General features: G+C 68.6%; 55 protein-coding genes (1 of these 55 running past the window's edge). 39 read left to right on the top strand and 16 right to left on the bottom strand.

The window, feature by feature from the left end; all coding sequences use genetic code 11:
- The 4 genes from FCK90_RS12465 to FCK90_RS12480 all read left to right on the top strand — a co-directional run.
- Positions 1-250, top strand: a 250-nt coding sequence (locus FCK90_RS12465; protein WP_246180320.1) for an integrase core domain-containing protein, incomplete at both ends; no start/stop codon positions are given.
- 334 nt (positions 251-584) lie between these two features.
- Positions 585-1,622 (top strand): ABC transporter substrate-binding protein, encoded by a 1,038-nt coding sequence (locus FCK90_RS12470; protein ID WP_220433331.1) that lies wholly within the window; start codon positions 585-587, stop codon positions 1,620-1,622.
- Positions 1,619-2,482 (top strand): ABC transporter ATP-binding protein, encoded by an 864-nt coding sequence (locus FCK90_RS12475; protein ID WP_220433332.1) that lies wholly within the window; start codon positions 1,619-1,621, stop codon positions 2,480-2,482. The genes FCK90_RS12470 and FCK90_RS12475 overlap by 4 nt, the downstream gene beginning before the upstream one ends.
- Positions 2,483-2,485: 3 nt before the next feature.
- Positions 2,486-4,144, top strand: coding sequence for an ABC transporter permease (locus FCK90_RS12480; protein ID WP_246180327.1), 1,659 nt, complete (start codon positions 2,486-2,488; stop codon positions 4,142-4,144).
- A 92-nt stretch (positions 4,145-4,236) separates the two neighbouring features.
- Here FCK90_RS12480 and FCK90_RS12485 read toward each other — a convergent pair whose 3' ends face one another.
- Positions 4,237-5,253, bottom strand: coding sequence for a glycosyltransferase family 4 protein (locus FCK90_RS12485; RefSeq protein ID WP_158034633.1), 1,017 nt, complete (start codon positions 5,251-5,253; stop codon positions 4,237-4,239).
- A gap of 508 nt (positions 5,254-5,761) precedes the next feature.
- Here FCK90_RS12485 and FCK90_RS15960 point away from each other — a divergent pair.
- A complete protein-coding gene (locus tag FCK90_RS15960) occupies positions 5,762-6,232 on the top strand; it encodes an endonuclease/exonuclease/phosphatase family protein (protein ID WP_343029899.1) in 471 nt (156 codons plus the stop codon).
- A 114-nt stretch (positions 6,233-6,346) separates the two neighbouring features.
- A complete protein-coding gene (locus tag FCK90_RS12495; RefSeq protein WP_246180330.1) occupies positions 6,347-7,066 on the top strand; it encodes a CDP-alcohol phosphatidyltransferase family protein in 720 nt (239 codons plus the stop codon).
- 84 nt (positions 7,067-7,150) lie between these two features.
- Here FCK90_RS12495 and aztA read toward each other — a convergent pair whose 3' ends face one another.
- Positions 7,151-7,807 (bottom strand): zinc ABC transporter ATP-binding protein AztA, encoded by a 657-nt coding sequence (aztA, locus tag FCK90_RS12500; RefSeq protein WP_158034634.1) that lies wholly within the window; start codon positions 7,805-7,807, stop codon positions 7,151-7,153.
- A 29-nt stretch (positions 7,808-7,836) separates the two neighbouring features.
- Here aztA and aztB point away from each other — a divergent pair, with 29 nt between their 5' ends.
- From aztB to aztD, 4 genes are all read left to right on the top strand, one after another.
- Entirely contained in the window at positions 7,837-8,688 is an 852-nt protein-coding gene (gene aztB / locus FCK90_RS12505; RefSeq protein WP_158034635.1) for a zinc ABC transporter permease AztB, read from the top strand.
- Between the two features lie 13 nt (positions 8,689-8,701).
- On the top strand, positions 8,702-9,970 hold the full coding sequence (locus FCK90_RS12510; RefSeq protein ID WP_158034636.1) for a PQQ-like beta-propeller repeat protein: 1,269 nt from the start codon (positions 8,702-8,704) through the stop codon (positions 9,968-9,970).
- The gene (aztC, locus tag FCK90_RS12515; RefSeq protein WP_158034637.1) at positions 9,967-10,917 is read left to right on the top strand and encodes a zinc ABC transporter substrate-binding protein AztC; all 951 of its coding nucleotides are present in this window, start codon (positions 9,967-9,969) and stop codon (positions 10,915-10,917) included. The genes FCK90_RS12510 and aztC overlap by 4 nt, the downstream gene beginning before the upstream one ends.
- A gap of 73 nt (positions 10,918-10,990) precedes the next feature.
- Positions 10,991-12,259, top strand: a complete 1,269-nt coding sequence (gene aztD / locus FCK90_RS12520; protein WP_246180331.1) for a zinc metallochaperone AztD — start codon at positions 10,991-10,993, stop codon at positions 12,257-12,259.
- Between the two features lie 49 nt (positions 12,260-12,308).
- Here aztD and FCK90_RS12525 read toward each other — a convergent pair whose 3' ends face one another.
- Together FCK90_RS12525 and FCK90_RS12530 are read right to left on the bottom strand one after the other, a co-directional pair.
- A complete protein-coding gene (locus FCK90_RS12525; protein ID WP_181954313.1) occupies positions 12,309-12,653 on the bottom strand; it encodes a sensor histidine kinase in 345 nt (114 codons plus the stop codon).
- A complete protein-coding gene (locus tag FCK90_RS12530; RefSeq protein WP_158034639.1) occupies positions 12,650-14,050 on the bottom strand; it encodes a sensor histidine kinase in 1,401 nt (466 codons plus the stop codon). The genes FCK90_RS12525 and FCK90_RS12530 overlap by 4 nt, the downstream gene beginning before the upstream one ends.
- 205 nt (positions 14,051-14,255) lie before the next feature.
- Here FCK90_RS12530 and FCK90_RS12535 point away from each other — a divergent pair, with 205 nt between their 5' ends.
- The gene (locus FCK90_RS12535; RefSeq protein WP_158034640.1) at positions 14,256-15,464 is read left to right on the top strand and encodes a globin domain-containing protein; all 1,209 of its coding nucleotides are present in this window, start codon (positions 14,256-14,258) and stop codon (positions 15,462-15,464) included.
- A 51-nt stretch (positions 15,465-15,515) separates the two neighbouring features.
- Here FCK90_RS12535 and FCK90_RS12540 read toward each other — a convergent pair whose 3' ends face one another.
- Positions 15,516-16,283, bottom strand: a complete 768-nt coding sequence (locus FCK90_RS12540) for a helix-turn-helix domain-containing protein (protein WP_158034641.1) — start codon at positions 16,281-16,283, stop codon at positions 15,516-15,518.
- A 462-nt stretch (positions 16,284-16,745) separates the two neighbouring features.
- Between FCK90_RS12540 and FCK90_RS12545 the strand changes: the two genes are divergently transcribed.
- Both FCK90_RS12545 and FCK90_RS12550 read left to right on the top strand, forming a co-directional pair.
- Complete coding sequence (locus tag FCK90_RS12545) at positions 16,746-18,299, top strand: sodium/proline symporter (RefSeq protein WP_158034642.1); 1,554 nt, start codon at positions 16,746-16,748, stop codon at positions 18,297-18,299.
- A 13-nt stretch (positions 18,300-18,312) separates the two neighbouring features.
- The gene (locus FCK90_RS12550) at positions 18,313-18,882 is read left to right on the top strand and encodes a hypothetical protein (RefSeq protein ID WP_158034643.1); all 570 of its coding nucleotides are present in this window, start codon (positions 18,313-18,315) and stop codon (positions 18,880-18,882) included.
- A 27-nt stretch (positions 18,883-18,909) separates the two neighbouring features.
- Here the strand turns inward: FCK90_RS12550 and FCK90_RS12555 are convergent, their stop codons facing one another.
- Positions 18,910-19,725 (bottom strand): siderophore-interacting protein, encoded by an 816-nt coding sequence (locus FCK90_RS12555; RefSeq protein WP_158034644.1) that lies wholly within the window; start codon positions 19,723-19,725, stop codon positions 18,910-18,912.
- A gap of 244 nt (positions 19,726-19,969) precedes the next feature.
- Here FCK90_RS12555 and FCK90_RS12560 point away from each other — a divergent pair, with 244 nt between their 5' ends.
- Entirely contained in the window at positions 19,970-20,593 is a 624-nt protein-coding gene (locus FCK90_RS12560) for a dihydrofolate reductase family protein (protein WP_158034645.1), read from the top strand.
- An 8-nt stretch (positions 20,594-20,601) separates the two neighbouring features.
- On the opposite strand, the gene FCK90_RS12565 is transcribed toward FCK90_RS12560, so the two are convergent.
- The 3 genes from FCK90_RS12565 to FCK90_RS12575 all read right to left on the bottom strand — a co-directional run bounded on the left by FCK90_RS12565 (position 20,602) and on the right by FCK90_RS12575 (position 23,632).
- A complete protein-coding gene (locus FCK90_RS12565) occupies positions 20,602-21,087 on the bottom strand; it encodes a pyridoxamine 5'-phosphate oxidase family protein (RefSeq protein ID WP_158034646.1) in 486 nt (161 codons plus the stop codon).
- 66 nt (positions 21,088-21,153) lie between these two features.
- Complete coding sequence (locus FCK90_RS12570; RefSeq protein WP_246180333.1) at positions 21,154-22,299, bottom strand: hypothetical protein; 1,146 nt, start codon at positions 22,297-22,299, stop codon at positions 21,154-21,156.
- Positions 22,300-22,417: 118 nt separating this feature from the next.
- Complete coding sequence (locus FCK90_RS12575) at positions 22,418-23,632, bottom strand: MFS transporter (protein WP_158034647.1); 1,215 nt, start codon at positions 23,630-23,632, stop codon at positions 22,418-22,420.
- 202 nt (positions 23,633-23,834) lie between these two features.
- Between FCK90_RS12575 and arc the strand changes: the two genes are divergently transcribed.
- The 4 genes from arc (at position 23,835) to pafA (ending at position 29,079) form a co-directional block, all read left to right on the top strand.
- The gene (gene arc / locus FCK90_RS12580) at positions 23,835-25,616 is read left to right on the top strand and encodes a proteasome ATPase (RefSeq protein WP_158034648.1); all 1,782 of its coding nucleotides are present in this window, start codon (positions 23,835-23,837) and stop codon (positions 25,614-25,616) included.
- Positions 25,613-27,247 (top strand): depupylase/deamidase Dop, encoded by a 1,635-nt coding sequence (dop, locus tag FCK90_RS12585; protein WP_158034649.1) that lies wholly within the window; start codon positions 25,613-25,615, stop codon positions 27,245-27,247. Before arc ends, dop begins: the two co-directional genes overlap by 4 nt.
- A gap of 160 nt (positions 27,248-27,407) precedes the next feature.
- Entirely contained in the window at positions 27,408-27,620 is a 213-nt protein-coding gene (locus FCK90_RS12590; protein ID WP_158034650.1) for a ubiquitin-like protein Pup, read from the top strand.
- Between the two features lie 4 nt (positions 27,621-27,624).
- Complete coding sequence (pafA, locus tag FCK90_RS12595; protein ID WP_158034651.1) at positions 27,625-29,079, top strand: Pup--protein ligase; 1,455 nt, start codon at positions 27,625-27,627, stop codon at positions 29,077-29,079.
- A gap of 76 nt (positions 29,080-29,155) precedes the next feature.
- On the opposite strand, the gene FCK90_RS12600 is transcribed toward pafA, so the two are convergent.
- Entirely contained in the window at positions 29,156-29,425 is a 270-nt protein-coding gene (locus FCK90_RS12600; protein WP_158034652.1) for a hypothetical protein, read from the bottom strand.
- Positions 29,426-29,689: 264 nt separating this feature from the next.
- On the opposite strand from FCK90_RS12600, the gene FCK90_RS12605 reads away from it, so the two are divergent.
- Positions 29,690-30,109 carry a hypothetical protein gene (locus tag FCK90_RS12605; protein ID WP_158034653.1) on the top strand — a complete coding sequence of 140 codons (420 nt, stop codon included), beginning with the start codon at positions 29,690-29,692 and terminating at the stop codon, positions 30,107-30,109.
- A 42-nt stretch (positions 30,110-30,151) separates the two neighbouring features.
- The gene (locus tag FCK90_RS12610) at positions 30,152-31,465 is read left to right on the top strand and encodes a M20/M25/M40 family metallo-hydrolase (RefSeq protein ID WP_158034654.1); all 1,314 of its coding nucleotides are present in this window, start codon (positions 30,152-30,154) and stop codon (positions 31,463-31,465) included.
- A gap of 115 nt (positions 31,466-31,580) precedes the next feature.
- Here FCK90_RS12610 and FCK90_RS12615 read toward each other — a convergent pair whose 3' ends face one another.
- A complete protein-coding gene (locus tag FCK90_RS12615; protein WP_158034655.1) occupies positions 31,581-31,814 on the bottom strand; it encodes a DUF5703 family protein in 234 nt (77 codons plus the stop codon).
- A gap of 39 nt (positions 31,815-31,853) precedes the next feature.
- On the opposite strand from FCK90_RS12615, the gene FCK90_RS12620 reads away from it, so the two are divergent.
- From FCK90_RS12620 to mshC, 3 genes are all read left to right on the top strand, one after another.
- Positions 31,854-32,228, top strand: a complete 375-nt coding sequence (locus tag FCK90_RS12620; RefSeq protein ID WP_158034656.1) for a primosomal protein — start codon at positions 31,854-31,856, stop codon at positions 32,226-32,228.
- 135 nt (positions 32,229-32,363) lie between these two features.
- On the top strand, positions 32,364-33,215 hold the full coding sequence (locus FCK90_RS12625; protein WP_158034657.1) for an undecaprenyl-diphosphate phosphatase: 852 nt from the start codon (positions 32,364-32,366) through the stop codon (positions 33,213-33,215).
- A gap of 76 nt (positions 33,216-33,291) precedes the next feature.
- Complete coding sequence (gene mshC, locus FCK90_RS12630) at positions 33,292-34,638, top strand: cysteine--1-D-myo-inosityl 2-amino-2-deoxy-alpha-D-glucopyranoside ligase (protein WP_158034658.1); 1,347 nt, start codon at positions 33,292-33,294, stop codon at positions 34,636-34,638.
- Positions 34,639-34,712: 74 nt separating this feature from the next.
- Here the strand turns inward: mshC and FCK90_RS12635 are convergent, their stop codons facing one another.
- Positions 34,713-35,630: a PAC2 family protein gene (locus FCK90_RS12635; protein WP_158034659.1), complete on the bottom strand. Its 918-nt coding sequence runs from the start codon at positions 35,628-35,630 to the stop codon at positions 34,713-34,715.
- A 133-nt stretch (positions 35,631-35,763) separates the two neighbouring features.
- Between FCK90_RS12635 and FCK90_RS12640 the strand changes: the two genes are divergently transcribed.
- The 12 genes from FCK90_RS12640 (at position 35,764) to FCK90_RS12695 (ending at position 50,575) form a co-directional block, all read left to right on the top strand.
- Complete coding sequence (locus FCK90_RS12640; protein WP_158034660.1) at positions 35,764-36,636, top strand: HAD family hydrolase; 873 nt, start codon at positions 35,764-35,766, stop codon at positions 36,634-36,636.
- Positions 36,633-37,862 carry a site-2 protease family protein gene (locus FCK90_RS12645; protein ID WP_158034661.1) on the top strand — a complete coding sequence of 410 codons (1,230 nt, stop codon included), beginning with the start codon at positions 36,633-36,635 and terminating at the stop codon, positions 37,860-37,862. Before FCK90_RS12640 ends, FCK90_RS12645 begins: the two co-directional genes overlap by 4 nt.
- Positions 37,863-38,020: 158 nt before the next feature.
- Positions 38,021-39,109, top strand: a complete 1,089-nt coding sequence (locus FCK90_RS12650) for a tRNA (adenine-N1)-methyltransferase (protein ID WP_158034663.1) — start codon at positions 38,021-38,023, stop codon at positions 39,107-39,109.
- A 282-nt stretch (positions 39,110-39,391) separates the two neighbouring features.
- The gene (locus FCK90_RS12655) at positions 39,392-41,080 is read left to right on the top strand and encodes an FKBP-type peptidyl-prolyl cis-trans isomerase (protein WP_158034664.1); all 1,689 of its coding nucleotides are present in this window, start codon (positions 39,392-39,394) and stop codon (positions 41,078-41,080) included.
- A gap of 81 nt (positions 41,081-41,161) precedes the next feature.
- Positions 41,162-41,557, top strand: coding sequence for an FKBP-type peptidyl-prolyl cis-trans isomerase (locus tag FCK90_RS12660; RefSeq protein ID WP_158034665.1), 396 nt, complete (start codon positions 41,162-41,164; stop codon positions 41,555-41,557).
- Between the two features lie 8 nt (positions 41,558-41,565).
- Complete coding sequence (locus FCK90_RS12665) at positions 41,566-43,722, top strand: helix-turn-helix transcriptional regulator (protein WP_246180342.1); 2,157 nt, start codon at positions 41,566-41,568, stop codon at positions 43,720-43,722.
- 5 nt (positions 43,723-43,727) lie between these two features.
- Complete coding sequence (locus FCK90_RS12670; protein WP_158034666.1) at positions 43,728-44,069, top strand: hypothetical protein; 342 nt, start codon at positions 43,728-43,730, stop codon at positions 44,067-44,069.
- 16 nt (positions 44,070-44,085) lie between these two features.
- Entirely contained in the window at positions 44,086-44,391 is a 306-nt protein-coding gene (gene tatA, locus FCK90_RS12675) for a Sec-independent protein translocase subunit TatA (protein ID WP_158034667.1), read from the top strand.
- Between the two features lie 78 nt (positions 44,392-44,469).
- Positions 44,470-45,351 (top strand): twin-arginine translocase subunit TatC, encoded by an 882-nt coding sequence (gene tatC, locus FCK90_RS12680; RefSeq protein WP_246180351.1) that lies wholly within the window; start codon positions 44,470-44,472, stop codon positions 45,349-45,351.
- A 63-nt stretch (positions 45,352-45,414) separates the two neighbouring features.
- Positions 45,415-48,447 (top strand): DEAD/DEAH box helicase, encoded by a 3,033-nt coding sequence (locus tag FCK90_RS12685; protein WP_158034668.1) that lies wholly within the window; start codon positions 45,415-45,417, stop codon positions 48,445-48,447.
- On the top strand, positions 48,444-49,592 hold the full coding sequence (locus tag FCK90_RS15965) for a hypothetical protein (protein ID WP_158034669.1): 1,149 nt from the start codon (positions 48,444-48,446) through the stop codon (positions 49,590-49,592). The genes FCK90_RS12685 and FCK90_RS15965 overlap by 4 nt, the downstream gene beginning before the upstream one ends.
- A 236-nt stretch (positions 49,593-49,828) precedes the next feature.
- Entirely contained in the window at positions 49,829-50,575 is a 747-nt protein-coding gene (locus FCK90_RS12695) for a polyprenol monophosphomannose synthase (RefSeq protein ID WP_158034670.1), read from the top strand.
- A gap of 104 nt (positions 50,576-50,679) precedes the next feature.
- Here the strand turns inward: FCK90_RS12695 and FCK90_RS12700 are convergent, their stop codons facing one another.
- The 4 genes from FCK90_RS12700 to FCK90_RS12715 all read right to left on the bottom strand — a co-directional run bounded on the left by FCK90_RS12700 (position 50,680) and on the right by FCK90_RS12715 (position 53,471).
- Positions 50,680-51,015, bottom strand: a complete 336-nt coding sequence (locus tag FCK90_RS12700; RefSeq protein WP_158034671.1) for an RNA polymerase-binding protein RbpA — start codon at positions 51,013-51,015, stop codon at positions 50,680-50,682.
- A 233-nt stretch (positions 51,016-51,248) separates the two neighbouring features.
- Positions 51,249-52,451 carry an SPFH domain-containing protein gene (locus FCK90_RS12705; RefSeq protein ID WP_158034672.1) on the bottom strand — a complete coding sequence of 401 codons (1,203 nt, stop codon included), beginning with the start codon at positions 52,449-52,451 and terminating at the stop codon, positions 51,249-51,251.
- A 97-nt stretch (positions 52,452-52,548) separates the two neighbouring features.
- Positions 52,549-53,064, bottom strand: a complete 516-nt coding sequence (locus FCK90_RS12710; protein WP_246180353.1) for an NfeD family protein — start codon at positions 53,062-53,064, stop codon at positions 52,549-52,551.
- 122 nt (positions 53,065-53,186) lie between these two features.
- On the bottom strand, positions 53,187-53,471 hold the full coding sequence (locus FCK90_RS12715; RefSeq protein WP_246180354.1) for a hypothetical protein: 285 nt from the start codon (positions 53,469-53,471) through the stop codon (positions 53,187-53,189).
- Between the two features lie 209 nt (positions 53,472-53,680).
- On the opposite strand from FCK90_RS12715, the gene FCK90_RS12720 reads away from it, so the two are divergent.
- The 4 genes from FCK90_RS12720 to FCK90_RS12735 form a co-directional block, all read left to right on the top strand.
- On the top strand, positions 53,681-54,640 hold the full coding sequence (locus tag FCK90_RS12720) for a phosphoglycerate dehydrogenase (protein WP_158034674.1): 960 nt from the start codon (positions 53,681-53,683) through the stop codon (positions 54,638-54,640).
- A gap of 63 nt (positions 54,641-54,703) precedes the next feature.
- Entirely contained in the window at positions 54,704-55,789 is a 1,086-nt protein-coding gene (locus FCK90_RS12725) for a tartrate dehydrogenase (protein WP_158034675.1), read from the top strand.
- Between the two features lie 184 nt (positions 55,790-55,973).
- Complete coding sequence (locus FCK90_RS12730) at positions 55,974-57,323, top strand: class-II fumarase/aspartase family protein (RefSeq protein ID WP_220433335.1); 1,350 nt, start codon at positions 55,974-55,976, stop codon at positions 57,321-57,323.
- On the top strand, positions 57,320-57,671 hold the beginning of the coding sequence (locus FCK90_RS12735; protein WP_158034676.1) for an SLC13 family permease. It continues 1,229 nt past the right edge of the window; the window shows 352 of its 1,581 coding nt (coding positions 1-352); the start codon lies at positions 57,320-57,322; the stop codon falls past the right edge of the window. The genes FCK90_RS12730 and FCK90_RS12735 overlap by 4 nt, the downstream gene beginning before the upstream one ends.

Genomic DNA, 57,671 nt, shown 5'->3' on the forward strand with positions numbered 1-57,671 from the left:
TCGGACCGAGGATCCCAGTTCCGGTCGCGGAAGTTCGTGCACGCGCTGAACCGTCATCACCTCATCGGCTCAATGGGACAGGTCGGCGCCGCTGGGGACAATGCGGCGATGGAGTCCTTCTTCGCCCTGCTGCAGAAGAACGTCCTGGACCGGAAGCGGTGGCGGACCCGCGACGAGCTGCGGATCGCGATCATCACCTGGATCGAACGCAAGTATCACCGCCGCCGCCGACAGGCCCGTCTGGGTCGATNAACGGCCCTGGTGGTGACACCGGGGCCGTTCGCGTTGTCGCGGTCGGCTGCTCACCGGCCTCTCTCCTTTATCCGCCGACACCGGACTTCGGTCGCCCATCAACGTTGATCAGCGACTGAACTCCTGTTTCGGTGGTGAAGTCCGACCGGTACCGCCGTCGTGACTCGAACGAACCTGGGGCAAGGGCTCGCCTCCCGTGGACGCTGCGGACGATGGGAGATGGCAGGGTTCAATGCCCGGCGGTTAAAGTGGACTGGTCCCGAAGCGAAGGAGTCGTCCATGCTCGTCCACCTCCTATCCCAGGTCCGTTCGCCGTACGCAAGGTGGCTCGCGTGAGCACCGGGCGGTTGACGCGCCGCCGCCTCCTCGGGGCGGTCGGCTTGAGCGCGGGCGCCGCGGGACTCGGTGGCCTGAGCGCGTGCAGCCGGGATGCCGGTGGCTCGCAGGGCATCACCGATGTCACCTACCAGCTGTCCTGGACCCATTCAGTGCAATTCGGTGGCACCTACCTGGCCGAGGACGCGGGCTTCTTCGGCGATCAGGGGCTATCCGTCACGCTGGCCGCCGGCGGGCCGAACGTCGCCGGGGACACGAACACCGTCAGCGGGCAGTCGCTGATCAACATCTCCGGCGGTGACGGCGTGGCCAGGTCCAACGCCGAAGGCGCGGATCTGGTCATCGTCGGGGCGCAATACCAACGGGCGGCCAATACGATCCTGTCCCTGGGCGATGCCCCCATCCAGAGCCCCGAGGACCTGGTCGGCACCCAGGTCGGGGTGGCGGGCCCCAACGTACCGGCCCTCGATGCGTTTCTCGATATCAACGGGATCGCCAAGGACGACGTCGAATACGTGCCCAGCCAGTACGATCCCGCGACCCTCACCGCGGGCCAGGTCGACTCGCTCTTCTGCTTCTACAACGATCTCCCGGTCGCCTTGCGGGTGCAGGGCGTGGAGGCCTATTCGATGCTGCTCGCCGACTTCGGCTACAACCCCATGAGCCAGGTCTACACCGTGCTGCGCGAGAGCCTGGAGGACGAGGAGACCCGCGACGCGATCCTCCGGCTCATCCGCGGCGACGCGCAGGGCTGGCAGCTCTACCAGAGGGATCCGGGCGCCGCCGCGGACCTCGTGGTCGACCTGTACCCCGACGCCGGTCTCGATCTGGAGACCCAGCGCGAGCAGGCCGAGGTGCAGCTGGACATCATGTACTCCGAGGCGACCGAAGAATCCGGCTTCGGCTGGTTCACGGACGAGCAGGTCCAGGAGAGCCTGGAGCTGTTCGAGCTGCTGGGTATCGAAGGAGCCACGGAGCAGATGTGGGACCGCTCGATCCTCGAGGAGATCTACGCCGACGGGCCCACCGCGTGAGCGATGGCCCAGGCGCACCGGGCACGGCCCCGGAGGTCGTCTGCCATGCGGTGGGCAAGACCTTCACTGCCGGTGGCCAGCCGCTGACGGTGCTCGAGCGCGCGGACCTCACGCTGGAAGCGGGGACGGTCACCGCCCTGGTCGGGCCGTCCGGCTGCGGGAAATCCACGCTGCTGCGCATCATCGCGGGCCTCGAATCACCCGACGACGGCGGGAGCGTGCGCATCGGCGATGACGCCCCCGCGGCGGTGAGTTCGCGGGGGGAGCTGGCCGTCGCCTTCCAGGACGCCTCCCTGCTGCCCTGGCGCACGACGGCGGGCAATGTGGCACTCGCGCAGAAACTCGCCCGCCAGCGAGTCGATCGCAAGCGCATCGCCGACCTCCTGGCGACGGTGGGGCTCGAAGGATTCGAGAAGGCACGGCCCGCCGAGCTCTCCGGCGGCATGAGGCAGCGCGCGGCCATCGCCCGCTGCCTGATCACCCGGCCGCGACTGCTGCTGCTGGACGAACCCTTCGGGGCGGTGGACGAGCTCACCCGTCGGCGGCTGAACATCGAACTGCCGCCGCTGTGGTCGGGACTGCAGACCACCACGCTGCTGGTGACGCATTCGATCTCCGAGGCGGTCCTCCTGGCTGACCGTGTGCTCGTCATGTCGGCCCGGCCGGGATCGGTCGTGGCCGACCTCCCCGTCGGGATCGAGCGCCCACGCACTTTGGAGCAGCAGCACAGCCCCCGGTTCACCGACCTCGTCGACCGGATCGGTGCGCTCCTGGGCGTTGACGCACCCGTCCCGCCGTCGGCGAGTGCCCCTCCCTCCGGCGCCGGCGATTCCGGTGTCGCCGCCGCGGTCGGCGGGTGACCCGTGGGCCCGCAGAGCACCACCGCACCCGTGCGCTCACCCGGCTCCACCGCGCCCGCCGACCCACGCCGGCCGGGCAGGAAACCCGCGCCTCGCTGGGCGGGAGCGCTGCGGGGTGCGCTGGGGGCGATCGTCGTCCTGGGCCTGTGGGAGGTCGCGGGGCGCACGGTCTTCGCGGGGCTGTACCTCATCGGCACGCCGTCGGGCATCGTCACCAAGATCGCTGAGAACACCGAGACCTACCTCCGGGGTCTGCTGTTCACCACCACGGATGCCGCGCTCGGCTACCTCTTCGGCAATGCGGCGGCGGTGATTCTGGCGGTCCTCGTCGTCCTCGTGCCGGGTCTCGAGAGGCTGGTGCTGCGGATCGCACTGGTCGTGTACTGCCTGCCGCTCGTGGCGCTGGGACCGCTTCTGCGTCTGCTCTACGGCTCCAGCAACGGCCCGCAGATCACGCTCGCGGCCATCGCCGTCTTCTACCTGACGCTCGTTCCTCTGGTCGTGGGACTGCGCGCTCTGCCCGGAACGTGGCTCGATCTCACCGCCAGCTACGGCCGCGGCCGCTGGACCACCCTGGTGACCGTACGCTTCCGGGCCGCCCTGCCCTATCTCATGGCCGGGCTGCAGGTGTCCGTGCCGGCCGCGTTCCTGGGCGCGCTGGTCGGCGAGTTCACCGGCGCGGAGCGGGGGCTCGGGGTGCTGTCGATCCTCGCCCTGCGCAGCCTGGATACGGACGGGCTGTGGGCGCTCATGATCCTCAGCACCCTGGTCTCCCTCCTGGGCTACGGGCTCGTCTCCTGGATCGCACGCCGCATCACGCCCGAGCGACCGGATGTGCTCCTCTCCCCGTCCGGCCCACCCGCGAGGTCGGCGGGCTGGACGCGGTGGGCGCGCGGGGTCGGCGGTGCGCTCGTGAGCATCGCGGTCGTCCTGGGCGGGTGGATCCTCCTCTTCGCCGCCCTGGACCTCAATCCCTACTTCGCCAAGCGCCCGGATGACGTGTGGGACTGGCTGATCGCCTCACCCGATGCGGCCGCCCACCGTACGGAGATCTTCCGGGCGGTCGGCGAGACACTGGCCGTGGCGATCCCGGGCTACGCGGCGGGCCTGCTGCTCGGCTTGGGGCTGGCCACCGCGTTCTCGCTGTCGAACCGGGTGCGCCGCACCCTCACCCCGATCGCGGTGGCGCTGCGGTGCGTACCGATCATCGCGGTGGCGCCATTGCTGGTCGCCGCACTGGGCCGCGGCCCGTTCGGAACCGCGGTGGTGGTGGCGATCCTGACGTTCTTCCCCACGCTCGTCTCCTGCCTGCAGGGATTGCGGCAGCTCCCGGGACAGGTGACCGACGTGTTCGCGACCTACTCGACACCGCCCCTGCGAGTGCTGCTGCTCGGCCGGATTCCCGCGATGGCACCGGCGTTTTTCTCGGCGGCGCGCATCGCGGCACCCTCGGCCATCCTCGCGGCTACCGTGGCGGAATGGCTGGCAACCGGGACGGGACTCGGCGACCTGATGGCCGTCGACGCCGCCACCAGCCGTTACACCTCGCTGTGGTCGACGGTCGTCATCGTGACGGTGGTGTCCCTGATCGCCTACGCGATCGTCGAGGTCGTGGAGCAACGCGTCCTCCGTGTCGTCGCACCTGAGCAGACGCGACGATGAGCCGGCCGGGGCACGGTCCGGTCAGCGCGGGCGGCCCGAGCGCGGGCACCATCCGACGGCGCCGCCTGGATGCGGCGACGCGCCCGTGCCGGTCACAACGCCGCGGCGATGATCTCAGCGGTGTCCTCCCAGCTCGGCAGCCGCTCGCGCTGGTCGAGAGCCGCGTCGCGCCAGCGACGGCGGAGTCCGGGGTCGTCCAGCCACGCGCCCAAGACGGCGGCCAGGGCTGTCGCGTCCCCGGGCTGGAATCGCCCACCCGCGCCGCGTTGGGCCTCCACAGCCCCCGTCCCCTCGGGGACGATCGACGGGACTCCCCGGGAGAGCGCCTCGCTCACGACCATTCCGTAGGCCTCTTCCCGCGCGGTGTGGACGAGCAGATCCGTACCGTGCCAGATCGCCTCGAGGCCGGGGCCCTCCCGGCTACCCGTGATCTCGATGCCGTCGGCGAGCCCGGCCGCGGCTGCGCGCTGCCTGAGGTGGTCCGTGAGTACGGGGTCCAGGCCGTGGGGCCCCACGATCCGTGCCGTCCACGCACGATCGCCGAGCTGGTCGAGTGCCTCGACGAAGGTCACGGGATCCTTCGTCCGGGTCAGCCTCGCCAGCCACAGGAGGCTCGGGGGCGTGGATCCGCGCGCCGGCGGAGCCGGATCCACGCCGGGAGTGGCGACGACGACGTCGCGGCCATAACGCCGCCGCACCTCACCGGCCGCCCAGGCGCTCGTAGTGATCACGGTCGTCGCCGCCCGGACCGACGCGGCCTCGGTCCGGGCCAGCCGAGCGCGGTCGGCGGGGGAGTGCGAGGGGTCGTCGGCCGGGAAGTAATGCAGGAGCACGGCCACGCGGCGGCACTCGCCGACCGCGGCTGCGATTGCCCGCGGTGCCGCCGAGGCGATGATGTTATCCACGAGCCACACGCGTTCCGTGCGCAGGAGCGCGCCGAATTCCGTCCGATGCCCCTCCGCCGGAACAGGCCAGGGACCCTCCTGGAAGTGTTCGCGGACGTCCACCTCCTGTGCGGCCAGGGCGCGCACGAGGCGATCGTCGTAGCGGTTGCCGCCGCTGGCGGTCCCGCTGCGCCACCGGGCGAAATTCACTTGCCGTCGGGTCACGGATGGTCTCCTTTCGCGGCCGGGACAGCTCGTGAACCGGCCGGTCGGCGGGCCGGGGACGCGGCGTGCCGGCGTCCCGTGTCACCCCATCCTCGCAGCCGGTTCGGCGCAATGGCCTTCGGACGGGTGTGCAGCCGATGACGTCGCCCACTCCCTTGCTACCCGGCACGGCCCCTCCGCGGTTGCACGTCATGACCCTCAACGTCCGCCGTCACCTGAACGGCCTCCCGCAGCCGCGCGCCGACCGGTGGTCGGTGCGGGCGCCTCTGCTCTCGCGGTTTTTCAAAACCGAGCGCCCCGCGCTCCTGGCGATGCAGGAGGTGCTGCCCGATCAAGTGCGGTTCGTGCGCGAGTCCCTGGGCGGGACCTACGGTTTCGTGGGGCGCGGGAGGAATGCCCGCGGTGGCGGGGAGGCCTGCCCCGTCTTCTACGACGCTGCGCGCCTGGAACTGCTCGATTGGCGGCAGACGGCGCTGTCGTCCACCCCGGAGGTGCCCGGATCACGGTCGTGGGCGAGCCTGTTCCCACGGGTGATGGTGTCGGTGCTGTTCCGCGACTGCGTCACCGGGGTCGGGTTCCGGGCCGTCAATACGCATTTCGACCCCTGTGCACGTGGTCGCGTGCCCACTCGGCCGCCATCGTCCGTGACGCGGTCGCGGTCGACCTCCATCCCGTGGTCGTGATGGGGGATCTCAATGCGGGACCGGGCTCGCGGCCACTGCGCGAGCTGTTCGCACGCGGCCACCTCCTCGATGCCTGGCACGCAGCGGACACCCGGCTGACTACGGAGTACGGGACGTACGCCCGGTACCGGTCACCGCGGCCGGGTAAGCGGATCGACTGGATCGCGGTGAGCCCGGATGTGCGGGTCGAGCGCATCGGAATCAACCCCGCGAGCATCGACGGCGGGTGGCCGTCGGATCATCTTCTCGTGCAGGCCGCGGTGGTACTTCCCCAGAACGGCGTTTCCGTCCGGTGAGCGCGACGGGCGGAAAGGGCGCGGGGCGGAGAGGATCGAGTGAACGTGAGAAGGAGGGGCCGGCGGTCGACGCAGGACCTCGATAAGCGAAGGTCGACCCGGCCGGAACGGCGGGTGGGGGTTCTGGAGGCGATCGGTGCCGTGGTCCTGGCTGTCGGCGCCGTCACCGCGATGGTCCTGGTCCTGCGCGTACCGGGCGTACCGGCGGCCGGGGCGGTCCTCACATCAGCCCCGCTGCCCGCGGCGGCTTGCTGGTGGCGGGCCCGGCAGTACGGCCAACCGATCACCGCCGCCGACCGGGTCACCCTGGTCCGCTTCGTCTCGAGCGGGGTGCTGGCGGGCGCCGTCGTCCTGGTATTCACCGGGGTTCTGCCCGACCGCACTCCGCTGGTCGCGGCGATCGCGCTGATGGCACTGCTGTCGGACGCGGTCGATGGATGGCTCGCCCGGCGCACCGGGACCGCCAGTGCCGTGGGGGCGCGCCTCGACATGGAAGCGGATGCGGTGCTCTACGCCGTTCTATGCCTGCACACGGCCCCGATCATCGGATGGTGGGTGATCCTGCTGGGTGCCATGCGCTACCTCTTCGGTCTGGCCTCGTGGCTCCGCCCGCGCCTGAGACAAGACTTGCCCCCGAGCCGGATTCGCCGGCCGATCGCGGCCTTGGAAGGCATCGCGCTGCTCGTCGCGATCGTTCCCGGAGTACCGGTCTGGCTGGCTACCGCAGGCACCGCGGCAGCCCTGTCGTTAGTGCTCTTCTCCTTCGGCAAGGACATCGTCGCCCTGGAACGCAGCGGGGACAGCTCCAGGCCGCCCGGGCGCAAGAGAGGTTAATCTGCGGGACCGAGCAGCGTTCTGTGATCCACTCGAGCATGGAGCCGAGGTCGATCGGGTCGGGCGGCGGCACGGTGGATCGAGTCATGCGGCCGGCCTACCGGTCACCCCGTCGTTTGCGATGGTTCCGCCGTCGAGCCTGATGACGCGATCCGCCCGCGCCGCCTGCTCGATATCGTGCGTGGCCAGCACAACGGTCACGGCGGCAGCCCGCTGACGGCGGATGGTGGTCTCGATGCGCAGCGCCGTCTCCTCGTCCACCGCCGCCAGCGGCTCGTCCAGGAGCAGCAGCTCGGCTTGCTGAGCCAGTCCTTGGGCGATGAGGGCCCGTTGGCGCTGGCCCCCCGAGACCTCTCCCAGCTGCCGTCCCGCGAGATCCTGGATCCCGAGATCCTCCAGCGCGCCATCGACCACTGACCGGTCGTGACCGTCGAGTCTGCCGAGCAGACCCCGTCGGCGCCATCGGCCCATCTCGACCGCCTCGCGCACCGTGATGGGAAGTCGGTCGGGGACAGCGCTGCGTTGAACGACGAAGGCGACGTTGCGGGGGAGGCCCTCGATCCTGCTGGAAGACATCTTCTTCGTCCCGGCCATGACCGCGAGCAGAGTGGACTTGCCCGATCCATTGGCACCGACGAGGGCCGTCGTCGTACCCGTCGGAATGGTCGTGGATACCGAGGTGAGGGCGCGGAGCCGGCCGTAGTGGCAGCTGAGCTCGGAGATTCGGATGGGGGCGGCCATCTCCTGATCATAATGGTTATCGTTCTCAGATGGACATTCTCTTGACCCCTTTCGAGGTCTCCTTCGTCGCGCGAGCGCTAGTGGCGGGTGCCTTCGCCGCCGTGCTGTGCGCGTGCATCGGCACCTGGGTGGTCCTGCGCGGGCTCGCCTTCTTCGGGGACGCGATGTCGCACGGCATGCTTCCCGGGGTCGCGATCGCCTCCATCCTGGGCGGCAATCTCATGCTCGGCGCGGCCCTCAGCGCTCTGGTCATGTCGATCGGGGTGGTCTGGACCTCCAGAGAGGCCAAGCTCTCGCAGGACGTCAGCATCGGTTTGCAGTTCATCGGCATGCTGGCCCTCGGCGTCGTGATCGTGTCGCATTCGGAGTCCTTCGCGGTGGATCTGACGAGTTTCCTGTTCGGCGACGTCCTGGGTGTGCGGCGCGACGATGTGCTGATCATCGGCATCGCGGCGCTGGTGACGGCGATCGCGTGCTGGATCCTGCATCGCCCGTTCGTGGCACTGGCTTTCGATGAGCAGAAGGCCACCACCTTGGGCATGAGACCGCACTGGGCGCACCTGGCCATGCTCGCGCTCACGGCCCTGGCGACGGTCGCGTCCTTTCAGATCGTGGGCACCCTGCTCGTCTTCGGCCTGCTCATCGGGCCGCCGGCCACGGTGACCCTGGTGGCCCGCACGATCCCCGCCATCATGGCCGGTGCGGCGCTGCTGGGTGTGACGCAGATCTACGCCGGTCTGCTGATCAGCTGGTATGCGGAGACCGCCGCGGGCGCCACCATCGCGTTGTTGAGCGCATCGACCTTCTTCGTGTCCCTGCTGGTGAAGCGGACGGTGTATCGAGTACGCTCATCGAACAGTAATGAGAACAGTTCGCATTAAGGAGTCCCGGGACGTGAACCGCTCCACCCATAGGTCCGTGATCTACAGCAGCCTGGCCATCCTCGCCCTCGGCCTGAGTGCCTGCGGTAGTAGTGATCCCGCAGCTGAGGCGCCGCCATCCATGCCGTCGGAGGCGGGTAGCTCGGCCAGTGCCCCGCACGGCTACGTCGAAGGCGCCCAGGAGGCCAGTGAGCCGCAACTCCGCCTGGCCGTTCACGACGGTCAGGACGGCAGCCTCGAGATTCTCGATCTGCTGACCGAGGAGAGCGTGGCCGAGGAGAACGGGGGGTCGCAGACGCGGATCGGGGCGGCGGACAACCGGTACCTGTTCGAGACCGACGGGGAGGCCGGGCAGGTCCGGGTCTACGACAGCGGCGTGTGGACGGTGGACCACGGGGACCACGTCCACTACTACACCTCGGGGGTCTCCGAGGTGGACGAAGTCTCCGGCGACGAGCCCGGGCACGTGGTGTCCCATGACGCGTCGGTCGCCGTCTTCTTTGACGGCGATGGTGCGGTGAAGGTCTACGACCGCAAGCCCCTCGAGGACGGTGAGCTCACCGAGACGATGTCGATCGAGACCGGCGCGCATCACGGTCTCGCGGTGCCCTTCAACGACCACGTGATCACCACGACGCCGCAGGACGACGGGCCCGATGAACTGCCCGGCGAACTCGCCCTCTACAGCGGCGGGGGACAGCCCGCCGAGCTATCAGGTCAGACGGACTGCTCGCAGATCCATGGCGCCGGTGCCACCTCGGACGCCGCGGCCTTCGCCTGCGATGCGGGCGTGCTGACGGTCGATGAGGACTTCGGCTCCACGCTCCAGCCCTATCCGGAGCAGGCAGAGGGCCGCGCCTGGACCCTGACGGCCGGAAGCGATCTCCTGATAGCCCCCTTCGAAGGCTCCGGGCTGGGCCTTCTCGACCCCGCCACGGGATCCTGGACCCACGTGGCCACGGGTGCCGAGGTGATCTCCGCGGGCATCTCCCCGGACGACGGCACCGCGCTGGCCCTGGACGCCGACGGCGTCGGTTACGCCATCGACCCGGAGACGGGGGAGATCCTCTCCAGCCGGGAACTCGTCCAGGTTCCATCGGACGAGGACGAGAACGAGGAATCCTCTCCCGCCCCCACGGTCGCCGTCGACGATGAGCGGGCCTATGTCTCCGATCCGGCGGGCGGGCGGGTCCTGGAACTCGACGTGGCCGATGGCCTGAGGGAGGCTCGCAGCTTCGCGGCGGGAGGCCAGCCCACGCAGATCGCGGTGATGGGCCGATGAGGCACGGGCCGGCCCGGCGGGCGGCACCGATCGCAGCGGTCCTGACCCTGTGCCTGTCGGCGCTCTTGGCGATCGCCGGCTGCGGATCCTCGCAAGAGCGCCCGAGCATCGTGGTGACCACCAACATCCTCGGCGACGTGGTGCAGAACCTGGTAGGCGACAACGCCGAGGTCCACGTTCTGATGAAGCCCAATGCCGATCCGCACTCGTTCGGCGTGTCCGCGCAGGAAGCCGGATATATGGAAACGGCCGACCTGATCGTCGCCAACGGCCTGGGCCTGGAGGAGGGACTGGCCGCCAACCTGGACAACGCGCGGTCCCAGGACGTCCCGGTTCTCGAGGTCGGGGAGCACATCGATCCCCTGGAGTACTCCTCGGGATCCTCCTCCGGTACCGAAGATCCGCATTTCTGGACGGACCCCGGTCGCATGATCGAGGCCGTCGACGTCATCGAGGAGAGGCTGGACGAGGAGCTGGATCCCGGCGCCATGGATCGCATCCGGGATTCCGCGTCGTCCTACCGGGGCGAGCTCGAACAGCTCGACCGGGATGTTGCGGAAACACTGTCCGAGGTGCCCGCCGACCGGCGGAAGCTGGTGACCAACCACCACGTCTTCGGGTACCTGGCCGATCGTTTCGACTACGAGGTCGTCGGCGCCGTCATCCCGAGCGGGACCACCCTGGCGGCGCCGTCGGCGGCCGACCTCAACGACCTGTCGGAAACGATCCGCGCGAATGACGTGCCCGCGATCTTCGTCGACTCGTCCCAGCAGCAGAAACTCGCCGACGTTCTGGCCGATGAGGCCGGCGTCGATGTGGAGGTGATTCCTCTCTACTCGGAATCGCTGACCGAACCCGAGCAGGACGCGGGCGACTACATCTCCATGCAGGAGATCAACGCCGCGCGGATCGCTGACGGTCTGACCGGTCAGCGGCCCTCTGACTAGAACGGCTCCTCGTATTCCGGGCGCCTGCCATCGCCCCATCACCTATCGCTGGAACCATCACTGAGAAAGGCACATGATGCACAAACACCGCAGAACACTACTGATCGGCACCTCCCTGGTCACCGCCTCCGCCCTGCTGGCGGGCTGCTCGGGAGCGGGGGAGACGACCAGCACCGCCTCCCCGAGTCAGGGGCAGACGGCCGCGACCACGGAGACGGCTCACGAGCACGAAGCCACCGCGGTCGATGCGGCCCAGCCGCGCCTGGTGACCACCTACGACGGCGGGCTTCTCACCCTGGACGCCACCACGCTGGAGGTCGTCGACGATACCCCCTTGGAGGGCTTCAACCGGGTCAATGCAGCCGGCGACGGCCGCCATGCGCTGGTCTCGACCTCCCAAGGTTTCCAGCTGTTCGATGCCGGGGTATGGACTGAGCCCCACGGCGACCACACCCACAGCTATGCGGGGGACCCCGAATTGACCGAGACCGTCTACGAGACGGAGGAACCGGGCCATGTGGTGCGTCACGGCGGCAAGACCGTCCTGTTCGGCGACGGCGACGGCAAGATCCAGATCTTCGACTCGGCGTCGTTCCTCGAAGGCGATGCCCAGCCGACCGTGAAGGAAGCCGAGGAGCCGCATCACGGCGTGGCGGTCGAGCTGCCCGACGGGCACCTCCTGTACACCCTCGGCAACGAGGAGGAACGCGACGGCGCCATCGTGGTCGACGCGGACGGGGGTGAGGTGGCCCGGAGCGAGGAGTGCCCCGGGGTCCACGGCGAAGCGGCGGCCCAGGGGGAGGCCATCGCGCTCGGCTGCGAGGACGGGATCCTGTTCTTCAAGGACGGGACCTTCACCAAAACGGATGCCCCGGACTCCTACGGTCGCATCGGCAACCAGGCAGGTTCCGAGCAGTCGCCCGTGGTGCTGGGCGACTACAAGGTGGACGAGGACGCCGATCTCGAACGCCCCGAGCGGATCAGCTTGACCAACACCGAGACCGGGCAATTGCAGCTGGTGGACCTGGGCACCTCGTACAGCTTCAAGTCCCTCGGCCGTGGCCCGGAGGGACAGGCGCTGGTGCTGGGAACCGACGGCCAGCTGCACGTGATCGATCCCGACTCCGGTGAGGTCACCGAGTCCTATCCGGTCGTCGAGGCGTGGGAGGAACCCGAGGACTGGCAGCAGCCCCGGCCCGCCCTGTACGTCGAGGGCGATCGGGCCTATGTCACTGAACCGGCCAGCAACCAGATCCATGCGGTGGATCTGACCACGGGCGAGGTGCTCCAGAGCGCCGAGGCACCCCACGCCATCAACGAAATCACGGGTGTCACCGGCTGATCAGGGCATCGCAGGCTCGGGCCTTCAGCAGACCCGGCGAGTCGGCAGTTCAGTCGCCCATCGGTAGCGATGGGCGACTGAACTGCCGACTCGTTGCGTCCGTGGGTTCGATCCGCCGATGCAGCAGGGGACCCGAGGCGGGCAGCGTCACCCGGCAGGTGAGCCCTTTCCCCGGGGCGGTCTCGACGACGGAGACGAATCCCCCATGAGCCTGGGTGATGCTCTTGACGATCGCCATGCCCAGGCCCGCGCCGGAGGTCTTCGACAGCATTCCCGATTTACCGCGGAAGAACGGCGTGAAGAGATTGGCGGCGTCCTCGGCGTCCAGACCCGGTCCGTCGTCGCTGACGGTGAACTCGATATCACCGGACCGTACCCCCGTCGAGACGGTCACCCTCCCCCTGACCTGTTGTACTTGATCCCGTTGGAGACGAGGTTGCTGAAGACCTGGACCATGCGCGATGAGTCGAGCAGGGACTCCGGCGTGTTCTCGCACTCGCCGATCAGTTCGATGCCCTTTTCTGCTGCGAGGGGCTGCAGGGAACGCAGCACGTGCGAGGCCAGATCCGAGACACGGTGCCGCTCGAAATTCAGGACCAGTTTGCCCGCCTGGGACTGCTGTTCCAGGAGCAGATCCTCGACGAGGGCCAGCAGCTGCTCTCCATTGCGCTTGGCAACGTCCATATAGTCGCCGACCACGGAGAGATCGGCATCCGGACCCCCCACTTCGTCCTTCGAGAGTTCGATGTACCCGAGTATCGAGGTCAAGGGGGTGCGCAGCTCATGGGACACATTCGCCAGGAACTCCTCTCGGGCCTTCATGGCCGCACGGATCTCCGTGACATCGTTCATCACGATGACGCTTCCCTCTTTCTCTCCTTCCGTATTGACCACGGGCCGTGCGGAGACCGACAGCGCGACCTGCTCGGCACCTGGAGCACCGACGCACATGAGCATGTTCTCGAAGGTCTCCCCGTGAGCTGCTCGAGAGGCGGGCCTCCGTTCGGCGGGGATCGAGGTCCGGCCGTCGGACCGGAACACGAGATGACCTGCTTCCGTCTTGTCCTCATTCTCGGGAGGGGAGGCGAGCGCGTGAATTCTGCGCTGAGCCCGGTTCCACATCAGGTCGTTGCCCTCCTTGTCGAGAACCAGGACTCCCACGCTGAGGCTCTCGCCGATGCTGCGCAGCAGACGCGACAGGCGCCGTGCCTCGTCCCGTCCGGCGGTTTCCATTCTCGACAGATTGTCAGCTCGTGCGCGCGCCGCCTCGAGTCGGTCATACAGTCCGACGATCATGACCGAGATCATGAAGATGACCAGCGGGAGCAGCAGGCTGCGCGCTATGAGAAGAAAATCGGCAGGGTTCTCAGCGCTGAGGACATTGGGGACGGTGACCAGAAGGAAAGATGCGCTCACCGCCAGGAGGATCCCGAGCCGACGATGATTGACCACCAGCCACACCGCGGGGAAGAACATCAACAACGACAGAGATGACCCCTCCGGGAGAGTGGCCAGCCGGACGCAGCCGACGGCCACCAGATCGGTCAGAGGGATGACGATGTCCTTTCCCTGCCCGAACCTGTCCCACGGCACCGCGATTGAAGCGACCGTGGCCGCGATCAGGAGTCCGGTGCCGATCCACAGAACGGGGGAGCTGCTCATGCCGGGAACGAACAGCAGGATGCCGATCACGGAGACGCCGAGCAGTACGGCAAGAATCGCCTGCTGCGCCATCCGGCGGGTGCTGCCGGCAGGGGAGAGGTAGGCCTGTTCCCAGATTCTCTGGATCATCGCTTCGCCACAGCCCTTACCTATCCTTATTCATCGAATTTATTGTCAGCAGTCTTTCATGCAAGCCCCGCAGTGGCACCGCCTGACGTCGACCTTTCTCGAATAATCACGGCGAAACCGGCATCACAGCAGCCCTCCGCTGGGAGACCATCAGGAGCACTCAGTTCCGTGTTGACCAGCGTCGACCAGCACAGAAGGACCCATCATGAGACTGTCCCCAGATTCAGAGGCCATCGTGGCCCAGACGGCGGGGGTCGTGGCCGAGCATGCCGAGGAGATCACCAAGGTGTTCTACCCGGACATGTTCGAGGCCCACCCCGAGTTGCTCAATGTCTTCAACCGCGCCAACCAGGCGGTCGGGGAGCAGCCGAAGGCACTCGCGGCCTCGGTCGTAGCGTTCGCGGTGCACCTGATCGATCCGGAAGCACCCGACTTCACCCCCGTCATGCAGCGGATCGCCCACAAACACGTCTCGCTCGGCATCAAGGCTCCCGAATACACGATCGTCGGTCGCTACCTGCTGGGGGCCGTGAAGAAGGTCCTCGGCGATGCGATCACGCCCGAGGTCGCAGCGGCGTGGGATGAGGTCTACTGGCTCTTCGGGACGTCGCTGATCGCCGAGGAGGCCAGGCTCTACGCCCACGCCGATACCGATCCGGAGCATCCCTGGCGCGAGTACCGGGTGGTCGAGCGCTTCGAGGAGTCCGAGGACGTGTTCTCGCTGCTCCTGTCCCCGGTGGCCGGCCAGGTTCCCAGCCACCGCACGGGGCAGTACGTGGCGATCGCCGTCGACCTACCCGACGGCCTGCGCCAGCCGCGCCAGTACACGATCTCCTCCGGGCCGCGCGGCGATTCGCTGCGGGTGACCATCAAGCGTGTCCACGGCGCCGGCGGCGTCCCGGACGGGCAGGTATCGAGCTGGCTGCACGAGCACGCGCAGCCCGGCACCGTCCTGGACGTCTCTCAGCCCGCCGGTGACGTCGTGCTCGACGACACGGAAGCCCCCTTGGTGCTGGTCTCGGCCGGCATCGGGATCACACCGGTGGCCGCCATCATGGAAGACCTCTCCCGCCGCCAGCCGGACCGGACGGTGCGGCTCTTCCACGCCGACAAGTCGCACGCGCACCACGCCCTGTACCAGGGACTGCGTCGCCAGGTCCTCGCCATGCCGGATGCTCGCGCCCAGAACTGGTACGAGGAGGACGCCGAGAACGCACCGACCCTGCACCCGGCGAAGTCGGGGTTCATGGACCTCTCCGATGTGGAGCTGCCCGAAGAGGCGCAGGTGTTCATGTGCGGTCCGCTGCCGTTCATGCAGAGCGCTCGCCGGGCCCTGATCGACCAGGGCGTGCCGAGCGGCAATATCCACTACGAGGTGTTCGGCCCCGATCTCTGGGCGCAGCAGCCGGACTGAGCGATACCCGGGGAACAGGTGAGGGGGAGCAGAGGGGAGCGGCCGAGCGGGTCAAGCAGGGGCGGTCCCGCTCGCCGTCGTGCCGTCGGGAGGGGTCTCCCCTCCCGACGCGTGCATGGCGCGCATGGCCCGGACGGCGTACTGTTCCAGCTCTGAGTCGGACTGATCGGCGTCGACCCCTCCTGGGCGTGAGGAGGGTGCTTGCTCTCCGCGGCGCCCCAGGACCAGCTCGCAGCGTTTCGGGCCGATGAAGGGATGCAGACGCCGGAGCTCCAGCGGGCCGGGGACCTGCTCGAGCTGATCCCGGACGAGCCTTGCATGAACGGAGCAGACGATCGGGCGGTCGGTATCGAGCATGCCCTCGTAGAGGCACGGCAGCAGCCCGATGGTGAGGTCGTCCTCGTCGATCTCGGGCTCCAGGCCGGCGTCCTCCAGATGCTCGTACAGGGTGTCGAGCTGGTGCACCGCTTCGACCCCGAGCGCGTCGCTGTGGTCGAGCTGCGGATCGAGGCCCCGCAGAATATCGCCCCGAGTCTTCGCGTCGTGGACTCGCCTCTGCGCGACAGGGCTGTGCTCGGCACTCTGAACGGGGGAGTACACGTGCGGCGGTCGCCCGCGCTCGCCGGTCTCCACCGGAGAACTCGCGATGAGACCCTCGTCCTTCAGGATTCGCAGATGGTCACGCGCCGTGTTGATGGGCATCCCCGCTTCTTCGGCGAGTTCCTGCAGTCGCCGGCCCGGGACACGCTGCACCGCGTGGAGCAGGCGCAGCCGGCTCTTCTGCGTGAGTCCCCTGTAGTCGTCCACTCGGCGAGGCATGCCCCCATGGTAGCGAGCCGTCGGGCGGTTTTGAAGTCCAGGGCTATCGCCCGTCCGCGGGGACCATCCAATTCATATGTATTCACAAATATCATTGCGTGAAGCATGGATATAGAACTCCGATTCGAACTCCCCGGGAAACTGTGATATCAGGATCGGAGGAAATTTCCGGATTTACGTCTATGTTCCGTATTCGTGTCCTCCGGGTTACAGATCAATTCCGGCAATCTGGAAGCGCAGAACTTGTCTCCGCAAGCCGGCTCTGACTAACATGTCGCAAGCTCGCTGTGAAACAGCGGTCACCGGAAAGGCGGTCGTCATGTTCGGATTACCCATGGAAACCACTGCAATCATGGTCGGGGTGATCGGATTCTGGTGTCTCTATACGGCCGTATTCGTGATCACGACCCGTCACTGGCATGTGGAGGACGTCGATGACACAGGTCAGGAGGAACCGCAGTCATGAGTATGGAGCTGTTCTTCCTCATCATCTACTTCATGGCCATGATCGGCATCGGGCTGTGGTCCATGAGGAAAAGCACCGCTGATTCCGAGGCTTTTCTTCTCGGTGGGCGTAGCCTCGGCCCAGCCGTGACTGCTTTGCGCCTGCAGAGCACCTCCATGTCCGGATACATGTTCATGGGCGCTGGATCGCTTGCCAATACCCAGGGCTACTTCAGCATGTGGTATGCCCTGGGGGATGTCGGCGGCGGCGTGCTCAATCTCTCCATCCTCGGCCGCCGGATGCGCAAGTTGTCGCAGATGCTGGGAGCGATCACCTCGATCGGCTATCTGGAACATCGTTACCCGTCGGTGTGGACACGACTCATTGCGGCGCCGATCGCTCTTTTCTGCATGTTCTTCTACCTCCTCGCTCAATTCCTCGCTGGCGGTCAAGGCCTGTCCATGGTGACGGGCATTTCCTTGAACTGGTCGCTGATCATCGCCGTCGGGGTGATCGTCGGATACACCTTCCTCGGTGGCTATCTCGCCGTCGCCTACAGCGATTTCGTGCAGGCCATCATCATGGTCGTCGGCATGCTGTGGATCCTGATCGCTTCCCTCCAGGCGGTCGGTGGACTCACGCAGGGCCATGAGGCGATCGGGAACATCAACGAGAACCTCCTGACCATGTGGGGCGCGGAGGGTCAGTACCTCGGCGCCTGGGGAGTCATCCTCGGGGCTCTGCTGGTGTTCTCCATCGGCTATCTCGGCTGGCCGCACGTGGTGGTGGGTCATATGTCGATGTCGCGACCTTCGGTCGCCCGCCAGGCGAGCATCTACTCGACCGGCTTCAACCTGCTGTTCATCCCGAGTGCCTACATCATCGGCATGCTCTCGCTGCTGATCGTGCCCAACCTGGACAATCCGGAGCTGGCGATCTTCCAGGTCGCCGAGACGGTACTGCCCCCTGTCGCGGTGGGCATCGTGATGGCTGCGATCATGGCCGCGATCATGTCGACGGCCGACGCGCTGCTGCTTCAGGCGGGAACCATCGCCTCTCACGATCTGTGGGCCCGTTTTACCAAGAGCGTCAACCCGAAGACTTCCGTCAACGTCTCCAGGCTGACGGTCCTCCTGCTCGCGGTCGTGGGCCTGGTGCTCGCGATGGCGAGGCCGCCCGGGGTCTTCAGCATCGTCGTGTTCGCCACGACCGTCCTCGGTTCCGCGTTCGTTCCGGCCTATGTCTGCGCGGTCTGGTGGAAGCGGGCGAACACCGTCGGTGCTCTGAGTTCGATGGTCGTCGGTACCGCCGCGGCCGTGACGGCGCAGGTCGTCGACTCTACGGAACTCCTCGGTGTCGACCCGATGGTCATCGGCATCGCCGGTTCGGTGCTGGCTATGGTGATCGGCTCCCTCACCACCCAGAAGAGCCATCCCGTGCCCGAGCGGATCGCCGAAGCCGTCCGTGAAGCGGGACGGGTGGCGCCGATTCCCGCCCGGCTCCTGATCGGCGAGGATGCCGCCCTGGCCTCTCAGCGCCCCGCCGACGTACCGGCCGGGCAGGAGCGGTAAGGACTCCATGCCAGTGCCTTCGAATGCTGCCTCCGGCGGCCAGGCGGCGGAGTCCGTTCCGCTGCCGGCCCCGGAGGCCGTCCGCCGCCCTCTGGTCTCGAGCGCTGATGCGATCAAGCGGATGAGCAGCCGGCTCCGGGACGATCGCACCCTCAACGCCGAACTGGTCCATCACCCCATGCTCGGCGTCGAGTTCCGGATGTCCGGAAACAGCCGGCGGAGGCGTCCGATCGAGCCCCGCGCGCTGCTCGCTCATGCCGTGGTGGACCTCGTGGGCGGACGTGCGTATGTGACCGAGCCCTGGAACCGTCAGGACTTCTTCCCGCGCCCTGACTCAGCAGCCTCGGACCGTGACCCTCAACCGCGGCTGGCTCGTGACACGGCGATCGACGCCGCGCGGGAGCTCATGCTCGGCGTGCTCTTCCGACGCCGTCGCCTGGGCTCGGACCTCGACCTCCACGTCAACGGGGAACCACTGCTCTTCGGCAAACCCAACTGGTGGATCACAGCGGGTGCGGACGAGAAACCGGTTGAGGTCCTCGTGGACGCCATGACCGGCAAGCACTTCGTCTTCCGTGCCTGAGAAGCGATCTGACGAGCCGGTGCATGCTCAGTGCCTGCGCCAGTATCCGGTGAAGTCGACCGCCGTCTTGGCCAGTCCGCATTCGTTCACCAGGTACCGGCGGCCGCCCGTCGCGAGCTGCTGTTCGCCGGCCAGGAAGGCGCTGACGGGCTCCTCGCCAAGCGCGACGGAACGCAGCTCCTCCAGAGCCGCGGCGCCGGGAGCAGCCCCATCCCCTTGGCCGTCACGCACGATCCACCGGACGTCGACGCCCCGAGGTGCGACGACGGTTTGCTGGTCTTCGGCGTCGGGCACCTCGATGATCGCCGTCCCCGTGGACTCTGCGGGAAGATCCCGCAGGATGCCCAGCACAGCCGGCAGGGCGCTCTCGTCGCCCGCGAGGATGACCCGCGTCGCCCCGGCAACCGGCCGGTATCCGCATCCCTGGTCGATCAGCGCCACGGGGGCACCGACCGGGAGGGTGCCCGCCCACGGGCCCGCGATCCCCTCGCTGCCGTGCACCACGAAGTCGATATCCAACTCGGCGGGGGAGGTCCCGGAGGACCCACGGAACTCGCGCACCGTGTAGTTGCGGATCACGGGCCGGGTGGCCTTCGGCAGGGTGAGATAACGCAGGTAGCCCCCGATGTTGAACTTGTCGCTGAGCTTGTCGAAACGGGTGCTGTCGGAGACGGGGAGGGCCAGCCGGAACCATTGGTCGAAGCCGAGGTTCCGCCACTGCGCGAGGTCTTCTCCGCCGATGGTGACCCGCACGAAATGGGGTGAGATCCGCTCGGCTCGGACGACTTCGGCTGTGACCAGGCCGGAGCCCGCGTGACTGACGGCGATATTGCTCGATGGCATCGAGTTCCTCCATGGTGGCTGCTCATCATCTGACTTAGGTCACCCTAAGTTATACCTCAGGGCTGCTCCATGACAGTGATTCGATCGTGAGCCCACCCGCCGGTCGCCTCTATTCCCGCGGAGGGGATCGGCGCATACTGACTCGTGAGCCGGCAGCGGAGGCGGCGCGAGGTTCCCCGCCAAGCGCCCAGCCGCCTTGCCCGTTCGAGGGCGATCCGAGGGCCATCCGAGGAAAGAGCGCATCATGACTGGTCACGTCAATATCGATCTGTTCACAACCCTCGATGGCGTCGCCCAGGCGCCGGGCGGGCCCGACGAGGACCCCTCGAACGGGTTCCGCTTCGGCGGCTGGCAGGCGCCCCTGCCAAGCGACGCCGTCGGACGCAGCGCTGCCGAGCACATCGAGGCCTACGACGCGATGGTGCTGGGCCGCCGGACCTACGACATCTTCGCGTCGTACTGGCCTTTCCACACCACGGGTCCCGAGGGCTACATCGGACGGAAATTCGACGCCATCCCGAAGTACGTCGCATCCCGGGCGACACCGGAGCTGACTTGGCAGGGGAGTGAGCGCATCGGCAGCGATCTCCACCGCGAGATCGCGCAGATCCGGGCATCGCACCAGAACATCGGGGTGATCGGCAGCATCGACTTCGTTCAGACGCTGCTCACCGAGCTGCTCTTCGACGAACTGCGCCTGTGGGTCTATCCGATCGTGCTCGGCGGCGGGAAGAAGGTCTTCCCGGACGGCGCCTCACCGGCTCGCCTGCGTCTGCTCGACGATGCCGTCACCGGCGACGGCGGCACGGTCCTGCTCCGGTACGGGCCGCTCGAGGGGGCTCCCGAGACCGGCACGATGAGCGACTGAGCCTGAGCTCAGAGGTCGGTGGTCCCCGAGATGCCGGGGCCGTCCGTGCCACGGATCTTCGAGACGAGGATCTTCGCCGCCGCCACGGCCTTGTTGCCGGGAACGCCCCAGTACTGGGCCGAGACTCCCGTGACCTTGAGCAGGCTGAGGTTCGGGTCCTCCTTGCCGCCGTCGAAGTAGGAGTCGACCTGGCCGTCCCACAGCTCATCGACCTTGGCGCGGTCCTCGACGAACTCGGCGAGTCCGGCGACCGAGAGCCACGAGCCCGTCTCCGCGAAGGCCAGGTTCACCTCGGGGTTCTGGGCGATGGCATCGGCCTGGTCGCCCTGACGGCCGATGAAGAACCACACGACAGCGTCGTCGGTGACCTCCTGCGGCGTCATCGGGTGCGACACGATCTTGCCGTCCTTGGTAGCCGTGGACAGCATGACGAAGCGCTCCGACCGCATGACTTCGACGACCTGCTCCTGGCTCAGTTCCTCTGATGTGCTCACTGCCACTCCTTCGTGATCGGCTTCACGGCCACCTTACTCATTCGGGCACGATCCGTCCGGGCTGGACTACGACGTCGTATCGTCGTCGTCCGTGGCGTACTGCAGCTGACGCTCGCGCTGGCCGTGGGTGAGTTTGCGCAGGTCGGTCCTGCTGTCGAAGCTCGAGCCCAGCCCGCCGGCCACGACCCCGAGTGCGGCGCTGAGCCAGGCGATGTCCAGATAGTTGGTGAACCGGACCTCGGTCGTGTCGAGGATCGTGGCCATGAACTCCGGGGCGATGATGATCAGCCCGCCCAGGAGGATCAGCACCACGAGGGAGAGGTAGAGCGCGGCCACGCAGATCAGCAGGGTCAAGATCGTCGACAGGTTGTAGAGCACCACCACCCGGCTCAGGCGTTCGTAGATGGGCCTGTCCCACAGGCCGTTGCTGACGATGAGCCAGGACACCATGACCACCACCGCCACGACCCCGATGGATATCAGCCTGGCCGTGGACAGGTAGGCGGCCATCTGCCAGATCGAGCTGTAGAAGATGCCGAAGGCACCGGTGGCGGCTGCTGCCGCCAGGGCGCTGGACAGGCGCGGGGCGGTGCGCCAGGGGTCGTTTGCCATGGTCATCCCCAGCACGGTGCGGACCGATCCCGCACCGCCCTTGGACCGGAGGGCCTGATGGCCGCCGGAGTGCTCGGACCACTGCGTCCACCGAAGACCCTGCTGCGACCGGTCGTCGTCGTGCTCCGACATGGCACCGGCTCCGGCATCGGACCGCACGGCACCGGACGGGGCAGGACCGGACGGCGAGGCCGGTGGTATCAGGCGGGCCATGCAGTCCATGAGCACCGTCAGGATGCGCCGTTTGGTCGCCACCGCGCCCAGGGTGGGGCAGGAGACCACACCCACGTTGTGCTCGGGGAAGACCTCGGCCACCAGCGGCCGTTCCCCGGAATGGCGGGGGATCTCGGTGAGCAGGAGGACGGCGTCGACGTGGTCGTACTCACCGGCCAGCCGCCCCGCCGAGGCGATGTCCAGGGTGTTGTCCGGGCGCAGCCGGATGGTCTCGGTCCGGGTGATCAGTTCCACCTCGCGCGAATACGCCTGCCTCATGCGGGCTTCGAGCTTGTCCTGGATCTTGTTGACCCTGCGACTGGGCAGGCCGGGATCGCTGAGCAGGAGGACGCGCATACGGTGGGCTCCGGCGACGTCGTCGGCCATTCTTTCCTCCGGACCGTTGGGGGACTGGTACTGGCGGAACCCGGTCGACCGCACTCGGGACGACGCTCAGGACCTCGGCGAAAGCGTCTGCGGCCATCGGGCCGGGGTGACCAGTACATCAGGAAGGGTCCCGTCGCTGCATGACCAGCACGGCGACGGCGCACAACAGGCCGGCGACCACGATGGCGGCCGACCACAGCACGATCGAGGGCCAGCCGAAAGCGCTCCAGAGATGCGTCGAGAGCGTTCCGGAGATCGAGGAGCCGGCGTAGTAGAACACCAGATAGGCGCTGGAGGCCCGTGCGGTGCTCAGCCGCATCCGGTGGGCACGATCCACCACCCACCCGCTGAGCATGGAATGGGTCCCCATGAAGGAGAACGTGAGCAGCCCCAGGCCGACCAGTATCGTGGCGACCAGATCCGGGCTGGTCACCCCCACCGCCGCGCCCATGAACAGCAAGCCCAGGATCACCGTGACCGGACGGCCCAGGCGCTCCGCCACCCGGCGGAAGACCGCCGGTGCCAGGATGCCGATGGGATAGGCCAGGTAGACCACGGCGGCCTCGCTGCCCATGCTGAACGGATCGGCCTCGAGGCGAAGGGCGATCGCGTTGTACGCGCCCACGAAAACGGTCATGATCACGGCGCCGAGCAGGCAGATGAACGCCACCTGCCCGTTGCGCAGGACGGTGAACGTGCCGAAGAAGATCTCCCGGGCCGGCATGCCGTAACCGCGCCCTTTGTCGATGGGCAGGGCGAAGACCACGACCGCGCCGATGAGCACCGAGAACACGCCGAGGGCGTAGGCGGACAGCTGCCACCCGCCGAGCTCGGAGAGGGGCCCGGGCAGCAGCCGGCCCAGCGCCCCGCCCATGGCGGTCCCGGCGATATAGAGCGCATTGGCCTTGGCGTGCGCCGCGTTGTCCACCTGCTCGCGCAGATACGCCAGTGCGATAGCGGGCAGGCCGGCGAGCGCGAGCCCGGAGGCGGCCCTGAGCACCAGGAAGACCTCCCAGGTGGGCGCCATCGCGCACGCGATCGTGAAGACCCCCGAGAGCACCAGGGAGCCGGCCATGACCCAGATCCGGCCCAGCAGGTCGGCTAGGGGGCCGGCCAGGAGCAGGCCGACGACAATGGCGAGCGTGGTCGCGGACAGCGCCGCACCGGTGACGCCTTCGGCCACGCCGAAGGAGCGCGCGAACTGCGGCAGCAGGGGCTGTACGAAGTAGATGAGGGCGAAGTTCGCCAGCCCGCCCAGGGAGAGCGTGGCCAGGATACGGCGGTACTGCGGCGAGCCCGCGGGAAAGCCGGGGGAGGGAGTGCGGATCGGCATCGTTCTCCTCTCTCTCCCGGTCCTACCGGTCGCTGGTCTGCCCTGGTCACCATAAGCACATCTGCGGCCGACGCTGTTCGCGACCCGGGCAGCGGTGCCGTGCCGGTGCGGTGGGCGGAGGCCGCGGGCATAGAGTTGGGTGGTACGCGAATTCCCCTCCGAGCCGGGCTGTGGATTGCCCGGATAAGGACTGACGACGACGATGACCGGCACCCCTTCGAGTTCATCCCCCTCCTCCGCCGGGCCCGGCGGCTCCGGCGACGATCAGCGCGCCCAGCAGCTGGCCACCGCCCATCGGCAGGTGGTGGCGATCGTCCGCGAGGAGAAGCGAGCCCTGGACCGTCAGCTGGCCACTGCCGGGCAGCAGAACCAGAAGCTCCGGACCGCCCTCGAAGGTGCCCGCGACCAGATCACGAAGCTCAAGAAGGCGCTCGAGCACGACCTCGAGCTGCCCCTGTCCGTGGGCACGCTGATCCGGGTGGTCGCTGCCGGGGATTCCCCCGGGACCACGAGCGTGAGTGCGGATGCGATGCTGGCCGGGCGCAGCGTGCGCTGCCCGATCTCGCCGCTGGTTCCCCGGGGATCGCTCGAGCCGGGGTGCCAGATCCTGGTGGACGAGCACTCCGTGGTCGTCGCGGCGCTGGGATACGAGGCGACAGGAGAGCTGGCCAGCGTGCGCGAGGTCGTCGACGGGAGCCGTCTGGTGACCGTCGGCCGTTCCGACGAGGAACGGGTCCTGCGCATGTCGGGTGCGCTGCGGGAGAACCCCCCGCAGCCGGGGCAGACGGTCAGCATCGACCACCGCACGGGCTTCGCCCTGGAGGTGGTCCAGCGCACCGGAATGGAGGAGCTGGTCCTCGAGGAGGTCCCCAACGTCCGCTACGAGGACATCGGCGGTCTCCGGGAGGAGATCGAGCAGATCCAGGACGCCGTCGAGCTGCCGTTCGTCCACCCAGACCTGTACCGTCAGCACCGGCTGACCCCGCCCAAGGGCATCCTGCTCTACGGCCCGCCCGGTAACGGCAAGACCATGATCGCCAAGGCGGTGGCCCGCTCCCTGGCCGAACGCGCCGCCGAGAAATCGGGACGGGAGCAGGCCAAGGGCTACTTCCTGAACATCAAGGGCCCAGAACTGCTGGACAAGTACGTGGGGGAGACCGAACGGCAGATCCGGCAGATCTTCAGCCGTGCCCGCGAACAGGCGGAGGCCGGGATCCCGGTGGTGGTCTTCTTCGACGAGATGGACTCCCTGTTCCGCACCCGCGGCTCGGGGGTCTCCTCGGACGTGGAGACCACGATCGTGCCGCAGCTGCTCACCGAGATCGACGGTGTGGAGAAGCTGGACAACGTGATCATCGTGGGCGCGACCAACCGCGAGGACATGATCGACCCCGCCGTGCTGCGCCCCGGCCGGCTGGACGTCAAGATCCGCATCGACCGGCCCGACGCCACCGGCGCCCGGGAGATCTTCGCCCTGTACCTGACCCCGGACCTCCCCCTGCACCAGGAGGAGGTCATCGCCGCCGGGTCCCGGGAATCTGCGGTGGACGCGCTGATCGATTCCGGTGTCCGGGCCATGTACGCCCAGACCGACGCCACCCGGTTCCTGGAGATCACCTACAAGGACGGCGAACGCGAGACCCTCTGGTTCTCCGACTTCGTCTCGGGCGCCGTGATCCGCAATATCGTCGACCGCGCCAAGAAGCAGGCCATCAAGGACCTCCTGACCCGCGGGGTCCGCGGGATCACCCGGGAGCACATCCGCAGCGCCGTGGCCCAGGAGTTCATGGAGCAGCAGGACCTGCCCGACACCTCCGATCCCGACGACTGGGCGCGGATCTCCGGGCGGCGCGGGGATACCATCGCGGACCTGCGCATCGTCATGCACCGCGGCCCCCGCCCGGGCGATGCCACCGGCGCGCTGCCGGTCGTCGCCCCTCCGGCGGACGGCACGTCCTCCGACGACGACGGGGCCGGCTCATGAGCGTGCGCCGCGTCATGGGCGCGGAGACGGAGTTCGGCGTGCTGGCCCCGAAGAAGCCCAGGGCCAATTCCACGGTGCTCTCCACGCGCGTGGTGACCGCCTACGCCGCGCTGGTCCGCCGTGAACTGGGCGCCTCCGGGGAGACCGTGCCGGATTTCGACTACAGCTCGGAGAGCCCGCTGCGGGACGCCCGGGGTTTCGCCGTCGACCGGGCTCAGGCCCATCCCACGCAGTTGACGGATCAGGCCCCGGTGCTGACCAGCGAGGAGATCGCCGCCGAGGCCCTGGCCGAACAGAACCTGTGGGAGGACTACACCGCCCGGATCGTGATGAACACGGTCCTGCCCAACGGCGCCCGGCTCTACGTGGACCACTCCCACCCCGAGTACTCGTCGCCTGAGGTGCTCACCCCGCGGGACGCGGTGCTCTACGATCTGGCCGGGGACGCGGTGGCCGCGACCGTCGTCGAGGCCCTGGAGGCCTCCGCCGAGTCCACGGGGCTGGAGCCCGTGCACCTGTACAAGAACAACACGGACGGGAAATCCGCCTCCTACGGCGCGCACGAGAACTACCTGATCCCGCGCCGGACCGATCTGGACCGGCTCAATGCCGCGCTGCTGCCGTTCTTCGCCTCCCGCCAGGTCATGTGCGGCGCGGGACGCGTGGGGATCGGCCAGGACGGCTCCCGGCCGGGGTTCCAGATCAGCCAGCGGGCCGACTTCTTCGAACGCCAGGTGGGGCTGGAGACCACCGTGCGCCGGCCCATCGTCAACACGCGGGACGAGCCGCACGCGGACGAGACCAGGTACCGCCGCCTGCACGTGATCGTGGGAGACGCCAACCTGGCGCACACCTCTCAACTGCTGAAGTTCGGCACCACGTCCCTGGTCCTCCGCCTGGTCGAGGAGCGCTGCGCCCCCGACATCGCGCTGCGGGATCCCGTCGAGGCCATGCACGCCATCAGTCACGACCCCACGTTGCAGGCCACCGTGGCCACCATGGACGGGCGGCACCTGACCGGCATCGAGATCCAGCGCAGCTTCCTGGAGGCGGCCGAGGACCTCGAAGGCGGGGAGCCGGATCAGGACACCGCCGAGATCCTCTCCTCGTGGAGGGAGGTGCTCGACGCCCTCGAGACCGATCCCATGTCCCTGGCCGACCGCCTGGACTGGGTGGCCAAGTACCAGCTGCTGGAGGGCTACCGGCAACGCGGTGGTCTCGACTGGACCGCCCCCCGGCTGGCGGCCATCGACCTGCAGTACCACGACGTCAACCCGGCCAAGGGCCTGTACCACCGCATCGCCGCGGCCGGTCGCATCAGGACCCTGTTCAGCGCCGAGCAGATCGCGGCCGCCGCCTGGACCCCGCCGCCGGACACCCGGGCGGACTTCCGCGGCCGGCTCGTGGCGGCCTTCCCGGAGAGCGTGGTCGCCGCGGGATGGGATACCGCGGCCCTGCAGTTCCCCGGTATCCAGCGCGGTGCCCGGGTGGTCATGCCCGAGCCGACCGCCCTGACCCGCCAGGAGACGTCGTCGTGGTGGGGCGCTCCGGACGTGGAGTCCTTCGTGCGCCGGCTCGAGCGCGAACGACCGGAGTGGGTGAGCTCCTCCTCGGCGCGGGCCCCAGGGTGACGGCGCCCCGCGATCTCTCGTACCCGCGACGATCCGGCGGCCTTCACGGGCGCGGGAGGGCTCGGGCGGAGAGCAGCACCGGCGATCACCGCCGAAGAGCAGTACACAAAGAGCACTGCCGGAGAACACCGACGAAAAGCACTACTTAAGGAGCAATACCGTGGCACAGGAACGCATCACCTCGAGCGGCTCGAAGCGCGAAGAGGAGGCCCCGCTGCCCGATTCAGGACCCGCCCCGTCGCCCGGAGGCCCGTCCGCCGCCGCGCAGGCTCAGGCCAGCCAGGCCGACGACCTGCTGGCGGACATCGACGCGGTCCTGGAGGCCAATGCCGAGGAGTTCGTCAAGGGGTTCGTGCAGAAGGGCGGTCAGTGACCCCATGGACCGCAGGATCATGGGCCTGGAGACCGAGTTCGGCCTGGTGCATTCGGCGGCCCGCGGGCTGCCCCTGACCCCGGATGAGACCGCCCGGCGCCTGTTCCGGCCCGTCGTGGAATGGGGCAGGTCCTCCAACGTCTTCCTGCCCAACGGCGCCCGGCTCTACCTGGACGTCGGCTCCCACCCCGAGTACGCGACCTCCGAATGCGCGACGATCGAAGACGCGGTGGCCCACGACAGGGCGGGCGAGCTGATCGTGGACGGCATGCGCCAGAAGCTCGAGTCGGCGCTGGCGGAGGAGGGCACCGGGGGATCGGTCTACCTGTTCAAGAACAACGTGGACTCGGCCGGCAACTCCTTCGGCTCGCACGAGAACTACATGATCTCCCGCTCCACCCGCTTCCCGCGGCTGGTCGCGCACCTGATCCCGTTCCTGGTCACCCGCCAGCTGATCGCGGGCGCCGGCCGGGTCCACCCCGCGGGTCCTGCGGCCTTCGGGCAGCGCAGCTTCGCCGCGGCACCCGGGGTGCCCTCCTACTCGTTCTCGCAGAGGGCGGATCACATCTGGGAGGACTCGTCGTCGTCGACCACCAGGGCCCGCCCGCTGATCAACACCCGGGACGAGCCCCACGCGGACTCCGAGCGGTTCAGGCGCCTGCACGTGATCGTGGGGGATTCGACCATGTCCGCGACCACCACGGCTCTGCGCCTGGGCACCACGGACCTCATGCTGCGTCTGGTGGAGGCGGGCCACGTCATGACCGACCGCACCCTGGCCGACCCGGCACTGGCGCTGCGGCAGATCTCGCACGACCTCACGGGCACCGTCAAGGTCGAGCTGGCCGACGGCTCCCGGCGCTCGGCCCTGGACCTGCAACGGGAGTACCTGGAGACGGTCAGCAGGTTCGTGCAGGCCAACGGTGCCCATCACGACCGGGTCGAGTGGGTGCTGGATCTGTGGGCCAGGACTCTCGATGCGGTGCAGACCCAGGACCTCAGCGGCATCGACACGGAGATCGACTGGGCCATCAAGAAGAAGCTGCTGGACTCCTGGATCGCCCGCAACGGCGGCGACTACTCCGCACCGCGCATAGCCCAGATGGACCTGGCCTATCACGACATCGCACCGGGCCGGGGTCTGTTCCGGATGCTGGAGGAGCGCGGCATGGCCGCACGGCTCCCGGGCACGGACGGGTCCGAGGCGCGGTACGCCGTCGATCACGCCCCGCAAACCCGGGCCCGCATCAGGGGCGACCTGGTCAAGGCCGCCATCGCGGCGGGCAAGCACACCACGATCGACTGGGTCAACGTCAAGATCAACGGCCCCACCCAGCGGATCGTGACGTTACGCGATCCGTTCCTGACCCACGACGACGACGCGGAGGCCATGCTGGCGGATCTGCGAGCCGACGCGGAGACCGTTCAGCAGGATCCCCCGGCGCCGCCGATCATCTGACGGCGGCCTTACAGCACGGTCGCAGCCGACTCGCCGGCGAGTGCGTCGCGCGGTCATCGGATCGTCACGGAGGCGCTCAGGCGGCCAGGTCCACGGTCACCGGCCCCAGCCGCATATCGCGGCAGAAGGACACGGCGGCGTCCAGGGCCTCCCGGTAGCTGTGATGCTGCTCCTTGAGCAGGACCCGGCCGTCGGGGGCCCAGAGGGTGAGCTTCCATCGGGGACGACGACGCAGCCCGGCGAACCATGACGTCGTGATCTCGACCGTGGGAGCCTCGTCGGCCGGACGGTCGTTGTCGGGGGGTGCAGCCTGACCGTGTGCGACGGGCGCATTGTTCTCGTGCACTGTTTCTCCTGGGGGGCCGGCTTGGGGGAGCCGAACTCGGAGGCGGGGGGAGTCTCATCGACGGTGATGAAGAATATTGCATTTTCATTGTATCGAGGGGGTCTGGGTTCCGCACGTCTCCCGGCTCGTCCCTTCACCCCGGGCGTCCGCACCCGCCTCTCATCCAGCTCGCTGCCGCATGCTCCGGTTGCCCTCGGGGCGGTGGTGCGGCAGGGGCTGGCGATAGCATGGGAGGGCCCGGACGTCTGCCAGGAAGCCATCACCATGCCGTACCGAGGTCACCGACCTTTCCGCTCGTTCGCCGTCGTGGCGGGGGGTGCCGCTCTGGCCCTGACGTCCTGCGGCGCGGACCCGTCGGACCCCCGGGGCCTCACGAGAGAGTTCGTGGAGGCCATGCAGGAGCGGGACTGGGATGCGGCCTGCGAGAACCTGTCCCACGACTTCGTGCACCGTGCCACTGACGGCGACTCCCGCTACTGCGCCTACTACCTGGAGCAGTGGCACGGCGAGTCCGAGATCTTCCACGGCATGACCGTGCCCCGGCAGACCCAGCAGGCCAGGGAGGACGGCACCGTGATCCGCGTCGACCTCGCCGACGGCTCCACGGATGAGGCGATCGTGGTCGAGGAGGGTGGAGAATTGAGGCTGTCGCGCTATCCCGGGCAGGAAACCGCGGCCCGCTGACGGATCGTGATCACCCCTCCCGCCGAGAACCAGGAGTAGCGCATGAGCACCCAGGCCCACCCCACCCCGCACGACGAAGCGGTGGAGATCACCCGCAACCTCATTCGCATCGACACCTCCAACTACGGGAGCGGCGATGCCAAGGGCGAGCGGCGTGCGGCGGAGTACGCGGCCGGGCTGCTCGAAGAGGTCGGGCTGGACACCACCCTCGTGGAATCGGCCCCCGGCCGCGCCAACGTGTTCGCCCGGATCCCCGGGACCGACCCGTCGGCCGACGCCCTGCTGGTCCACGGGCACCTGGACGTCGTCCCCGCCATGGCGGAGGACTGGTCCGTCGATCCCTTCGCCGCGGAGCTGCGCGACGGCATGATCTGGGGCCGCGGCGCGGTGGACATGAAGGACATGGACGCCATGATGCTCTCCGTGGCCCGTCACATCCAGCGCACCGGGCAGCGGCCGAAACGGGACATCGTGATCGGCTTCTTCGCCGACGAGGAAGCCGGCATGGAGTACGGCTCGAAGTGGGTCGCGCGGAACCATCCGGAGATCTTCGACGGCGTGACCGATGCCATCAGCGAGGTCGGCGGGTACTCGGCCACTATCGGCGGTCGCCGCGCCTACCTGCTGCAGACCGCCGAAAAGGGCCTCATGTGGCTGCAGCTCCACGCCCAGGGCACGGCCGGCCACGGATCGCAGGTCAACCACGACAACCCCGTGACCACGCTGTCGCGGGCGATGGCCAATATCGGTGAATACCAGTGGCCCATCGAGCTGACCAAGACCACACGCCAGTTCCTGGACGCGGTGACGGAGCTGACCGGCGTCGAATTCGATCCGCAGAACCCGCAGGGGCTGCTCGACGAACTGGGTTCGGTGGCCCGTTTCGTGGGTGCCACGCTGCAGAACACCTCGAATCCCACACAGCTGAGCTCCGGGTACAAGACCAATGTGATCCCGGGTTCCGCCGTCGCCGGCCTGGACGTGCGCTACCTGCCCGAGCAGCGGGAGATCGTCCTGGCCAAACTGCAGGAGCTGGCGGGGGAGAAGGTCCGGATCGAGTTCGAGTCAGATCAGATCGGGCTGGAGGTGCCGTTCTCCGGCTCGGTCGTGGACGCCATGGTCGATGCGCTGCAGGTCCACGATCCCGACGCCGTCGTGCTGCCGTACATGCTCTCGGCCGGCACGGACAACAAGTCGCTGGACCCGCTGGGGATCACGGGGTACGGCTTCGTGCCGCTGCGCCTGCCCGAAGAGCTGGACTTCCCCGCGATGTTCCACGGAGTGGACGAACGGGTGCCGGTGGACTCCCTGGAGTTCGGCGCGGACGTCCTGCACACCCTGCTGACGAACTACTGAGTCCTTATTCTCTTTCCTTCCCGCCGAGTAGTGAGTTGGACCGCCCATCGAAGCTGATGGGCGGTCCAACTCACTACTCGGCGGAATAAGGGAGAGAAGAAGTTGACGCGCGCGCTCAGAGGGTCCGCTGCACCCGCATGACACGCCGGCGCATCCAGTACTTGCGGGTCCCGCCGTAGAGATGGACCGATCGGGTCAGCTCCCACTTGCCGTACTCCGCATGCTCCGTGAGCCGCGCACGCGCCTCCGCGATGCGCTCGCCCGGAGCCACGGTAAGGACCAGGTACTCGAAACGCTGATCGGGATCGAAACTGATTCGAGCTGAACTCTGAGCGATTTGCTCTCTCATCTCTCCCCATTCTGCCGTCGGGCGGGTAACGTCTGGGCCATGAGCACCGATCCGCGAGTCGCCCTGCAGTCCCTCGTCTCAGCCCTTGAGGAGCACCTGGTTGCCCTCTCCAACCGCCGCAGTGACCAGGATCCAGCCGTCGACAGCGCCTACGTGGCCATCGCGGATGCGTTCGATGCCTATGAAGAGGCACTGTACGACAACTTCGACGAGGTCACCCCGCTCACGGTCTTCGCCGACGACGAAGACGAAGATGACGAGGAGTTCGACGATCTCGACGAGGACGACGACGGCTCCCTGGTCGACGAGGACGACTACGACGACCTCGACGATGCCGGAGAGGCCGACTCCGCCGCCGATGAGGACGAGGCCGATGACGACGATGAGCGCGACGAGGAAGAGGGCTCCCGCTAACCGGTCGTCGTCGCCCGGCGCCGCTGCTATCTGCCACCTGCCCGCCCCCGCGCTGTCCCTACTGTGAGGGACCACGCACGGCATGGCGCCCGGTGTCTGCGCCACCTGCTCCGGAACCTGTTCTAAGGTGTCCGGGTGGACTGGCTCTCAACAATCATTCTTGGACTGGTGCAAGGCCTGACGGAGTTCCTGCCGATCTCCTCCTCGGCCCACTTGCGCATCGTCGGTGAATTCCTGCCCGGCGGCGGCGATCCCGGCGCTGCTTTCACTGCTATTACGCAGCTGGGCACGGAGACCGCGGTGGTGATCTATTTCTGGCGCGACGTCGTCCGGATCATCAAGCACTGGGCGCTGTCCCTGGTGGGCAAGATCGACCGCAAGGATCCCGACGCCCGCATGGGATGGCTGATCATCGTCGGCTCCCTGCCCATCGGCATCCTGGGCCTGTTCCTGGAGGACTGGATCGACACGTCCTTCCGGAGCCTGTGGATCACCGCGACCATGCTGATCGTCTTCGGCGTCTTCCTGGGCATCGCCGACAAGGTGGGCAAGCAGGTGCGCGCCTTGCAGGACCTGAACGTCAAGCACGGCGTGCTCTACGGATTCGCCCAGGCCCTGGCCCTGATCCCCGGTGTGTCCCGCTCGGGCGGCACCATCACCGCCGGTCTGCTGATGGGCTACAAGCGGGAAGCCGCCGCCCGCTACGCCTTCCTGCTGGCCATCCCCGCGGTCTTCGCCTCCGGTCTGTACAAGCTGGCCTCCGAGATCTCGGACCCGTCCCCGGCCGCCTACTCCATGCCGCAGACCTTCGTGGCCACGGTCGTGGCCTTCGTGGTGGGCTACGTGATCATCGGGTGGTTCATGGGCTACATCTCCAGCCGGTCCTACTCGCTCTTCGTCTGGTACCGCATCGCCCTGGGCATCGTGATCTTCGTGCTCCTGGGCTTCGGGGTGATCTCCGCGGTCCCCGCGATGAGCGCGGTCTGACAGCCCACGCCCAGGTCCTAGACTCAACCGGTGGCAGCCGCCGCTGCCGCTCCTTCCCGCTCAATCCGAGGTGTACATGCAGTCCTGGTCAGCGCGTCCCGTTCCCGAACTCCCCGGTCGCGCGCCGGTGCCCGCGGTATTCGACACCCGCACGCAGCAGGTCGAACGGCTCCCGCAGCAGCAGCGCGCCAGCCTGTACGTCTGCGGCATCACCCCGTACGACGCCACGCACATGGGTCACGCCGCCACCTACGTCGCGTTCGACGTGCTCAACCGGGCCTGGCTGGACGCCGGCATCCCCGTGGACTACGTCCAGAACGTCACCGACGTCGACGATCCCCTGCTGGAGCGGGCGGAGCGCGACGGCGTGGACTGGCGCGAGCTCGCCGAGGAGCAGATCGAGCTCTTCCGCTCGGATATGACCGCGCTGAACGTCCAGCCCCCGGCGCATTACACAGGCGCCACGGAAGCGGTGGGATGGATCGTGCCGGCCGTCGAGGACCTGCTGGCCCGCGGCCTGGCCTACCGGGTGCCCGGGCGCAACGACGAGGAGCCCGACGGGGATGTCTATTTCGACGTCGACGCCGTCGGGGCGCTGGGGGAGGAGGGCAACGCCACGGCGGAGCCCCAGTCCGAGTTCGCCGCCCCGTGCGGGCCAGACGACGGCGGGACGGGTGCGTGTCCCGGGTCCTGGCACCTGGGCCAGATCTCCAATCTCAGCCGGGAGGAGATGCTCCCAGTCTTCGCCGAACGCGGCGGGGACCCGGACCGGCCGGGCAAGCGCAATGCCCTGGATCCCCTGCTGTGGCGGGTCGAGCGTCCGGGCGAACCCGCCTGGGACGGAGCCTCCCTGGGCTCGGGGCGGCCGGGGTGGCATATCGAGTGCTCCCTGATCTCGCTGCGGTATCTGCCCGCACCCTTCACCGTGCAGGGCGGAGGCTCCGACCTGGTCTTCCCGCACCACGAGATGGGGGCCGGGCACAGCTGGTCCATCTCCGGCCACCCGATGGCCCGCAGCTTCATGCACACCGGCATGGTGGGCCTGGACGGGGAGAAGATGTCCAAGTCCCGCGGCAACCTGGTCCTGGTGTCCCGGCTGCGCGCCGAGGGCGTGGACCCCAACGCGATCCGGCTGGCGATCATGTCCCAGCGCTACCGCACGGACTGGATCTGGACGCAGGAACTGCTCGATGAGTCCGAGCACCGGCTGGCGCTGTGGCGCCAGGCGGCCGACCTGGCCACACCCGGCTCCTTCGAGCAGGCGCTGGAACGGATCCGGGCGGCCATCGCCATGGACCTGGACACCCCGGCAGCACTGGCGGCCGTCGACGAGTGGGCCCGGAACGTCATCGCGGATGCTCCCGGCCCCGGCGACGACCTGGCCCGTCAGGCCATCGACGCCCGCCTGGGCATCACCCTGTGAGCCAAGGGCGGGTCGTCTCGGGCTGAGGCCTCGGGCCTCTTCCGTCGGCCGTCCCCGCGTCAATTCTCCCCGCGTCAGCCCTCTTCGCGGCGGCGCAGGAAGCGCTCGAACTCCTGGGCGATGGCGTCGCCGGAGGCCTCGGGGAGTTCCGTGGTGTCCGTGGCCTCCTCCAGCTTGGCCACGTAGGCCCCGATCTCCGGATCGTCCTCCGCGAGTTCGTTGACGCCGCGTTCCCAGGCCTCGGCGTCCTCCTCCAGGTCGGCCAGGGGCAGCTTGAGGCTCAGCAGGTCCTCGAGCTTGCGCATCAGGGCGAGCTGGGCCTTGGGGGACGGCGACTGCGCGACGTAGTGCGGCACGGCCGCCCACAGGCTCACGGTGGGGATACCCGAGACCGCCGCCAGGTGGGACAGCACGCCCACGATCCCGGTCGGTCCCTCGTAGTCCGACCCGGAGACCTCCAGCTCGTCCTGCAGCTCATCGGTGTCCGAGGTCATGGAGACCGGGATGGGGCGGGTGTGCGGCACATCGGCCAGCAGCGCTCCCACCATGACGATGAAATCGACCTCCAGACGGGCGGCCTGCTCCAGGATCTCCGCGCAGAACCCGCGCCACCGGTAGGACGGCTCCCACCCGTGCAGCAGCACCAGCTCGAGATTGGTGCCGTCGACCCCGGCAGAGGACAGCTTGGTCGTCGGCCAGACGAGCTTGGGCTCCCCGGTGGCCGACCGGGTCACCCGGGGGCGGGAGTACTGGTAGTCGTAGTACTCGTCGGCGGAGACTTCGAAGATCTCGCGGGCGCCGTAGTTCTCGCCCAGGAACTTGACCGTGTCCGTGGCGGCGTCACCGGCGTCGTTCCACCCTTCGAAGGCAGCCACCATGACCTTGACCGGTTCGGGGCCGCCGGTTTCACGGACCACCCCGAACGGCCCGGCCTCGGGCTGGGAGCCCCGCTCGGGTACAGAGGGGTTGCTGGTTTCCTCGAATCCACTCACCTGACTCACTCTACGCGGATCGCAACGGCGCGCCGTTGCGCCCGGTCAGCCGCGCATCGCCTCCGGGACGGGCACCCGAATCGCCGCCCGGTGCCCCGGCTATGCCGTCCCGCGGACCGATAGGATCCCAGACATGGTTTCCGCAGACACCGCAGCAGCAGCACGTTCCACCCCGGACGCGGGCCCGCGTCCTGCCGCCCCCGACGCCGTCGTGTGGGACATGGACGGAACGCTGGTGGACACGGAGATCCACTGGTTCGCCGCTGAGGGCGATCTGATGGAGGAGCACGGGCTCCCCTGGAGCCACCAGGACTCCCTGAACATGCTCGGCTTCTCCCTGGAGGACACCACCCGATACATGCGCGGCCGTGGACTCGAGCTGTCGGCCGAGCAGATCGGCGGTGAGCTCTACTCGCGTGTCCTGGACCGCATCCGCCATGAGCTGCCGCTGCGGCCTGGCGCGCTCGAGCTGCTCGTGGAGACCCGCAACGCCGGAGTCCCCACCGCGTTGGTCACCAACAGCGGGTCCGAGCTGGCGGAGGCCGTCATCCGGCGCCTGGCGGTTATCGCCCAGGAGATGGACCTGGGCGGAGAGGAACTGTTCGACCTCGTCGTGACCGGTGATCTCGGCCTGCCTGGCAAGCCCGATCCCGCCCCCTACGTCTTCGCCGCCCGGCGCCTCGCAGCGTTGTACGCCGAACGCGGTCGGCCGGGCCTGGAGATCGGCCGCATGGTCGCGGTCGAGGACTCCATGACCGGGATCCGCTCCGCCAGGGAGTCTGGGGCCGTTGTCGTAGGGGTGGCCAATCTCGCCCCGCTCGTGGACTCCGGTGCCCACTTCCTGCCCGACTCCCTCGAGGGCATCACGCTGGCCGAGCTCACCCGCTGGGCGAACCTGCCCCGCCCCGATACCCACGACGCCGATACCTACGACGCCGGCGGGCACGAGGCCAACGGGCGCGATGCCGGTGACGACGAGGAGCGGACGGAAGACAGTTCCCTGTGAGCTCACGTCCCGGCTCGGGCGCCGCCCCGGCCCCAGGCGGCGATCAGCCGCCTCGCGCGGCCGGAAGATGGCGCCGCCCCCTGTCCCTGGGGCGGGTGACCGGCTTCCCCGTTCTGGTGGACCGGTCCTGGTTCCTGATCGCCGCCGTCGTCATCCTGCTCTACACGCCCGTCCTGGCCCGATCGGTCCCGCAGATCGGCGCCTGGTCCTACGCCGTGGCGGCCGGATTCTGCGTACTGCTGGCCGCCTCGGTCCTGCTGCACGAACTGGCCCACGCCTGGGCGGCGCGCGCCTTCGGCTGGCCCGTGACCCACATCGTGCTCTCCCTGATGGGCGGGCACACCAGTTTCGGGCAGGCCCGGACCTCCTGGGTGGCCTCGCTGGTGATCTCCGTCGTGGGCCCCGCGGCGAACATCCTGCTGGGCGTCCTCGGCTGGACGGTCCTGCGTGCGGGGGCCGGGAGCGACCCGTCGACCGGCGCCGCGGTGGCGCTGGTCCTCGTCGAGCTGGTCACCTGGGCCAACCTGTTCGTGGGCATCTTCAATCTCATCCCCGGCATGCCCCTGGACGGCGGGCGGGCGCTGGAGGCCCTCGTGTGGGGGCTCTCCGGCAAGGAGCACATCGGCACCGTGGTCGCGGCATGGGCCGGGCGCCTGGTGGCCGCCGGTGTCCTCGCATGGCTGCTGCTGACGGGGCTGTGGCGGTCCCTGCCTTTCCTGCTGTTGTCCGCGCTGCTCGTGTGGCTGCTCCTCTCCGGGGCTGCGGCTGCCACCCGCCGCGCGCGGGCCGGCCGCGCCATGGCCTCCGTCCGCGCACGGGACCTCATGGAACCGTGCCTCGCGGTCTCCGCGGAGACCTCCCTGGCCACCGTGGAGGTGCTGCTGCGGGAGGCCTTCAGCCCCGCACCCGGATCCGTAGCACCCCAGGGGCCCGTCGCGGTCCTCGGCCTCGACCACGACGGCGTGCCCCATGGCGTCCTGAACCCGGCTCGCATCACGGCGGTACCGGCCCAGGACCGCGCCTCGATCGTCCTGGGCGAGGTCATGGAGCCGCTGCCGGACGGAGCGGTCCTGTCGGCCGAGCTCGCCGAGATGGCGCTGCTGGAGTTCACCGCCGGGGCGAGGCTGGGCATCTTCGTCGTCGTCGACGGCGAGCACACGCCCGTGGGCGTGCTGCGGGCGTCCCGGCTCAACGAGCTGCTGCGAAGCGCGGGGCTGCTGAGGTGAGGACCGGCGCAGATGTCACAATGGTCTGCGCACGGGCCGGCAGCGCGGATCCCGCCGCCGGCTGACCCCGGCTCCCGCCCCGGATCCGTCCGGGGCAGGAGACCCTGCGATCCGCCCCTGCCTGACCTACTGTCGAAACCACTGCCGAAAGCGAGTGCATGACTCAGCCTGAAACCCCCAGCCCGACCTCCGCCGCTCCAGGCCCCACCGGCGCCGTCAACCGGCGCGGCCTCATGCGCGAGGGGGAGCGGATCCAGCTCACGGACGATCGCGGCAAGCTGACCACCATCACCCTGACCAGCGGCGCGGAGTATCAGACGCACAAGGGCGTCCTGCCCCATGACCTGCTGATCGGCCGTCCCGAGGGCACCGTGGTGCAGAACTCGGTGGGCATCCAGTACCTGGCCCTGCGCCCGCTGATGAAGGACTTCGTATTGTCCATGCCCCGGGGTGCCGCAGTGGTCTATCCCAAGGACGCCGGCCAGATCGTGACCATGGGCGACATCTTCCCCGGCGCACGTGTGGTCGAGGCGGGCGTGGGCTCGGGGGCGCTGACCATCGCCCTGCTGCGCGCCGTCGGCGATGAGGGCCGGGTCCATTCCTTCGAACGCCGCGAGGAATTCGCCGAGGTCGCCGCGGGCAACATCGCCACCATGTTCGGCGGGGAGCACCCCGCCTGGCAGCTGACTCTCGGAGACCTCGCGGAACAGCTGGGCCAGGTCGAAGGGCCGGGATCGGTGGACCGGGTGGTGCTGGACATGCTGGCCCCCTGGGAATGCCTGGACGCCGTAGCCGGGGCCCTCGCCCCGGGCGGCGTGGTGATCTGCTACGTCGCCACCGTCACCCAGCTCTCCCGCACCGCCGAGGCCATGCGCGCCGACGGCCGCTTCACCGAGCCTGATGCGCACGAGACGATGGTCCGCGGCTGGCATGTGGAAGGCCTGGCGGTGCGCCCCGACCACCGCATGGTCGCCCATACCGGGTTCCTGATCACCGCTCGCCGGCTGGCCGACGGCTCTCCCCGCTTGGCACCCAAGCGGCGGGCGTCGAAGTCCGAGTACACGGAGGAGGACCTCCAGGCGTGGACCCCGATGGCGCTGGGGGAGCGGGAGGTGACGGCCAAGAAGGCACGACGCGCCGTCCGGGACGCCCAGCACCTGGCCGAGCGCGCCGGCGTCGCCGACGCTCAGGCCCGCGGAGCCGCCGCCCCCGAGGACGGTTCGCCCACGCCGGACCCCGCCGACTGACCCTGCTATTGCACCCACTACCCCATCCCGCCGAGATGCGAGTTGGACCGCCCGTCAGGGCTGATGAGCGGTCCAACTCGCATCTCGGCGGCGGGGGAGAGCCGATGAGCGGTCCAACTCGCATCTCAACCGAAGGTGCGGGTCGATTCAGGAACCGTCCAGACCTGACCGCTACCCTTGCCGGAAACGTTCGGCACGTCGCTGGATGCCGCCTGCGTTCAGGGCGCTCCCGGACACCACAGACCACGACCACGCGCGACCGATGCGCAACTGGAGGACTACGTGCGTAAGGCTTTGCTGAGGACCGGAACCGCCATCGGAGCCGCGGTCTTGTTGACCGCCTGTTCCTCCGGTGGCTTCAACTCCGTGGAACTCAACAACGACCCTGCCGACGGAGAGGTCCCCGAGATCACCTTCGAGACCCCGGTCGAGGTCGAGGAGAACGAGACCAAGGTCCTGCGCGACGGCGACGGGGCGGACATCGAGGACGGCTCGACCCTGCTGGTGCAGGCAGCCCTGTACGGGGGCGCCGACGGCCAGGAGATGGGGGAGTCGTACTCCTCGGGCGCGGGCCAGGTCCTGAAGGTCGACGACGACCTCAAGGAGCGCCTCCCCGAGCTCCACGACGCCCTGACCGGGATGAAGATCGGCGGCATCGTGGCCTACTCGTCCCCCAACACGGCCGGCCAGTCCGGGCAGGAGGGTGATAACTCCACCGCCGTGGAGGTCTACGAGGTCGTCGAGGAGATTCCCTCGGGCATCGACGGCGAGATGCAGGACTCTCCCGAGGGCCTGCCCGAGGTCACCGAGAACGATGAGGGCGCGCCGCAGATCGCCAAGCCCGAGGGCGATGCCCCGGAGGACCTGGTCTCGGACTACCTCATCGAGGGTGACGGCGAGGAGGTCCAGGAGGGCCAGACCGTGGTGGTCGACTACGTCGGTGCCCGCTGGGAGGACGGGGAGGTCTTCGATTCCTCCTGGGAGACCGGCACGCCGGCCGCGCTGTCGCTGGAGAACGCCATCAACGGCTGGACGGAAGGGCTGGAAGGCAAGAAGGTCGGGTCCCGCGTGATGATGTCGATTCCCGCCGACCAGGCCTACGGCACCGAGGAGGACCTGGGCGAGGACTCGGGCTATCCGACGGGCGACCTGGTCTTCGTCGTCGACCTCCTGGCCGCCGTGGACACCCCCGAGCCGGAGCCGCTCCCCGAGCCCACCTCCTCCATCGTCAACGAGGGCGACGGCGACGAGGTCGACGAGGGGGACACCCTGCTGACCACGACCGCCACCGTGACCAGCGGCGAGGTCGGACAGCAGACGCCCATGGTCATGACGCTGAACGACGCCATGCGTGAGGAGGACTCCTTCACCTACGACCGGCTCGCCGACGCACGCGTGGGCACCTCGGTCGACATCACCCGCACCACCGACTCCGGCGCGGGGCAGACCGCCGAGACCACCACGCGGTACACGGTGCGCGAGATCATCCCCCGGGAGATCGAGGGGGAGATGCAGCAAGCCTCGGACGGCATGCCCGCGGTCGCGGAGGCCGAGGACGGCACCCCGCAGATCGCCCAGCCCGAGGGCGATGCCCCGGACGACGTGGTCTCGGACTACCTCATCGAGGGCGACGGCGACGAGGTCCAGGAGGGCCAGACCGTGGCCGTGAACTACGTCGGGGTCCGCCGGGAGGACGGCGAGGTCTTCGACTCCTCCTACGAACGCGGTGAGCCCACGGCCTTCCCACTGGACCAGGTGATCGACGGCTGGTCCGACGGGCTGGTCGGCAAGAAGGCGGGCTCGCGCGTGATGATCAGCGTCCCGGCCGACAAGGCGTACGGCACCCAGGAGGAAATCGACGAATCCGGGAATAGCGGAGCCCCTGCCGGCGATTTGATCTTCGTGGTGGACATCCTGGGAGCGACCGACACCCCGGAGGCACCCTCCGCCGAGCCGTCGCCCAGCGAATGACCCGGACTCGCTAGCGGTCCGCTCCCGTTCACCTCAGCACACCAGGCACCACGCCGCACCACATCGATTCAGGAGGCACCCGTGTCCTTTGGACAGCGCAACCTTGACCGCACCAAGCCCGAGGTCGACTTCCCCGAGGGCGAGGCCCCGACCGAGCTGAAGATCGTCGACGTGATCGAAGGCAAGGGCGCCCCCGCGGAGGCGGGCCGGCAGATCTCCTGCCACTACGTCGGCGTGACCTTCTCGGGCGGCGAGGAGTTCGACTCCTCGTGGAACCGCAACCAGCCCCTGGACTTCACGGTCGGGATCGGTCAGGTCATCGAGGGCTGGGACCAGGGCCTGCTGGGCATGCGCGTGGGCGGCCGCCGTCGGCTGGAGATCCCCGCGGACCAGGCCTACGGCGAGCGCGGCGCCGGCGGTGTCATCGGCCCGAACGAGTCCCTGATCTTCGTGGTCGACCTGCTCGACGTGCGCTGAGCCGCCCGGTGCCCGTTGATCAGCAGCGGCGCGCTTCCGAGCGCCGGCTGAACCTGATTTTCGCACTGCTCTACCGCGAGCGCGGGTACACCCGCGCCGAGCTGCGCGCCGCCGTGCCCGACTACACGGCCATGCCGTCGGACGCCGCCTTCGAACGCGCCTTCGAGCGGGACAAGCAGGAGCTGCGCACGCTCGGATTCCCGATCGAGGAGGTTCCGGAGGACGCGTTCTTCGAGGAGCAGACGGGCTACCGGTACCGGATCGCGCGCGGCTCCTTCGCGTTGCCCGAACTGAGGTTCACAGCCGAGGAGGCGGCGGTGATTGCCCTGGCGGCCAACGCCTGGACCGAGACCACGCTGGCCTCCACCGCCCGTCGTGCGCTGCGCAAGCTGGAGCCGGTGCTCGAGCCGTCGGCGGGCGACGACGACGGTGCCCCGCTCGTCCAGCCCACCATCACCGTTCAGGAACCGTCCTTCGCGCCGCTGATGGACGCGGTCCTGAAGCACCGGCAGGTCCGCTTCGACTATCTGGCGGCCTCCACGGACGAGCTGTCCACCAGGCGTCTGGAGCCGTGGGGGGTGGGCTCGCGGTTCGGCTCCTGGTACGTGATCGGCTGGGACCTGGACCGGCAGGCGGAACGCACCTTCCGGCTCTCGCGCATCGTCTCGGACGTCCGCTCCACGCCGCAGACGTTCGAGCCGCCGGCGGGGTTCTCGATGAACGAACGCCTCGATGCCCTGCAGGCGGCACCCGAGCTCGGCTCGGTGACCGTGGTGGTCACGGCCGGCCGGGGGCAGATGCTCAGGCGTATGGCCTCCTCCGTGCAGCCTGCCGAAACGGGTGACGGCCCCGATCGCCTGGTCATACCCGTGACCGAACCGGAACGCGTGGCCGCCGAGATCGCCGCCGTGGGCCCGGATGCCGTCGTCCCGCCCGCGTCGTCGCCGTCGCTACAGCAGCGGGTGCGCGACAGCGTCCTGCGCCGGCTGGAGGCAGCGGCGCAGTTCCAGGCGCGCACCCGCGGCGTGGAGGTGGACTGGTCCAGGACCTCGCGCAAACCGCGCCGGTCCTCGAACACCAGCGCGGACCGGCTGGCCCGCATGCTGGAGATCGTCCGCTACGTCTACGGGCACCAGGGCGTGGAACTGACCGACGTCGCCGAGCATGTGGAGGCCTCGACCGAGCAGATCGTGGAGGACCTCACCACATTGTTCGTCTGCGGCCGGCCGGGGCACACCCCCGATCAGCTCATCGAGGCCTCCTGGGACGACGGCGCGGTCACGGTCACCAACGCCGACGAGATCTCCTCGCCCGTGCGCCTGACCCAGCCCGAGGCCGCGGCACTCCTGGTCGGGCTGCAGACCCTGCGCTCCCTGCCCGGCGAGCACACCCCGGCCATCGACTCGGCGCTGCGCAAGGTGGCCGAGGCGGCCGGTGAACCGGCAACCGTGGTGGACGCCGTGGGAGCCCGCCCGGACGAGACGTTCCTGGCGCTGGCCGCCGCGGCGCAGGAGGCCCGGGGCAGGGCACCCGAACACGAGGAGTCCGCGGCGGTGGCCGCGACCGTGCGCTCGGCGATCGACCGGAGGCAGCGCCTGCGGATCAGCTACATCGTGGCTTCACGCGACGAGGTGACCGACCGGGAGATCGATCCCTTGCGCCTGGTCTCGGCCAACTCGCACTGGTACGTCATGGCCTGGTGCGCCCGAGCCCAGGACTTCCGCGACTTCCGGCTGGACCGGATCCGGTCGGCCGCCGTCGTCGGTGACGCCGAAGCCCATGACGAGGCGAGGACGCACCGCACGGGTGTGGCCACGGTCTCCTCCGCCGAGACCGACATCGTGCTGATCTCCGACCGCCGCGCCCGGTGGGTCGCCGACCAGTACCGGGCCCGGCGGACGGCTGCGGTGAAACTCCCTCGCTCCGGGCGGGCCGCGAAGTCCGCGCGCGGCAAGACCGCCGCGCCCTCCACACCGGTGGAGTTCGAGGCCGCCGAGATCTCCTTCACCACCGAGGAACTGGCCTTCTCCCTGGTCGCCCGGTTCGGCGGCCAGCTGGGCATCGCGGGGCCGGAGGCCGTGGCGGAGCGCGGCCGAATCTGGGTGAACGATGCGCTCACGGCCTACTCCCTCGCAGGTTCCGGCCAGCCCGCGGGTCTAGACTGAGTCGCATGTCCTGGTGGATGTGGGTCGTGCTCTGGACCGCGCTGGTCGTGCTCAGCGCCGTCTTCCTGGCCCTCATGCTGTACCGGATATGGCGCAAGCTGGCCAGGGCACTGCATGATCTGGGCGATTTCGGGGACTCGGTCAACGAGCGACTGGAAGTCGCCACCGCCGCTGACGGCGCCCGGCACCCCATGCCACGCCGAGCCGACGTCTACACCCCCTGGGGCGAGGCCCACAGGCAGTACCGTAGTGGCAAACTAGAACGACGTAAGGCCCGATCCCAACGCCGCTCGGCACGACGCCGGGCGATGGGCCAGCCGCAGAGGGTCTCCGACCTGACGCGGTGACACCGAAAGGAACATTATGTTCGGTCGCCTATTCGACAACCCCATGGTCCTCATCCTGATCCTGGTGGTCATCCTGCTCCTCTTCGGTGCCCCCAAGCTTCCGGGCATGGCCCGCAGCCTGGGCCAGTCCATGCGCATCTTCAAGTCCGAGGTCAAGGAGATGAAGGAGGACGGCAAGGACGACGAGAACACGGTGGTCAACGGGGAGGCCGTCGATTCCCAGGACTCGAACGGCCCTGCCTCGCCGGGCCCGGCCTCCGCTCCGCGCCCATCCGAGAAGGATCCCGCCGCCCGGCAGGACAGCGACGGCACCGCCCGCTAGGAAGCCCGTCGTCGGTGAACGGATTCACCCGGCCGAATGCTCTGGCCGGGTGAATCCGTCTGATTGGACACGTCTGTGATGAGCGAGAAGAAGACCCCACGCCCCAAGAAGAAGCGCGTCAGCCGGCGCAACAACCCTCAGGCGCAGATGGCGCTGGCCGAGCACCTGAGGGAGTTCCGCAATCGGCTGATCATCTCGGCGATCGCCACCGTGATCGGCATGATCGCCGGTTTCTTCCTGTACCAGCCGTTCATGCAGTACCTCAATGCTCCTATCGAGCAGCTCAACCAGCAGACGGACCGCGAGGCCATCCTGAACTTCGGCGGCGTGGGCGGGCCGTTCAGCGTGATGGTCGAGGTCTCCATCATCCTGGGGCTGATCCTGGCCAGCCCCGTCTGGCTGTACCAGCTGTGGGCCTTCATCACCCCCGCGCTGCACAAGAAGGAGAAGGGTTACGCCTACGGTTTCGTGATCGCCGCCGTACCGCTCTTCCTGGGTGGTTGCGCGCTGGGCGTCCTCACCCTGCCCAGCGCGGTCTTCGCGCTGACGGCCTTCAACCCGGACAACACGGCCAACGTGATCGACGCCAACCAGTACGTCAGATTCGTACTGCAACTCGTCCTGGCCCTCGGACTGGCCTGCGTCCTGCCGGTGCTGCTCGTGGGCCTGAACATGATCGGGATCCTGCCCGGCAGGTCCCTGCTGAAGGCCTGGCGCTGGGTGATCATCCTGGTGCTGCTGCTGGCGGCCATCGTGGCGCCGGGCCCGGACCTGATGGTCATGTTCTACATCTCGGCACCGCTCATGGCGCTGTTCTTCCTGGCCGTGGGCATCTGCCTGCTCAATGACCGGCGCCGGGCCAAGAAGCTGGCCAAGCAGCAAACCGCCTACGATTCTTCCTCGATCAAGGCCACCTCCGACGACGAGCTCAGGACCATCCAGGCCGACACCAAGGACTGAGCCCTGCGCGTAAGCGGTTTCCGGTGCCGTTCCGGCCCTGGATCAGCGCGTAGGGTTGAACCCATGTCTTCACCCTCAGAGCGCTACTTGGCAGCCAAGAAACGCAATGCAGAGGCCAAGACGCAGCTGACGCGGTTCGCCGCGACCCTGGACTTCGAGATGGACGCCTTCCAGACGGAGGCCTGCAGGTCCCTGGAGTCCGGCAGCGGTGTGCTGGTGGCGGCGCCCACCGGGGCGGGGAAGACCATCGTGGGGGAGTTCGCGGTCCACCTGGCCCTCGCCCGCGGGCAGAAGGCCTTCTACACCACGCCGATCAAGGCGCTGAGCAACCAGAAGTTCCACGATTTCGCCCGCCGGTTCGGTCCCGAGCGCGTAGGGCTGCTCACGGGGGACACCGCCGTGAACTCCGAGGCCGACGTGGTGGTCATGACCACGGAAGTGCTGCGGAACATGCTCTACGCGGGCTCCTCGACCCTGGCCAACCTGGGGTTCGTGGTCATGGACGAGGTCCACTACCTGGCCGACCGGTTCCGCGGTGCCGTGTGGGAGGAAGTGATCATCCACCTGCCGGACCACGTCCAGATGGCCTGCCTGTCCGCCACCGTCTCCAACGCCGAGGAGTTCGGCGACTGGCTGGACACCGTGCGCGGGTCCACGGAGGTGGTGGTCTCCGAGCACCGCCCCGTGCCGCTGTGGCAGCACGTCCAGGTGGGCACGGAGCTGATGGACCTGTTCGTCGACGATTCCACGGTGGAGCAGGCCGTGGACCGCAGACGGCGGGCGCAGGACTCGGGTCACGACGGCGGACCCGCCGTCAATCCCGAGCTGCTGCACCTGGCCCGCAGCCAGCCGCCCGGTGGCCGCTCCGGCGGCGGCTACGGACGCCGCAATGGAGGCCGGCGAGGACCCGGGGGAAGATCGCGCGACCGGATGGCCCGCCGCCAGCGCGATGGCTCCGGCGGCGGCCGCGACGAGGGCTTCCGGGAGAGCCGGGGACACGGCGGCCACCGGTACGAGTCCCACGGCTTCGACTCTTCGTCGCGCGATGCCGGGTCCCGCGCCGTGGCTGGGCGCTTCGGCCACCACCACCGGATCTCCCGGCCTCAGATGATCAAACGGCTGGAGACCGAGGGACTCCTGCCCGCCATCACCTTCATCTTCTCCCGCGCCGGCTGCGACGACGCCGTCAAGCAGTGCCTGGCCGCCAATCTCTGGCTCACAACGGACCGGGAGCGCCAGACCATCCGCGCGGTGGTGGCCGAGGCCGCCGCCGCTCTGGAGGCCTCCGACCTGGACGTGCTGGGGTTCTACGAATGGCGCGACGGCCTCGAGCACGGCGTCGCGGCCCATCACGCCGGGCTGCTCCCGCTGTTCAAGGAGGTCGTCGAGCAGCTCTTCGCGCAGGGCCTGGTCAAGGCGGTCTTCGCCACGGAGACCCTGGCGCTGGGGATCAACATGCCCGCGCGCTCGGTGGTCCTGGAGCGCCTGGACAAGTTCAACGGCGAGTCCCGTGTGGACATCACCCCGGGCGAATACACCCAGCTCACGGGGCGGGCCGGGCGGCGGGGGATCGACGTCGAAGGCCATGCCGTGGTGCTGTGGCGCCCGGGACTGGATCCGAACATGGTGGCGGGGCTCGCCTCCAAGCGCACCTACCCGCTGATCTCCAGTTTCCGGCCGACCTACAACATGTCCGTGAACCTGATCGCCCGGTTCGGCGCGGAGCGCTCCCGGGCGATCCTGGAGTCCTCCTTCGCCCAGTTCCAGGCGGACCGCTCCGTGGTCGGGCTGGCCCGTAAGGTGCGCTCGAACGAGGACGCGTTAGCGGGCTACGAGCAGGCCATGACCTGTCACCTGGGGGACTTCACCGAATACGCGAGGCTGAGGCGGGAGCTGAAGGACGCCGAGAAGAACGCGGAGAAGTCCCGCTCCCATGCCCGGCGCACCCAGGCAGCCGATTCCCTCGCGGATCTGCGGCCGGGGGACATCGTGGACGTCCCGCAGGGGCGCAACCGGGGCTACGCCGTCGTCATCGCCACGGACTCCCGGGCCGAGCTGCCACGACCCGTGATCGTCACCTACGACGCCAATCTGCGGCGCCTGGGAGCCCAGGACCTGGATGGGCCCCTGGAGCCGGTGTCCTTCGTCAAGCTGCCGAACAAGGTGCGCACGGATTCCCCCAAGGACCGCAAGAACGTGGCGGGATGGATGCGCGCAGCGCTCCAGGAGCGGCGCCCGGCCCGCGGCGAGGGCGACGGCGCATCGGCTTCCCACGGCGGAGGCGGCCGGGCGATCCAGTTCGCCCGGGGGAGCTCGGAGCTGGAGCACCGCATCACCGACCTGCGCCGGAGGCTGCGGGAGCACCCCTGCCACGGCTGCAACGACCGGGAGAACCACGCGCGGTGGGCCGAGCGCTGGAACAGGCTGCGCAAGGACACGGACGGCCTGCTGCGCCAGCTCGACAACCGCACCAACGCCGTGGCCACGACCTTCGACCGGATCTGCGGCGTGCTTTACGCCCTCGACTACCTGACGGTCGACGACGACGGCGCGCTGCACCCCACGCCGCCGGGTGATCAGCTGCGGCACATCTACGGCGACCGCGACCTCCTGCTGGCCATGAGCCTGCGGGAAGGGACCCTCAAGCCGCTCGACCCGGCGGCGCTGGCCGCCACGGCCACCGTGATGGTCTACCAGGCCAAGCGGGAGGACGCCGGGATCCGGCCCAAGATGCCCACTCCCGCCATCGAGCGGGCGGTGGCCGCGGTGATCGCGCAGTGGTCCGCCCTCACGGACCTCGAGGAGCAGCACAAGGTCCGGCCGACGGCGGAGCCCGAGCTGGGCCTGGCCGGTCCCATGTACCGCTGGGCCCGGGGGGCCTCGCTGCACGTGACCTTGGAGGACTCCGAGATGGCGGCCGGCGACTTCGTCCGTTGGGCCAGGCAGGTCATCGACCTCTTGGACCAGATGGGCTCCATCACGGCTCTGGACCCCGACCTGCGAACCGCCTGCCGGCGTGCCGTGGAACTGATCCACCGCGGCGTGGTGGTCCAGTCCGTTCTCGACGACCCCGACGAGGGAGACGATTTCTCATGACCGCACCGGATCCGGTGGCCTCCGCCCCCGTGCTGTACCGCAACGGCTCCGTGTACACCACGGCGGACCCCTTCGCCTCGGCCATCATCGTCGAGGGCGAGGAGGTCGTCTGGGTGGGATCGGAGCAAGCCGCCGACTCGCTCGTGGACGATCGAATGCGGATCGTGGACCTGGACGGCGGACTGGTCACCCCCGCCTTCGTGGACAGTTCCGTGGATCTGACGGCCCAGGGGGACCCGGACGCCGTGCTCCGCAACGCGGCGGCCCGCGGTACCGCCGCAGTGGTGCACACCGGGCCCGTCGACGCCCTGACGTCGCTCCCCGGCGAGGACCGGAAGGACGCGCCCTCCGCCGGCGGAGGTGCCGCCCGTCCGTCGGTGTACCTGTGGCCCACCGTATCCGCGGAGGCCCTGGAGCCGGGTCTCGATCTGATCTCCGCGGTCGGGCCCGACGATCGTCTGGTCGGCCTGCGGACGGTGGTCCACGACGCTCCGGCGCAGCAGGTGACCGCCTTCCTCACGACCTGCCTGGAACGGTCGCTGCGGCCGGGGCTCGTCGTCGACAGGACGAGTGCCACCGCCATCGTCGATGCAGTGGTCGCCGCACGGGAGACAGCCGGGGAGCGGCGGTTCAACGCCGCGGGCCTGCGCCTCGAGTTCGCCCCGGACCTGACCTCGGACGAGCTGCTCCCGGTGCTGGACGCGCTGAGCGGCTGCGCCTTCACCGTGTGCCTGGATCCGGCATCCAGTCCGCTGGCCTCCGAGTACTACCGGCGCGGGATCCCCGTCACACTCGGCACGGGCGGCGCCCTCCTGGAACCGTGGGCGGCCGTCCGGGAGCTGCTCAACCACGATGCCGAGCACCAGCGGATCTCCGCCCGGGCCGCCTTCACCGCAGCCACCCGCGGTGCCTGGAGAGGCATCGGCCGCGGGGGAGGCATGAGCGGCCAGCTGGCCCCCGGGACGCCGGCGACGTACGCCCTGTGGCAGGTCGAGGCGCTCATGGTGCAGGCCGCTGCGGGGACGGGTGCCTCGTGGAGCACCGACCCCCGGTCCCGTACGCCGCTGCTGCCCGCCCTGGAGGACGAGGCCCTCCCCGTCTGCGAAGGCACCTTCCTGGCTGGGCTGCAGCTGTACAAGGCCTGATGACACGGCCTGTCGCCTCCGTCCGGGAGGTCACGGCATGGCACAGTGAACCCAATGGTTTGTCTCGCCCGGGCCCCTCGTTAGACTGGGCCTCTACTGCCGGCCGGGCCGGGCGTCCCTAGAAAACAGTCTCCGTCCTCCTCCGGGAGGGCCGTGACTGGTCCGAAGGCGCCCGGTTCGTCCTGCGGTGCCGGCAGCCCGAACTCCGACAGTGTCGGCGAAAGGATTTGAACCGCGTGCGGTCCCTCATCATCATTCCCACGTACAACGAGCGCGAATCCCTGCCCACCGTGATGGACCGGCTCCGCCGCTCCGTTCCCCAGGGCGACGTCCTCGTGGTCGACGACAACAGCCCCGACGGCACCGGTGACCTGGCCGACAGCATGGCAGCTGCCGACTCCCAGATCCACGTCCTCCACCGGACGGAGAAGAACGGCCTGGGCCAGGCCTACATCGCCGGATTCCGGTGGGGCATGGACAACGGCTACGACGTCCTCGTGGAGATGGACGCCGACTGCTCCCACCAGCCCGAGGAGCTGCCCAAGCTCCTGCTGGCCATCGACGACGGCGCCGATCTTGCGATCGGTTCGCGCTACGTGCCCGGTGGTTCCACCGTGAACTGGCCCTGGTACCGGCAGTTCATCTCCCGCGGCGGGGGCATCTACGCCCGCTTCTTCCTGGGCTCCAACATCCAGGACATCACGGCCGGCTACCGCGCGTTCCGGGCCTCGACGCTCAAGGCCATCGACCTGGACTCGGTCGAGTCCCGGGGTTACTGCTTCCAGATCGACCTCGGCTGGCGCACGGAGCTGGCCGGGCTGAAGGTGGTCGAGGTGCCCATCACGTTCGTGGAGCGTGCCGAGGGCGTGTCCAAGATGAGCGGGGACATCACCCGCGAGGCCGTCGTGAACGTGGCCAAGTGGGGCACCACCGCGCGTGCCCGCGTGCTGCGCGACAAGGTCAACAACCTGCTCGGGCGCTGATCCGGCCGTAGCCCTCAACGACGACGGGGCCGGGACCAACCTCAAGAGTTGGTCCCGGCCCCGTCGTCGTAGGCGGCAGCAGCCGGTTCGCCCGGCCGGTCCGCTTAGATGGCGTGCTGCTCGCGGTAGAACTGGATGCGCTGCTCGAGGATCTCCTCGAGCTCCTCGGTGGTGCGACGCTCCATGAGCATGTCCCAGTGAGTGCGCTGGTGCTTCTCATTGGGGTTCTCGGGCTTCTCGCCGTTGACGATCACCGCTTCCTTGCCGGACTTGGAGACCCACACGGACGGGATCTCGGCCTCGGAGGCGAAGGTCACGAAGACCTGCTCCCCGTCCGGCGTGCGGTACTCGACACGCTGCCGGGGTGCCGGCTCGACGCCGGCCTCGGACTCCATGGACTGTGAGCCCAGGCGCATACCTCGCAGGCTACGGTCACTCATCAGGTGCAACTCCTGTCGGTGGAAGACACTTCCAAACTTCTCCGGTGGCATATCTTACGCGGGCCATGGCCGCGCCGGCTTATCTCCGGATCAGTCCTCGATCGGTGGTACCAACGCCGCCGGCGGCGGCCTTGTTCCCGTTCGGCGTCATATGGACCCGCCGAAACCGGAGTCCGGTCGCCCATCGGCGAGGATGGGCGACCGGACTCCGGTTTCAGCGGAAACGAGGGGGCTCAGCGCTGCTGGTCCCCGTTGCCGCCGTCGTTGTCCTCGGGGACAATCCCGTAGGTCTCCTGGTGCTCCTGCGTGAAGGGGGAGTGCTTCTCCCCGGCACCGGCATCGTCACCGGGGATCGGGGCGTTCAGGTCCACCGGGGCGTTGGGGTCGATGGACTCGGGGTCCGGGACCGTGTACGCGTCGGGATCGGTGAGCGCCGTCGAGGGCTTGAGGTCCTCGTCCGTGACCTTGACGCCCTCCGACTTCACGATGGCCTCGTCGCGGGCCGCGGCCCGGGCTTCGTCCTCGGCTCGGTCCTCTTCCTCCATGACGTCGCCCCAGTCCTCGCCCCTGTCGGGCTTGCCCAGGAACTCTCCGACGCCGCGCAGGGCGTCGCCCAGCTCGGCGGGGATCATCCACACCTTGTTGGCAGATCCCTCGGCCACCTTGGGCAGGGTCTGGATGTACTGGTAGGCCAGCAGCTTCTGGGTCGGCTTGGCGCGGTGGATGGAGTCGAAGACCTTCTGGATGGCCTGCGCCTCGCCGTCGGCGCGCAGGATCGAGGCCTTGGCGTCACCCTCGGCGGAGAGAACGGCAGCCTGACGCTCGCCTTCGGCGGTGAGGATCTGGGACTGCTTCTGGCCCTCGGCGGTCAGGATCGCGGCACGGCGGTCACGCTCGGCGCGCATCTGCTTCTCCATCGAATCCTGGATCGACGGCGGGGGAGTGATCTCCTTGATGTCGACACGGGATACGCGCAGGCCCCAGCGGCCGGTGGTCGAGTCCAGGACACCGCGCAGCTCCGCGTTGATCTTGTCGCGGGAGGTCAGGGTCTCCTCGAGGTTCAGGCCGCCGACGACGTTTCGCAGCGTCGCGGAGGTCAGCTCGTCCACGGCGTGGATGTAGTTGGTGATCTCGTAGGTCGCGCCCCGCGGATCGGTGACCTGGAAGTACACGACCGTGTCGATGCCGACCACCAGGTTGTCCTCGGTGATCACGGACTGCGAGGGGAAGGAGACCACCTGTTCGCGCAGGTCGATCAACGGCAGCAGCCGGTCGATGAACGGCACGAGGATATGCAGTCCCGGGTTGAGGGTGGCCTGGTACTTACCCAGGCGCTCCACGATGCCGGCGCGTGCCTGCGGGATGATACGCACTGCCTTGAGCAGTATCACCACGGCAAGCACGACCAACACGGCGAGCAAGATGATGAAAACCATGGTCAATCCTCTCGGGTTGGATGTTGCGTACTCGGTGCCCGGGCTGGTTTCCGGTCAGCCGCAGCGAGGAGCCGCGGTCGACCGCGCCGGGCATAGATCAGGCCTGGACCGTCGGTCCGGCAGGATTCAGTGGCACATGGGTGACGACGACGGTGGCTCCGTTGACCCGCTGGACGTAGACCTGCTCGTCGACCTCGTACTGCTCGCCCCCTCCGGCGCGGGCGGTCCAGACGTCGCCGTCGAGCCGCACCAGGCCCGTGTGGGCCGTGACCGTCTCCAGTACCAGACAGGGCTGGCCCGGGAGGCGGTCGGTATTCGAGAGAGCATCCTTCCCCGGCGCATCATGCAATCGGCGCAGCAGCCGCGGGCGGATGGCGAAGAGCAGCAGCACGGCAACGGCCACGAAGACCAGGACTTCGAGGATGAGGTTGCCTCCCGTCACCCCGGATACGAGGGAGGCGGCAAGGGCCCCGCCGGAGAGCATCAGGAAGGTGAGGTCCAGGGTCAGGATCTCGACCACGCCCAGCAGCACGGCGATGATCAGCCACACCATCCATCCGTTCATCAGCATCCAGTCCAGCACGGTGTCTACAGACCTCCACTTCAGTGTCATGCGCCGGTCGGGGGAGTACCGCCACATTTGCCACTGTAATCGCCGGCTATCGCGGCCCTCACGGTTACACGCCCCATCAGATCATGTGACGCCAAGTTGTGACAGCCGGGTCAGCGGGGGCCTCAGCGGGGCTGATCGTCCGTGGACTCACCCGTGATCTCGCCCAGGATGTCCACGCGAGGCGGACGGAGGATGCTCCTGGCCACATTGCGGTAGTCGTAGCGGTCCAGGAGGCGCGCGGCGGTTTCATCCTCGATGTCATAGGCGTGCGCGAGCATGCGCACGTTCTCCGTGTAGAAGGCGTGGAGCTTGTCCACGCCCTTGATGAACTCGAGCTCTTTGCTCATGTCGTGGGCCTTCCGGGAGGTCAGGCTCTGCGCTGCCGCAGTCCGCAGGATGGGTGCCATAACGGTAGCGCGAATGCCAAGGTCCCTGAACGTCGTGCACGCAGAGTTCACCGAACTCCGAGCCAACACCTCTTACTGCGACTCACACGATCGCTAAACGGCTGAGTTGTGCTCGGGACAGCCCACACTTTAGCGTTCCTCACGTAGAGACACGTCGACTCAGCATGTCGACGGCCGAAGCCCGGGCACCGCGAGGAGCACCCCCACCCATGGCGCACGTTCTGGTGACCACCGATTACCTGCGACCGGGGGACACGGTCCACCGGCTGCTGACCGACGCGGGACATTCAGTGGCCTATGACCCGTCGAGCGGACCGCGCCGCGAGGCTGATGCCCTCACCCTGTTCGACGGTGCGGACGCGGCCATCCTGGCCAGCGAGCCGGTGACGCCCGAGATGCTGAATGCCGCCACCGCGCTGAAAGTGATCGCACGATCCGGCGTGGGATTCGACTCCGTAGACATCCAGGCGGCCACCGATCACGGCATCTGGGTGTGCAATACCCCGGGTGTCAACCACCACGCCGTCGCCGAGCTGGCCATGGGGCTCATGCTCACGATCGCACGGCGACTGGATGCCGTCATCCCGGCGGTCAGATCAGGGCAGTGGCCGCGGACCGCGGGAACGGAACTCCACGGCAGGACCCTGGGCATCGTGGGCTTCGGCGCCAGCGGGCGCGCCACGGCTGAGCTCGGGCGGGCCTTCGGGATGGAGGTCCTGGTGAGCACCAGATATCCGGGCCAGGACACCGAGGGGCTCGAGTTCGTCGACCGCGCCGTCCTGTGCGCCCGGGGCGACTACGTGTCCCTGCATGTGGAGGCCACCGCCGGCAACCATCACATGGTCGACGCGGGATTCCTCGAGGCCCTCAAGCCCACGGCGGTCCTGGTCAATACCGCACGCGGCTCCCTGATCGACGAGAGCGCCCTCGCACGTGCGCTCGACGACGGGCGGATCGCCGGTGCCGCGCTCGACGTCCTGGAGTCCGAAACCATCTCCGGAGGTTCTGCACTGCGCGGACGCGACGACGTCGTCATCACCTCCCACCTGGGCGGCCAGACGGTGGAAGCGCGCCAGCGTGCGGGCTTGGCCGCGGCCGAGAACGTCCTGGCGGTACTCGCCGGAGACACTCCGCCCTCACCGGTCAATCAGCCCGCTGCCGCCAGCTGATCCCGCCCGCCTGACCCCACGTCACCTACTGGCCCAAGTCACCTACTGGATCGAGGAAGACCCATGTCATCGACGCACGCTATCGCCGTCATCCCCGGGGACGGCATCGGCAAGGAAGTGGTTCCGGAGGGTCTTCGGGTGCTCGACGCCGCCGCCGAACGCTTCGGTTTCGCCCTGGACTACGAGCACTTCGACTTCGCCAGTGCGGAGTACTACCAGGAGCACGGCGCCATGCTCCCGGAGAACTGGTACGACCAGCTCGTAGGGCGGGACGCCATCTTCTTCGGGGCCGTCGGGTGGCCCGAGGTGGTGCCGGACCACGTCTCCCTGTGGGGGAGCCTGCTGCAGTTCAGGCGCCACTTCGACCAGTACGTGAACATGCGCCCGGTCAAGCTCATGCCCGGGGTGACCAGCCCCCTTGCAGGGCGGGCGCCGGGCGACGTCGATTTCCTGGTGGTGCGCGAGAACACCGAGGGGGAGTACTCCAGCATCGGCGGCAAGATGTTCGAGGGCACCGAACGGGAGACGGTCATCCAGGAGACCGTGATGACCCGGACGGGAGTGGACCGGATCCTCAAGTACGCCTTCGAAGTCGCCCGGTCCCGCCCGAAGAAGCACCTGACCTCAGCGACCAAGAGCAACGGCATCTCGATCACCATGCCGTACTGGGACGAACGGGTGGCCGAGATGAGCAAGGCTTACCCTGAGGTAGAGGTCGATAGCTTCCACATCGACATCCTGACCGCCAACTTCGTGATGCACCCGGACTGGTTCGACGTGGTCGTGGCCAGCAACCTTTTCGGAGACATCCTCTCGGACCTCGGGCCGGCCTGCACGGGCACCATCGGCATCGCCCCGAGCGCCAACATCAACCCGGAGCGCAAGTTCCCGAGCCTGTTCGAGCCGGTGCACGGGTCCGCCCCGGACATCGCCGGACGCGGTCTGGCCAACCCGATCGGCCAGATCTGGAGCGCCAGCCTGATGCTGGATCACCTGGGCGAGACGGAGGCCGCTGCTGCGATCGTGGCGGCCATCGAATCCGTACTGGCGACCGGCGAACTCACACCGGACATGGGCGGGCAGGCCAGTACCCAGGACCTCGGGCGGGCGATCACGGACGCCTTGGCCTCCGGGACGAACCGTGGGTGATGAGCTGAGTAGCTAGCCGCTCTCACTGTCAGACGGAGATGCCGGGTCCCGGACGAGAACTTCCTCGTCCGAGACCCGGCATTTCGCGTTGCAGCAGGCCGAATGAACACAACGTTGACACTCCAGTGTGCGCCACTTCATAATGTTCAAACGATTGACCATTCAAACGATTGAACGGATTTCTATGTCACATCTGTCCTTCAGCCTGCTCACGGAGCTATACCCGGCACCCGCCCTGGCGGAACTCCTGTCCGCGGAACGAACGGTCCAGGGGTGGATCGATTTCGAGCATGCACTCGCCGCCGCGCAGGCGGTGACCGGGGTGATCAGCGAGGCCGATGCTCAGGCCATCTCCTCGGTGACGCTGGAGCATCTGGATCTGCCGGCCCTGTGGACCGCCGCACGGAACGTCGGCTACCCGATCCTTCCGTTGGTGCGCCAGATGGCGGCGCACCTGCCGGAGGGCCCGAACGGGCGGGTCCACTATGGGGCGACCACCCAGGACGCCATGGACACCGGGCAGGCCCTGATGCTCAGGGATACAGCGGAGGCCCTGGAGCAGCTGGTGGAGGCCGTGGGGGAGCGCCTCACCGCTCTCGTCGGCGAACATGCGTCCACCGTGATGCCCGGGCGGACCCACGGGCAGCAAGCGGTGCCCACGACCTTCGGCGCCCACCTGGCGCCCGTGCTCGCGGAACTCACCCGTTCCCGCCGCAGACTCGCCGCAGCCAAGGACGACGTATCGGTCATCTCGCTGTTCGGGGCCGGCGGGACCTCGGCCGCCCTGGGCCCGCAGGCGCCGGAACTGCGACGGCTCATGGCGCAGGACCTCGGCTTGTATACGACGGACGTGCCGTGGCACACCGCTCGTGACGGGGTCGTCACCATGGCCCAGACCTGCACGTTGCTGGTCGGCAGCTGCGCCCGCCTGGCCCGCAATGTCATCGACCTATCGCGTACCGAGATCGGGGAGATCCATGAGGCAGCCGGCTCGCACCGTGGCGCGTCGTCGACCATGCCGCAGAAGGCCAATCCGATCCTCGCCGAAGGCATCATCGGGATGTCAGCGATCGTCGGCCCACTCGTCTCATCCCTGTCCCGGACCCTCGAGATGCCGCAGGAGCGCGCCGCCGGCGAATGGCAGATCGAATGGCATGTCCTGCCGCAGATATTGCAGCTGACCGGCAGCGTCCTGACCGCTGCGGCGGAACTGCTGGAGGGGCTGCGTGTCAGCACCACAGCCATGCGGTCGAATCTGGCGGCCGACGGGGGCCTGATCATGTCCGAGGCGGCCATGATCTCCCTGGCGGACGCCCTGGGCAGGGAGCAGGCTCACGACATCGTCTACGGGGCGGCCCTGGATGTGCGCTCCGAGGGTTCGAGTCTGGGCGAGGCCGTCAGGAACCGCCTCGAGAAGGAGGGGGTGGACGCCGACGTCGCCGTGCCGGAGGCCGCCGAGTACTTGGGGGAGGCCGGCTCGATCTGCGAAGCCGCCCGGCGCGGCTGGGCCGAGCGTGCCGGGGGAGTGCGATGAGCGGGGAACAGCAGAGACCGCTGGCGGCGACCGGGCCGGTCCAGGCGAGCGAAGAGGCCCCGGACAACCGCTTCGACCGGATCCGGCAGTCATCCGGTCTGATCCTGGCCCCCTTGGCATTGGCCGTGATGCTGCTCCTGCCCTTGCCGCTGACGACGGGGCAGCAGCACCTGGCCGCGATCATGGCCTTCGTATTCATCGCCTGGCTGACCGAGGCGGTGCCGATCCCGGTCTCGTCCATGATCGCCCTGGGCCTGGCCGTCCTCCTGCAGGTCCCGGATCTCGAGGAGGGATCCGGGGACTCGGCCGAGGACTTCGTCTACGCCGCCTTCTCCAGCTCCACGATCT

It is taken from the genome of Kocuria coralli (genome assembly GCF_008831305.1).
GTDB classification, from domain to species: Bacteria; Actinomycetota; Actinomycetes; order Actinomycetales; family Micrococcaceae; genus Kocuria; species Kocuria coralli.

Bases quoted from the DNA above. Each gene is read 5' to 3' on its own strand.
- aztA (WP_158034634.1), bottom strand. From the start codon at position 7,807: ATGGCCGCCCCCATCCGAATCTCCGAGCTCAGCTGCCACTACGGCCGG.
- aztB (WP_158034635.1), top strand. From the start codon at position 7,837: ATGGACATTCTCTTGACCCCTTTCGAGGTCTCCTTCGTCGCGCGAGCG.
- aztC (WP_158034637.1), top strand. From the start codon at position 9,967: ATGAGGCACGGGCCGGCCCGGCGGGCGGCACCGATCGCAGCGGTCCTG.
- aztD (WP_246180331.1), top strand. From the start codon at position 10,991: ATGATGCACAAACACCGCAGAACACTACTGATCGGCACCTCCCTGGTC.
- FCK90_RS12530 (WP_158034639.1), bottom strand. From the start codon at position 14,050: ATGATCCAGAGAATCTGGGAACAGGCCTACCTCTCCCCTGCCGGCAGC.
- FCK90_RS12535 (WP_158034640.1), top strand. From the start codon at position 14,256: ATGAGACTGTCCCCAGATTCAGAGGCCATCGTGGCCCAGACGGCGGGG.
- FCK90_RS12540 (WP_158034641.1), bottom strand. From the start codon at position 16,283: ATGCCTCGCCGAGTGGACGACTACAGGGGACTCACGCAGAAGAGCCGG.
- FCK90_RS12545 (WP_158034642.1), top strand. From the start codon at position 16,746: ATGAGTATGGAGCTGTTCTTCCTCATCATCTACTTCATGGCCATGATC.
- FCK90_RS12555 (WP_158034644.1), bottom strand. From the start codon at position 19,725: ATGCCATCGAGCAATATCGCCGTCAGTCACGCGGGCTCCGGCCTGGTC.
- FCK90_RS12560 (WP_158034645.1), top strand. From the start codon at position 19,970: ATGACTGGTCACGTCAATATCGATCTGTTCACAACCCTCGATGGCGTC.
- FCK90_RS12570 (WP_246180333.1), bottom strand. From the start codon at position 22,299: ATGGCCGACGACGTCGCCGGAGCCCACCGTATGCGCGTCCTCCTGCTC.
- FCK90_RS12575 (WP_158034647.1), bottom strand. From the start codon at position 23,632: ATGCCGATCCGCACTCCCTCCCCCGGCTTTCCCGCGGGCTCGCCGCAG.
- arc (WP_158034648.1), top strand. From the start codon at position 23,835: ATGACCGGCACCCCTTCGAGTTCATCCCCCTCCTCCGCCGGGCCCGGC.
- dop (WP_158034649.1), top strand. From the start codon at position 25,613: ATGAGCGTGCGCCGCGTCATGGGCGCGGAGACGGAGTTCGGCGTGCTG.
- pafA (WP_158034651.1), top strand. From the start codon at position 27,625: ATGGACCGCAGGATCATGGGCCTGGAGACCGAGTTCGGCCTGGTGCAT.
- FCK90_RS12605 (WP_158034653.1), top strand. From the start codon at position 29,690: ATGCCGTACCGAGGTCACCGACCTTTCCGCTCGTTCGCCGTCGTGGCG.
- FCK90_RS12610 (WP_158034654.1), top strand. From the start codon at position 30,152: ATGAGCACCCAGGCCCACCCCACCCCGCACGACGAAGCGGTGGAGATC.
- FCK90_RS12615 (WP_158034655.1), bottom strand. From the start codon at position 31,814: ATGAGAGAGCAAATCGCTCAGAGTTCAGCTCGAATCAGTTTCGATCCC.
- FCK90_RS12620 (WP_158034656.1), top strand. From the start codon at position 31,854: ATGAGCACCGATCCGCGAGTCGCCCTGCAGTCCCTCGTCTCAGCCCTT.
- mshC (WP_158034658.1), top strand. From the start codon at position 33,292: ATGCAGTCCTGGTCAGCGCGTCCCGTTCCCGAACTCCCCGGTCGCGCG.
- FCK90_RS12640 (WP_158034660.1), top strand. From the start codon at position 35,764: ATGGTTTCCGCAGACACCGCAGCAGCAGCACGTTCCACCCCGGACGCG.
- FCK90_RS12650 (WP_158034663.1), top strand. From the start codon at position 38,021: ATGACTCAGCCTGAAACCCCCAGCCCGACCTCCGCCGCTCCAGGCCCC.
- FCK90_RS12670 (WP_158034666.1), top strand. From the start codon at position 43,728: ATGTCCTGGTGGATGTGGGTCGTGCTCTGGACCGCGCTGGTCGTGCTC.
- tatA (WP_158034667.1), top strand. From the start codon at position 44,086: ATGTTCGGTCGCCTATTCGACAACCCCATGGTCCTCATCCTGATCCTG.
- tatC (WP_246180351.1), top strand. From the start codon at position 44,470: ATGAGCGAGAAGAAGACCCCACGCCCCAAGAAGAAGCGCGTCAGCCGG.
- FCK90_RS12685 (WP_158034668.1), top strand. From the start codon at position 45,415: ATGTCTTCACCCTCAGAGCGCTACTTGGCAGCCAAGAAACGCAATGCA.
- FCK90_RS15965 (WP_158034669.1), top strand. From the start codon at position 48,444: ATGACCGCACCGGATCCGGTGGCCTCCGCCCCCGTGCTGTACCGCAAC.
- FCK90_RS12700 (WP_158034671.1), bottom strand. From the start codon at position 51,015: ATGAGTGACCGTAGCCTGCGAGGTATGCGCCTGGGCTCACAGTCCATG.
- FCK90_RS12705 (WP_158034672.1), bottom strand. From the start codon at position 52,451: ATGGTTTTCATCATCTTGCTCGCCGTGTTGGTCGTGCTTGCCGTGGTG.
- FCK90_RS12710 (WP_246180353.1), bottom strand. From the start codon at position 53,064: ATGACACTGAAGTGGAGGTCTGTAGACACCGTGCTGGACTGGATGCTG.
- FCK90_RS12715 (WP_246180354.1), bottom strand. From the start codon at position 53,471: ATGGCACCCATCCTGCGGACTGCGGCAGCGCAGAGCCTGACCTCCCGG.
- FCK90_RS12720 (WP_158034674.1), top strand. From the start codon at position 53,681: ATGGCGCACGTTCTGGTGACCACCGATTACCTGCGACCGGGGGACACG.
- FCK90_RS12725 (WP_158034675.1), top strand. From the start codon at position 54,704: ATGTCATCGACGCACGCTATCGCCGTCATCCCCGGGGACGGCATCGGC.
- FCK90_RS12730 (WP_220433335.1), top strand. From the start codon at position 55,974: ATGTCACATCTGTCCTTCAGCCTGCTCACGGAGCTATACCCGGCACCC.